This window comes from Nocardia carnea, assembly GCF_029869215.1.
In the GTDB taxonomy this organism is placed as follows: Bacteria; Actinomycetota; Actinomycetes; order Mycobacteriales; family Mycobacteriaceae; genus Nocardia; species Nocardia carnea_B.
This window is the reverse complement of record NZ_JARWPM010000399.1, coordinates 1-55,538: the sequence shown is the minus strand read 5'-3', so window position 1 is coordinate 55,538 and position 55,538 is coordinate 1. Positions and strand designations below refer to the sequence as shown.

The window sequence follows — 55,538 nt, the reverse complement described above, 5'->3', positions numbered from 1 at the left end:
CCGCCGCCGGCGCCCGCCCCCCCCCCCCCCGGGGGGCGCGGGGGCGGGGCCCCCCCTCCTCCCCCTCCCCCGCCCCGGCCCCCCCCCCCCCCCCCCCCCCCCCGCGTCGTGGTATGCCGCCTGTATCAGGCGGCGGGGTGGTCTACCGGTTCTTCGCTGTCCTTCGGTGCGGAACTGCCCGCGCGTCCCGAGCGGTAACGCTTGAACACCTCCCACACGATCGGCAGCACCGAAACCGCCACGATCAGCAGGAAGATGTAGTCGATATTGTCGCGCACGAACTCGATCTGCCCGAGCAGATAACCCAGCATCGTGACCCCGGCGCCCCACAGCACGCCGCCGAGCACGTTGTAGGTGAGGAACACCGAATACTTCATCTTCGCCGCGCCCGCCACCAGCGGTGCATAGGTGCGGACGATGGGCACGAACCGCGCCAGCACGATGGTGACCGGCCCGTGCTTCTCGAAGAATGCGTGCGATTCGTCGATATAGGACTTCTTGAGGATCTTCGCGTCGTTGCTCTTGAACAACGCTGTTCCACCTCGTGACCCGATCAGATATCCGACCTGGTCGCCGGCGATCGCCGCGATCGGAATCAAGACGAGGAGTACCCCGATGGGCGCGAAGGGTTCGATTTCGGTCGACTTGGACGCGGCGATGAGCCCCGCGGTGAACAGCAGTGAATCACCGGGCAGTAGGGGGAACAGCAGGCCCGATTCGATGAACACCACGAGGAGTAGGCCCAGCAACACCCAGGTGCCGAACGAATTGAGCAGATTGACCGGGTCGAGGAATCCCGGCATCAGGGCAAGTTCGGTGGTGACCGCTGCGGCGGCTGAGTAACTCACCCCGCCGAAGATACCGCAGAAGAATACGCGGCCGGTTTCCGGATTGCCCGTTTCGGGCGTATTTAGCGGAATGGTAGCCGGTCAATACCGGTGGGCGCGTTCTCGCAGTGTGGCCTCGATCTCCGCGACACGTGCCGCCGGGATACCCCAGGGATCCGGTAACCCGAGCCGGGAATCCAGGTCCCACAGTACGCACTCCTCGCCGGGCTGGGCGACCAGCGACCAGGCCACAACGGTCCGTCCCAGCTGCCCCGCCATATCGCCGGTGCCGGCGGGGCCCGCCCCGTCCGGATGGTGGTGCAGGAACCGCCCGTAGGCCCGATCACAGAAATCGGCATAGCGTCGTGTGCACAGGATGAACCCGTGCCACGCCTCGTCCACCGCCCGCGACGGCATGCCGATCACCTGATCGTCGGCCAGCGCCGGCCCGCAGCAGCGCAACCACTGCCGCAATCCGGTGGCGACGAGGTCGCGCGGTTCCCAGGGGCAGGTCTTGTACACGGCCTCGGGTAGTTCGAGTTCACGAACGGCCTGCTCCACTGCGGCGGGGTCGATACGGCGGCGCCGGGTCCGGGCGAAGGCAAACACACCGCCATTATCCGGTTGCACCGGACACCAGGCTGCCCGGCTGTGGTATCGGAGGTGTGTGCTCCCTCCGCCTCGGCCCGTGAAATCCGATGTGCCACCGCACTGCTCGTCGCTACCGTGGAGTCATGGACATGTTTCTGGGGTTCTTCGTCCTCATGATGATCGGCCTGCTCTGCGCGGGAGTGATCGTGGGAATCGTCCTCCTGATCAGCAAGGCGGGGTCCCCGGGGCGCAGGGGGCGGGGTGCCGGAGGCGGAACCTACCCGGGCGCCTGGACCTACGACAGTGGTTCCGGCGGTTGGAGTTCGGGGGACAGCGGATCGAGCGGCGGCGGAAGTAGCTGCGGCGGTGGCGGGAGCAGCTGCGGCGGTGGTGGCGGCGGTGGTGGCGGCGGTGGTGGTGGGGGAGGCTGTGGCGGCGGTGGCGGCGGTGGCGGAAGCTGACCGGGCTGCCGGCGACCGATTCGCTACCCGAGGCCGGGGATCGACCCTCCCGCAGGGGGTTCCGCTCGCCGGCGAAATGGCTGTAACCGGAAGTTGCGTGTATCATTCGGTATGACGCGCTCGGGAATACCGCCGGATTCTTCGATCCGCGCTCGTGGGTAGTGAACCTGTTGTAGCGCTTGGCTATTCGATTCCCGGTCGGCGCGGCGCGCCTGAATTATATCAATTTGATATACGTTGGAACCCCGCGTTTCCACAGATTGTTCGCGGGCCGCCGCCTGTGTCTCAAATAATTCGGCGTATGTGTCCCATGTGCGAAGAATATTAGGTTACTTCCGAATTTGCCTCCAAAGCAACGTGATTCATGAACGGGCATAGACCGTTCCCGGGTGCAGCGCCCCCCGCGCCCCGTTACTGTGCGTGCCGTGGTTACCGCATTGGTAGTACTCGCAATCCTGATTCTCGTTGCCTCCGTCGTCCATCTCGCCAGCCGGCCGCCGGAGGACCTCGTATCGCGCAGAACTCGGGCGCGGGTCGGCTCGGAAAGCTATTCCGACTGATTCGTTCCCCGCGCGGGCGACAGCACCACCACCGCAATCGGGCGCCGGGTCTTCTTCTGGTATTCGCTGTACCGGCCCTTGTTCACCGCGTCCACCAACCCCCAGCGGCGCGTGTATTCCGGATCATCGGGCAGAGTCGCCCGGGCCACCACCGGAATCGCGCGCCGCCCGACTTGGATCTCACACTCGGGCCGCGCCTTCAGATTCGCCAGCCAGCCCGGCGGCCGCGGCGACCCACCGTTCGACGCGGTCACCAGAAAATCCGCCCCATCCTTCGCATAGGTCAGCGCCGAAGTCCGCGGCAGCCCGGTCTTACGGCCCACGGTCCGCAACAGCAGCGTCGGATTCCCGAACAGCAGCCGATGCCCCACCAGCCCACCGCTGTTCTCGTACACCCACTGATGCGCCTGCAACGCCCGCACGAACAACCCGGCCACAAACCCCTCCTCTGTAGGCAACGCCCCCACCCTAACGACCCAGCCTGCCGCCGGCAGTCCGCCGCGTACCGCACCCGCCCTGATTGGCACCCCGCTCAGCACACCGGGAACCAACCCACCCCTGCGGCCCCTGGCCGCAACGAGGGGCGGTAGCTCAGTCGGTTAGAGCCGTGGACTCATAATCCATTGGTCGTGGGTTCGAGCCCCACCCGCCCCACAAACAGCAATCTACCAGCGGAAACCTCGACTGAGTCTGCGGTCCGCCAAGATGGCCCGGTGGACAAACTCCTGGTCCTGATCAACGGACTCCCGGGCTCCGGCAAGTCCACATTGGGTCGGGCGCTGGCCGCGACACTGAACGCGCAGTTCCTCTCGAAGGACGCTGTGAAGGAAGCGCTGGCAGCCTATGTGTATGACCGGGAGGTTGGCGCCGAACTCGGGGGTGTTGCGATGGATACGGTCTGGGCGCTGGCTCGGGCGGTGCCGCAATCCGTGGTCATCGACTCATGGTGGTTCAAGCCTCGCGACTTGCGATATGCGGCGGCCGGCATCGAAACGGTCCGGGCCGACCGGGTGGTCGAGGTCTGGTGTCGGGTGCCGGCGGATACGGCGAGGCAGCGATACATGACGAGGCGCCGTTCGGATCTCTATCGAGACCGGCAACGCCTCGCCGACCACTGGGAGACGTGGGCCGAACAAGCCGAACCGCTCGGGCTCGCGCCCACCGTTTTCGTCGACACCACGCAACCGGTCGACTGCGCCGAGCTCGCCGCGCGAATCGAACTGGCATCAACCGGCTACCAGCGCGCTACGCCTGGATATCCGACTCCGGAGGCTTGTTGTAGGCGTCGATGACCGCCTTCGACGTCGAGGCATTCTGCAAAACCAATTCCCATGGTCCGGTGTTCACCTCGAAATTCTTTCCGAACCCGACCCACTTCCCAGCCATCCGGCTGCCGGTCAGCTCGATCAGTAGCTGGATCGAGCCGTGGTAGCGGGCGCCGCGGTAGCAGCCGTCGGGTGCGGTGAGTTCGCTCCACGTCCCTGTGGTCACATGGCCGTCGGGGGTTCGAGGCCCACCTGCCCTACAAACGGCAATCTACCAGCAGAAATCTTGATACAGACAGCCGCGTTGATCCAGAACAGCGCTCCGGCAGCAATGGATTTTGGCCAGTGCAATCCCCACCATGGGGATGGATCTGGACGTATGCGAGCTGGCGGAAGACTTTGGGAGCGAGCTCTGCTGGAAGAACCGAGATACGAAGACGATCGACGGCCGGCCGACAGACTTGATCGGCGCATCTGTCACTGCGAACGCGCGGTAAACGCCCGGTATAGGGCATGAGGGTGTCCTGGCTAGGCTCGGTGGGTGCGGTCATCGGAAGAGCTGAAGCAGCGTTGGCTGGCAGAAGCGCAGCAGGTGTTTACTCGGCCGGGGATGTACGCCCGGTCCGGCCCGGAAATGGAGTCGGTGGCTGGAGAACGGCTTCGAGATCTGTGCTATCTGGACGAGCGCGACTATGAATACGAGCATGTTCGCGAGTTTCTGCGGGGCTTCGGAAAACTGGGAGTCCACGGACCTTTCGCGGCGATCTTCGACGGGGGGCGCCGCTGTACGGACGAGGTGGCGTCGGTCTATGCCGAGGTGTATCACCGCCTGGGCTATCTGCCGGTCGAGCGTCTGCTCACCGCGGAGGAGTGGTCGCCGCTGACCCGCCTTCGGGACTGGGTGGGTATCCGTGACGTGCGCCGCAGTGAGGTCGAGGCTGCATTTGGAGTGCCGAGCTTGCTGGTGGGCAAGCGCGTGTTGTGTTATGCCCCGGCCGATGGGGGGCGGTGGGTGTTTTTCGATTGCTGGGATGAGCTTTCTCAGCGGTATGTGCCCGGCAAGGGCCGGTTCGACGGTGGATTCGACCCCGATCCGCTGGTTCGCGACATCCGTGTGCAGGCGGCCGATTTCGAGGAAGGTCTCTTATTGACCTTGTACGGCCGGGTGCTGCGGTGGGGACCGGGCTGGTGGATCCATCACCCGAGCGAAACCCAGACCGACGAACAAGCGGCGATCGCGGCTCAGCTCCGGCAGATCGAATCCGCGGACCCGTCTCAGCGTTACCGCCAACACTGACGAACCCTTGCCGGTGCAGCTTCCGACAGTTCGATCGAGCGGGTCGAGACCTCGGCAGTCCGGCCCTGGCCGCTGGATATTGCCCCACGCCGTGTGGGCGTGGATTCCGCCGAGCGATACGGTGGCGTGCTGGTGGGCTTAGCCTTGTACCTATGGACCTCGGGGAACGGCTCCAGAACATCCGCAAGCGGCGCGGTCTTACTCAGCGTGAGCTTGCCGAGGCGGCCGGGGTGTCCCTATCGCTCATTCGCAAGCTCGAGCAGGGCGAGCGCGTCGCCCGGATCGATAGTTGCGCCGGCTTGCTGTGGCGCTCGGGCGTCCGCTGACCGAATTGCTCGGTCCGGACCCGATGCCGCCGGAGGGCACCGGCAACGGCAATCTTTGGGCGGCCACGCGAGACGCACTCACTGCTTCGGCGGACGGTGAGCCGGGGCCTGGTGTGGAGGCCGTGCTGGCCCATGCCACGCGGTTGTATCACGACAACGAGTACGCGAAGCTCGCCCGGATCCTGCCGCGTCTGATTCGGGAGGGAAATGCCGCTGCGCCGTTGTTGCGTTCGCGGGTATTGCAACTCGCGGGGTCGGTGCTGGTGCAAACGCGCCAACCGGAGCCCGCGCGGCTTGCCTTGAACCGGTCGCTGGCGGATGCGGAATCCACCGGAGACGTGCTGGATGCGGCCTCTGCCGTGATCACCTTGTGCTGGCTTCTGATCGTGGAACGGCGATTCGACCGGGTGCGTAACCTGGCGGTGGAGTGGGCCGATCGGGTGGAACCGCGGTTGTCGGTGGCTACGACGCGGGAGGTATCCACCTGGGGCTGGCTGCTGCTGCGTGGTTCGGCGGCGGCCGTCCGTGACAACCGGTCCGATGAAGCCGACGAAATGATGCGGCTTGCGGCTGCGGCGGCGGTCGCTGTCCGGCCCGAACGAGCTCCCTATCACCAATATTGGACGACTTTCGATCCGGCTACAGTCGCGATGAAACGAGTCGAAAACGCTGTTGTGGACGATCGGCCCGATCTCGCGCTGCGCTTGGCCCGGGAAATTCCGCAGGATCTGCGACCGACTTCCGACAACCGGAACCGGCACCTTCTGGATGTTGCGCTGGCCGAGGTCGAGTTGCGTCGCTATGACCTGGCTTTCGAAGTCCTCGAAAGGCTGTCCCGGGAAGCGCGGCCCTGGTTTGTAGAGCAGCGTGCAGCGCGAGACATTCTGGGCCGCATCATCGCCAAACGGCGGACGCTCACGCCCGAGATGCGAGAGCTGGCCGAGCTGATCCGCCTCGAGTACTGACGTGGTACTCCTCAGCTCGCTTCCCTGAAAGTGCCATAGCGTCAGATCCCCTGCCTGCAGCAGGCTTTCAAACGGACCCGCCGCCGGGTTCGACGTGTTCCCCGGCGGTGGGTGCATATCAGCGACTGTAGGGGAACAGGGACAGGGGACACCTGATGCGACATCGGCCGACGGCACTCGGATACGTAGACCTGGATATCAGCACTTCGCCGTCATGGGACCGGGCGCAGGTCCGGCGCCTGGCACGTCATCTCGGCTATCGGGTGATATGGCCCGACCTCGCCTCCGTGCTCCCACTGTTCGACCAGGTTCGTGCCGCTGACGTGGACGCGGTTGTCTTGCCCGGCCCGCATCATCTCGGCCCGGTCGAGTTGAACAGGGTCATGGACATCGCCGATGTCGAGACAGTGCTACCGTGGCTGTCCTTCGCGCGGTGGTCGATGCAGAGCAAGGGGCGTTGATCACGCTGGGTTTCGTGGTCGCGATCGGGTTGCCGCTTGTCGTACTGGTGGCGGCGATCGTGTGGCCCGAACCCACGGGACGACCGGCAGAGGACGAGCGAGATGCTGTCCGGCGGAAAGCCTGGCGAGGTCGTTGGGCTTCGGCGGTGCTCGGCCGGGACGGGAGTTCAGAAGCGTTGGCGAAGGGGGAGGTCGGTGGGGGTGCTGGGGTAGATTCCGCGGTCGATGAGGCGGGGGACTACTTCGTCGATGAATTCGCGGATGGCTGTGGAGCCGGTGGCGAACATGAGGTTGAAGCCGCCGATGGTGCCGTCCTCGTGCCAGGCCGCGAAATCGTCGACGAGGTCGTCGTAGGTGCCGATGAATTTGCGGTGGGTGGCGCCGCCGCGGCCGACTGCCTGGGCTACGACGTCGCGGACGGTGACGCCGGAATGCTCCTGGGCCCAGTTGTAGAGGCCGACGTAATTGCCGAAGGTGCTCTTGATCGTCTGCTCGACGTCTTCGGGGCGCGGTAGCAGGTGGGTGGGGAACGGGTCGTCGATATCGCCGAGGGGAACGTCGAGGCCGAACTGTCCCAATGCGGCCGGTGCGAGGGGTGCCCAGTCGACGTAGCTGTCGAGTTCGCGCAGTTTCTCCTGGGCTTCCGCGGTGGTTCGGCCGAGATAGGGGATGAGGCCGGGAATGGCGGGGACGGTGCCGGGTGGCCGGCCTTCCTCGATGAGGGCTTTGTCGAGTGCCCGGTGGTAGGCGGCGGCGCTCGCGCGGGTGGCGGAGTTGGTGAACACCATCTCGGCGTGTTTGGCGGCGACCTCGATGCCCGGTCCCGAGCCGCCGGCCTGGGCGATCAGCGGGCGACCCTGCCGGCTGGGCGCGACGTTGAGCGGTCCGGTGATCTGGAACAGCGGGCCGTCGTGGTTGATCGGGTCGGCGTGGAAGCGGGGGCGGCCGTCGGGGGCGCGGCGTAGGGATCGGTTGTCCCACAGGGCTCGCAGGACCTGGAGGAATTCGTCGGCGCGGTGATAGCGCTCTTCGCGGGAGAGATGGTCTTGCAGGCTGTAGTTCTGAGCGAAACGATCGATCACCGAGGTGACGGCGTTGTAGCCGGCGCGGCCGTCGGAGACCTGGTCCAGCGAGGCGAGTAGCCGGGCCAGGTTGTAGGGGTCGTAGAACGTTGTCGACGCTGTCGCGATCAGGCCGACGTGGCGGGTGTGCTGGGAGATCGCGGTGAGCGCGGTGATGGGTTCGGCCGGCCCGCCGTCGAAGGCCGGGGAGCTCGGCAGGCCGGGGATATCGCCGACGAACAGGGCAGTGAACAGGCCTTCGTCGCCGAATCTGCCGTATTCGAGCAAACGCTCGAAGGTGCTGCGCTCGGGAACGCCGTGGGCTTGTTCGTATCGGTAGGCGCCCTGGTGCAGGTTGATGTCGTTGGCCACCAGGTTCAGGTGCAGATAACGTCGCTCCGCCATCGGGAGCCTCCTTCGTCGAACTCACTCCGAGGGTCGGTGCCCTCGTGGTGCCGGGTGAGCCTTCGCCCGGGGAGAGGGCTCCGGCGCGTACCCCTGCGGCTGTCTCCCGGTATGTACCGCTGGCTGATTCGAGCACGACTTCCCGGCCGGCGGCCGGAGAACTAGCGATGCTAGACAAGGTAGCGAGGTGATGTTACTGTCGCTCTAGTTGCTAGCGATGCTAGAAACCAGAGCCGGAGAAACACACACTGCCTCCGGCCGGAGCGCCGAGGAGTAGCCGAAATGACCTTCACCAGCAACGAACAGCAGTTCCTCGCCGAAGCCGGCATCGGCCGGCTGGCCACGGTGTCGCCCGATGGGGTCGTGCAGAACAACCCGACCAACTATCGAGTGAACGCCGACGGCACGATCGATATCGGGGGTATGCGGATGCGTGGCAGCCGGAAATACCGCAATATCGAGGCGGGCAGCCGGGTGTCGTTCGTAATCGACCAGCAGGTGTCCGTGGAGCCCTATGTGATTCGCGGTATCGAGGTACGCGGTACGGCCCAGGCACTCGACGACGAGGAACCGCCGTTCCCGCCCCAGGAACGCGCGATCATCCGGATCCACCCCGAGCGGATCATCTCGTGGGGCATCGACGGGGGATCCTTCGACTTCACCGGTCGCGGCGTCGGATAGCGGGTTCCGGCCGGCGACCGCCTGCGTGACCGGGCACCGATCCCGCGGGCGTGGCCGGCGCCGCAACTCGGCTGCAGCGGGCCGGCGGATACGAAGCCATCGAGGACTCGGGTGGCATGAGTGACGAGTCCGGCGACGAATGACGACCGGCCGCGGCGGGTGCGTCGATACCGCCCGGCGCGTGTGCCGCGTGGTGGGATGGCACTGGCACGGCGAAAGGAGGCAGACATGGGTTCGTCGACGGGAGCAGTCTCGGTACGTCCGCTGGTCCGGCACGACCTCGACGCGGCCGACGAAATCTTCCGCGTCGCCTTCGGTACATTCCTCGGCCTGCCCGATCCCCGTACCACCTTCGGATCGGCCGAGCTGGTCCGCACCCGCTGGGCAGCGGACCCGGACGCCGCTTTCGCGGCTGTCGCGGACGGCCGGCTCGCCGGGTCGAATTTCGCCGCGCATTGGGGCAGCGTCGGATATTTCGGCCCGCTGACGGTGCGCCCGGAGCTGTGGGACCGGGGCGTGGGCCGGCGATTGATGGAACCGGTTATGGACCGGTTCGCGAGCTGGAACACCACGCATACGGGTCTCTTCACCTTCGCGCACAGCCCGAAGCATCTGGAGCTGTATCGCCGGTACGGCTTCTGGCCACGCTTTCTCACGGCCGTGATGGGTAAACCCGTGACCGGACCGTCCACGATGCCGCCGCCGACCTACGCGACGCTCACGGCCGCGCAACGCCCCGAGTACCTACGGTCGTGCCGGGCACTGACCGACAGCGTGTACGAGGGATTGGATCTCGAAAGCGAGATCGAATCCGTACAGCAGCAGGCAATCGGCGACACCGTACTGCTCGAGGGCGATACCGGCCTCGACGGTTTCGCCGTCTGCCACCTCGGGGCGGGTTCCGAGGCGGGAGCCGGGGTCTGTTACGTGAAATTCGGAGCCGTCCGCCCAGGGCGCGCCGCCGCGGACCGCTTCGAACGGCTCCTCGACGCCTGTGAGCAACTCGCCGCCGATCGCGGGCTCCAGCGGGTCGATGCCGGGATGAATCTGGCCCGCGCCGACGCCTACGGACGCATGATCGAGCGCGGGTATCGCACCGGGTTGCAGGGCGTGGCCATGCACCGGCCCAACGAATCCGGCTACAGCCGTGCGGATGTCTACGTCATCGACGACTGGCGTTGAGAGCCGGGGGAGCGCGGTGGCGGGGCGAGCTGAAACACAGCCCACGGCAGCGCGATGTATCTGCGGACCGTGGTTCCGATACCTGACCCCTCCGCAGCAGCGGCCGGCGGGTATCGCTCGCACGCCGCGGTCGTCGGAAAGGGATTCATGAGTGCAGACAGCCGGTCGGCGATGCGCAGCACCGTATTCGCCACGACCTTTGTCGGTGTGCTGTGCGGTCTGGCGGCAGTGGGCATGACCGCGGTGTGGTGGTGGCTCGGACCGAATACGGTCAGCTGCTATTGGGCGAGCTACGACCGGGATTCGGACGAGATGTTCGGCGAGATGGCGTGGAAGATGTGGCCGACACGCTGGTTGTGGGCGGGCCTGCTGCTGGCGCCCACGGCGGCGGGTGCGCTGCTCGGTGTCCTCGCCGCGCGTTTCGGTGTTCGTATCGACCGGCGGGCGGGATAGGCCGCCACCTTCATGCCGGGACGGTCGGTCTTTCGATATCGACGACGAGAACCCCGGCCAGCCGGTTGCCGAGCCGTGCGATACGCGGCACGTCCGCGCAAGTCTGGTGCGGACGCATGATACGGGGATCGCCCACGGCGATCGTCGTCCGGTGGTAGCGCAGCGACGCACCTCCCGCGGCGAGGACATTGCGCGCCCAGTCGGTCTCGCCGTGGAACAGGACCACCGCCATCACCCGGCCCTTGCGGAACACGGTGACCGGAGTCAGGTAAGGCCGGCCGGTCCGGCGGCCGGTGTGCTCGACGACGGCGTACCCCGGAAGCCACGGCGCAACCCGCCGCATCCCGGGATTCAGCAGCCGTGCGCCCCACCGGTCGAGCCACGCGGGAAAGTAGCTCGGTAGTGGCTTGCCGGTGCTCGTCATTGTGGCGAGTCTACGGAGCGGTGAGCCGACGAGAAACCTTCCGCGGAAGGATATTCCATCCTTCCGCGGGTGGTCGTGGCATGTTGCGGCCGTAGTGTCCGTGGCCGCTGTTCCGGAAGCGACTTGGTGCGGCTGCCGGTGCGCCGGGCCGGTTCGCCGATCTGCATTCCACTCACCTCGACCTTGACATTGACATTGATGTCAAGGTTTACCGTAGCCGCATGCAAATCGGAATCTTCACCGGCGTGACCGACGAAAGTATCGGCCCGGCCGACCTTGCCCGCGCGGTGGAAGACCGCGGCTTCGAATCGCTGTTCGTTGCCGAGCACACGCATATCCCGGTCACCGTGGACACGCCGTATCCCGGTGGCGGTGAGATTCCGCGTGACTACTATCGCAACCTCGACCCGTTCGTCACGCTCTCGTTCGCCGCTGCCGCGACCCGGCGGCTCCGTATCGGCACGGCCGTGGCCCTGGCCGTCCAGCGCGATCCGATCATCCTGGCCAAAGAGGTGGCGAGCCTGGATCTGGCCTCGGGCGGGCGTTTCGAGCTGGGCGTGGGCGTCGGCTGGCTGCGTGAGGAGTTGCGCAACCACGGCACCGACCCCCGCACCCGCGTGGCGCTGCAGCGGGAACGGCTGGTGGCGATGAGCACCATCTGGGCCCAAGAAAAGGCCGAATTCCACGGTGAATTCGTCGATTTCGATCCGCTGTATTCGTGGCCGAAACCGGTGCAGCAACCGCGTCCACCGGTGTGGCTCGGCGGCTGGGGGCCGTCCACCCACGAACGTATCCTCGACCACGCCGACGGCTGGCTGGCACCGGTGGGTATCCCGCTCGACGAACTCGCGAAAGGTGTCCGGGAACTCCACGCACTGGCCGACCGCCACGGCCGGCCCCCGGTGCCGGTGATCGCGACACTCTTCGATCCACAACCTCGCGACTTGGAAAGCCTCGCGAGGTTGGGTATTCACCGCACGTTGCTGGGCATCGTTCCCGTCCTCCCGCACGATGCGGCGCTGCACCGGCTGGACCGGTTCGCCGAGGTGGTCCTGGGGTCGGGCCACTGAACCGGTCGCCGGCGTGGGCTGCTGCACCGGGAATGTGGTGGCCCGGCACGGTAATCGAGTCTTCGGCGGAGCGCTCGATTCTGCCGCCGGTCCTCGCGGAGTTCTTCGGCGGCGGATCAGTTCGACTGGAGTGCGTGCTGGGGGAAGGGGACTCCGGTCAGGGATTCGGAGACATCCCATAGGCGCTGTGCCGTCGCGGTGTCCCGCGCTTTCGCGCTGCGGCCGACGAGTTTCGGGGCGCCGCGGCCCTCCATGAAGCCGCCCGGTCCCGCGTAGCTGTCGCCGGGGATATCGGCCACCGCTGCGTAAAGGGTGGGCAGGGCGCCGTTCTCGTCGCTCTGGGCGAGTAGGGTGGCTGCCTTCTCGGTGAGGCGGGTTGCGAGGCCGCGGTCGCCGGAGCGCAGGAGATTGGTGGCTGCCATGCCGGGGTGGGCGGCGGTCGCGCGGATCGGGGAGCCGGCGCGGGTGAGTTTGCGGTGGAGTTCCGCGGTGAACAGCAGATTCGCCAGTTTGGACTGGGCGTAGGCGGGCATCGCCCGGTAGGGTTTGCGCTCCCAGTTGAGGTCGCCGAAATCGATCGAACCGGTTTTGTGGCCGTTCGAGGACACCGTGACGATCCGTTCCCGGATCTGCGGAAGCAGCAGGTTAATGAGGGCGAAATGCCCCAGATGGTTTGTGCCGAACTGTAATTCGAAACCGTCGGCGGTGCGGGTGAGGGGCGGGATCATGACGCCCGCGTTGTTGATCAGGATATCGACCGGGTCGGTGAAGTTTTCCGCGAAAGCGCGTACCGCGGCCAGATCGGCCAGGTCGAGGCGGCGGACTTCGATATCGCCTGTCATCGAGGCGGCGGCCTCGTGGCCCTTGTCGGGGGTGCGTACAGCGAGGACGACGCGGGCTCCCCGGGCGGCGAGCGCGCGGGCGGCGACGCGGCCGATTCCGCTGTTCGCGCCGGTGACGATGACCGTGCGACCCGTCAGGGAAGGAACGCTGGAGGCGGAGAATGTTGTCATAGTCTACAAAGTAGACGATGGAAACAATGTTGTCGACGGAAACGTTGATTCGCTAGGGTGAGCGTTATGCCCGACCTGTCCGCCGAACGGCCCTATCACCATGGCAACCTCCGGACCGCGCTGCTCGATGCAGCCGGGCGCAGCCTCCGGGAACGCGGTGTGGACCAGCTGTCGCTGCGTGATCTGGCGCGGGAGATCGGGGTCAGCCATGCCGCGCCGCGCCGGCACTTCGCCGACCGGCAAGCGCTGCTCGACGCCCTCGCCGAGGACGGATTCGCTCGGTTGGATATGGCCCTGCGTGCCGAACTGGCGGTGGGTGGGGACTTTCCGTCCCGCCTCCGGGCCGCCATGGGCGCCTACACTCGCTTCGCGACCGAGAATCCCGCGTTGCTCGAGCTGATGTACACGGGTAAGCACCGGCCGGGTGCGGAGCGGATCGCGCGGGCGGCCGAAGCGCCGTTCGCGCTGATGCACGATCTGGTCGTCGAGGGGCAGGGGCGAGGAGCGCTGCCGGCAGGTGATACCCGGCAGCTCGGACTCGTCCTGTTCGCGACCATGCAGGGCCTCGCCTCGCTGGTGAACGGCAATTTCGTCGAACCGGAGATGCTCGGCGGGCTGCTCGAGACCACGGTCGAGCAGTTCCTCCGCCGGGGTAGGCCACCGGTGGCGTGACCGGCTGAAACACGCCGATGAGCACCTCCCGAGGCTGTGATAGCAGTCATCTATTATTTCCGGCGGTGGGTCGGCGCGTCCGCTGAGTGGCGAGCGCAGTGGGGACCGGGTCCGGCGGCGTCGGGTATCGAACCCTGCTGTCCCTCACGACGATTCCGCCTGATTCGTCTGCGGCACGGCCGGGCGGCCGGTTCATGGTTCCGCTTCCACCGGAAGGGTTTGCGGTGAACGAAGGTACGAGAGGCGTGGCGGGGCAACGGGTTGTCACCATCGGTGTCGTCATCGCTCGCTCGGGCCGGTTGGCGGGCCTGGGCGATCCGCTCGACTTCGCCTTGGCGGAACTCACCGGGCGCCTCGAGCGGATGTCCGCGAGCGGGCATCGGATTCGGCTCGCGAGCCGCGACAGCAGGTCCACACCCGAAGGGGCGCGTCGGGCGGTTACGCAGCTCGTACGGGACGAGCGTGCGGTCATCGTCCTCACGCTGGCCGGGACGCAGGTTCTGCCGGTGGTCGCCGACACCTGCGAAGAACTCGGAGTCGTCTGTATTTCCAGCACCTTTCCCTGGCAGGTGTACTACTACGGCCGTGGCGCGGACGACGACCGGCCGTTCGAGCGGACCTTCCACTTCTGCTGGGGACTGGACGATATCGCCGGCGTATTCACCGAGCTCTGGGACTGCGCCGGCGGCGGGGATGTGGGCTGCCTGTGGAACGACGGTCCGCAGGGCAACTGGTCGCGCCACGGCCGCTACGGCTTCGCCCCCGCGGCCCGCGCGCAAGGGCACCGGCTCGTCGACCCGCCGGGCTATCGCGAGCCGGCCGCCGACCTCGGCGAGCATCTGCGTACTTTCCTCGACGCCGGCGTCGAGATCGTGACGAGTGCCGCCACCGCCCGCGATCTCGCCCTTTTCCGGGCTACGGCTGCCGGCTCCGGTTGGCGGCCCCGGTTGATCACCTGTTCGCGCTGGCTCGCCTACCCGCCCGGGGCGGGCGGTTCCGACGGCGCGCCCGCTCAGGCGAACGTCGGCACACTCGTTTATTGGTCCCCGGGCCACCCCTACCGGTGCGCACTCGACGGCCGCACGGCAGCCGAACTCGCCGAGAGCTATGAGCAGCGGACCGGCAGGCAATGGTTACAGCCCCTCGGGCTCGCCTACGCGCTGTTCGAGGTCGCTGTGCACGCGTTGACCACGGCGGACGACCCCACCGGCCCGGACGCGGTGGCCGCGGCACTGTGCCGCACCGATATCGAAACCGTGGCCGGGCGGCTCGACTGGACCTCGGGTCCGGTACCGAATATCGCGACCGTGCCACTGGCCGGTGGGCAGTGGCAGCCGGCCGCCCGTCATGGGTACGAGCTCGCTGTGATCACCCCGGGCGGTGTCGACGGACTGCGCCCCACCGCCGACCTGGTCTTGTCCTGACCCGGAGTGTCTGCGCTCGGGCGGGCGAGTGGTCACCACGGTTCTGCTTCACGGACGCAAACCAGCGATCGATTTCCGACCCGTGACGAGCAGGAGGAGGTCGGCGATCGGGGCGGCCAGCGGTGTTCCCGCACCCGCGGACCAGTCGGTATCGGTCGCGGTCAACCGGTGGCCGGCCAGGGTGCGGCGGGCGTGGAAGGGCCAGCCCATGTTCCAGACGCGGTCGGCCGACCAGCGGGCGGCGTCGATCGGCATCTCCCGGTGGATGCCCAGGGGGATCGCGATGTCCTGGCCGTGGACCAGGAGATCCATCAAGCGGTCGACGGCGTCGGTTGCGACCGGCTTGTGCCGGAGGCCCGCGATCGCGCGGAGTTCGGTGAGCAGTTCCGCCGGGGTCCTCTTGTCGGCGTAGTGGATCGCGGTGCCGAAGTTCATCCGGGTGATGCTGCCGCGCGCCAGCGCTGTCTGCCACAGCAGCCAGGGGAGTTTCGCCCGGGAGGTGAGCAGGATATGGGCGACCACATCGCGGACTCGCCAGCCGTCGCACACCGACGGGTGGTTCCACTGCGCTTCGGTCAGTCCTTCCAGTAGGTCGGCCAGGCCGGTGCGTTCGGCGGTTACGGCCGCCCAGGCGAGTTCTTCGGTGGCGACGTTCATCGGCGGATCTCCTGTACTCGGGCGTTTCCGGTAGCGTAGGAACTCCAGCCGGGTGGAGGTTCCAGTAGTTGTGACCTACATCACTTATCCGTCGAACGCGGTGAGCATCGGGGAAGCCGCGCGGCGCACCGGTGTGCCGGTCCGGACCATCCGGTTCTATTGCGACACAGGGGTTCTGGTAGCCCAGCGCACCAGCGGCGGGCACCGCGTATTCACCCCGGAGGCCCTCGAACGGCTGCATACCGTGCGGCGGTTGCGGGCGCTGGGTCTCGGCTTGGCCGTCATCTCCGAGGTACTCGCGGGGGTGCGCGGGATTCCGGAGGTGGTCGCGGTGGAACGGGCCGCGGTGGAGGCCGAAATCGGTGCACTGTCCTGGCGGCGTGCGCTGCTGGCCGCGATCGAGCAGGCCGGCGATCCGCGGATACTCGCCGAACTGGCGGCGGTTGCCGATCGCGGTGCGGCCCGCACCGGACTCATCGACTTCTGGCGCCGGATCCTGAGTGCCGTGCCGCCGCCGATATTCGACGGATTCGTCGAGATGGATATCCCGCGGTTGCCGGCGGAGCCGTCGCCCCGTCATGTTCTGGTCTTCGCCGAACTCGGGCAGCTGGTGCGTTCACCCGGCCTGGCGCGCGTTTTCTCCCGGCAGGTCTGGGGGCCGCCGGAGCCGGCGGTCCGGGACAAACGCGCGTTGATCGACGAGGTCTCGGCCGCCTATACCGCGGTGGCACACCGGATCGCCGCCGGCGATCCGCCCGGACCGGGCCCGGAACTGGACCGGTACGTGGCCGCACACGCGGTGGCTCGCGGCCGCCGGGACGCCGAGGGCTTCCGCCGTGCGCTGGCCCGCGGTGTCCCGGCCGCCGACCACACCGCCGCGCGCTACTGGGCGCTCACCGCCGAAGCGCTCGGCACGCCGCACACCACGGGCGCGATCCAGCAGTGGCTGGACACTGCCCTCGTGCGTTCGCTCGGAACGGACCTCGGCGATCCGCGGTGGCCGTCGGCGCGCGAGGTATGTGGGTGACGGACCGGCACGGCCGCACGATCGCCGACCTGGCGCAGCGGGTGCGAACGGCGGCCGGCACCGATTCCGGGCGACGATATGTCCTGGGCCTGGCGGGGCCGCCGGGTGCGGGAAAGTCCACGGTGGCGGCGGAACTCTGCGCGGCCCTGAACCGGACGGGCGGCGATCTCGCCGGGGTCGCGCCGATGGACGGATTCCATCGGACCAACCTGGAGTTGTCGACCGCGGGCGAACTCGGAACCAAAGGGGCGCCGGGATCTTTCGATCCGCGGGCGTTCACGACGAAACTGCGCGAGCTGCGTGCCGCGCCGATCGGCGCCGAGGTCGGGTGGCCGGTCTACGATCGCGGGATTCACGACCCCGTACCGGACGGTGTCGTCTTCCGCGCGCACCGGATCGTCGTGGTCGAGGGCAACTATCTCTTGCTGGACGAACCGGGGTGGCGGGAGGTGCGCTCGTTGCTCGACGAGTGCTGGTATCTGGACGCTCATGCCGAGCTGATCGAACGGCGCCTGTACGCGCGGCATCTCGCCGGCGGGAAGCCTCCGGCGGTGGCGCGCGCGAAGGTCACCGGCACGGATCTGCCGAACGCCGTGCTCGTGGCCGGGACCAGGGAACACGCCGATCTCGTTCTCACGCCCCGGGGCGACCGGTTCCTGGTGCGGGCAGTTCACTGAGGCGGGTACACCATTCCCGGGTGCCGAAGAACCGGCAGGAGAAACTCGCCACGTCGGCGGCCAGCGTGAGTGCCCGGACGAAATCGTGGCCGGTACTCGTGAAGTAGCAGAAGGCGCCGTGCAGGATATCGCCCGCCCCGAGGGTGTCCACGGCCCGGACGGCCGGGATTGCGATGCGGAATTCGCGGTCACCGGCGAGGCCGACGATCGGTTCGCCGCCGTTCGTGACCGCGATATTCGCGACGCCGGCGTCGCGCAGATAGGCGAGTACGGCGCCGGTATCGCCCGGGTCGGTACCGGGTGGGGTGAACGCCGCGGAACAGATCGCGGACCGGATATGGGGCAGGAGCGCGATATGGGATTCCTTGAACCGTCCCGCGTCCAGCACGACCGGGATTCCGAGTGCGCCGGCGCCCGCACAGAGACCGGCGGCCAATTCCGGATAGTGCCCGTCCACCAGCACGACATTCGTTCCGGTGAGCAGGCCGGCCAGGCGGTGGTCGTACTCGACCGCGATCCGGGTGCCGTCGAGGGACACGATCGTACGGGTGGCGGCCGATTCCGCGACCACGATGGACGAGACCGGGGGTTGATGGTCGCTGCCGGCGCGGACATCGACGATCCGTACCTCGTGTGCGGCCAGGTCGGCACGGATGAGGTCGCCGAGCCGGTGGGTTCCCACGGCGGTCACGAGAGTAGGTGCGCCGCCGAGTGCGGCGAACGCGACGGCCGCGTTGGTGGCCGGGCCGCCCGCCCCGATGTGCTGGCCGGCCGCCTGGGTTTTCGTATCCTCCGCCGGGTAGGTGTCGACCAGGTACGCGATATCGACCGTCGAAAGTCCCACGAACAGAGCCGTTTTCCGGGCCGCGGGGGTGTTTCCCTCGTACATGTCACCATCCTGTTCGCTCGTGCCGGGAACCGGCGGCCGGTTCGGGGCTCGTCGAAGGGGGAGTACCGATCCTGCCGGCCGCGGTGCCGGACCGGATCACGATCACGTTCGGCCGGTGCGGGTAGCGATACCTCAGGCGAGCCGGTGCTCGGTGATCGCCGTCGTGAGGTCGGTGCCGTTCAGTGCCAGATAGAGCTGCCGTTCCAGCACCGACAGCGTGACGGTGTTGCGTCTTTCGAGCGCTGCGGCCGCGGTGCCGGCGAAGCCCGGGTCGAAACTGTACAGGGGGATCGTTTCCGCGCGATGGATCCGTTTGCCGGTGAGCGCCGCCGATACCTTTGCCGGGTCGCGGTGGGTGTAGACGGCGGCGCGGCCGGTCAGTTTGCTGCCGCGGTGCACACGATCGGCATCGGGAGCGCCGATTTCGATCCAGGCGGTGAGGCGTCCGGTGAGATCGCGGACCAGAACGGCCGGCTCGTCGGTCGAGGACACCCCGCCGTCGCTGAACGCGATCCCCTCCTGGTATTCGAGGCAGTAGGCCAGCAGCCGGGTGACCAGGAATTCGGCGGTCTCGGACGGGTGCCGGGCCAGGCGCAGGTCCAGCTCCTGGTAGACGCCGCGATCGACGTCGGAGAGCTGGACAGCGAAGGTGTGCAGAGTCGCGCCGATAGCCATAGACGGATCAGCCTAATACCGGCCCGGAAGACGACCGTAGCCCCGGCCGGAAACGGCCGGGGCTACGTCGATATCGCTCGACCGGGCCCGGATCAGCCGAGGCTGAAGGGAGCGCCCCAGACACGGAATTCGGAGATGCCGTTATCGGTGGACACCTCCACCCGCACGAACGAGCGGGCCTGGGCGTAGCCGGCGCAGCCGTTCAGGCCGATGGTGGTATCGGTCCAGGTCACCGAGCCGCTGGGGCCGGTGAACTTGGTGGCGAACTGGTGGCCCTCGTTGCCGTACACGTCCGGCTTCTCGATATCGAGGATCAGGAACGAGCTGGCCTGGCCGGGGCCCAGGGTCAGGTTCGCGCCGGTGCTGGCGTTGGCAGTCACGTTCTCGCCGGCTACCTTCGCGCCCGCGCCGCCCTGGCCGGTGCCACCGCTGATATCGACCTGGCAGCCCACGACGTATCCGGGCGTGATCTTGGTGCCCTTGTGCTTACCGTGCACCTCGACCTGCGCGCTGGCCGAAACCCACACGTTGCGGTGCAGCGGGGTGGAACCCATCGACGGGTTTATCAGCGCCGACTCGTTGGCGATCCGCGCGGTGACCTGCAGGCCGTTGGGCAGGGTGTGGTGCAGTTCGGCGCCCGGCAGCGGGATGAACGTATCGGCGTTCGCGGCGCCGGTCGAGAACAGGCCGACGGCGGCGGCTGCCGCGGCGGCGACGCTGGCGATACGCACGGCGCTCTTCTTCACTACAGACATGACTTTTTCCCTCTCGGAAGAGATATTCCGTTCAGCGACGGATTGATCGACCAGTGCTGACCCGGGTCAGCCGATGCTGAACGGAGCTCCGTACAGGGTGGTCTTCGAATAGTGGTCACCGATGATCTCGAGGACCGAGTAGGACCGGGCTTGGGCGTAGCCGGCGCAGCCCTCGATGTTCATCTCGACATCCTTGTAGTCGACCCAGTACTGGCCGGGCTTGGTGATGTCGACGCCCTCGATGTGGACGAACTTCACTTCGCCCGGGCCGAGCTTGATGCTCAGGGAACCGCTACCACCGAAGGAGGACGTGTCCACGCTGGCGGACACACCGGCGGAGATCGCGTTCTCGGCGATGCTGACCTGGCAGCCGACGATGTAGCCGGTGCTCAGGCGCGAGGTGCCGTGGGTGGAGGAGTTGTTGGTACCCGGGGCATTGGTCGGGCCCTTCCACGGTCCCGCTTCACCCTCGGGGGTGGCGGTGACATCCGCGTGCACCTGCGCGGTGAGCCATGCGACGCGGCCGGCGCCGTTGGCCGACATCGACGGCGAGATGAGCGCGCTCTCGTTGACGCGGGTGATCTTGGCGCCGGGGGCGGCCTTCTCGCCGCCGGGCAGCGGCACGAACGTATCCGCGCTCGCCGTTCCGCCGGCAACGCCGATAACCGCCGCCGTCATCGCCGCGGTGGCAGCAATCCCTTTGATATTCATCGTGTGTCCCTCATGGTCTTGCGAAGTATCGCCGGAGGCGGTCGTCGCCGCGGTGGCCGGCGAAAACGGCAGCACGAATTCCCGGGACGGACCGGCCGAAGGCATGCCTGTTCCGGGTGCTGCGTACTCGCAGGTGAAATCCGGTGGGAAAGAATGAGTCCACCGGTGGTGTCGGATCGTCGATTCCTGGGCGATCAGGTGACGAAATACTGCGCCATCAAATCCCTCATCCTGTCTATCTTCTTGCGGCCGGCCGGTACGGCCGGTGGCCCGCGCCTTGCGGCACAGTCTGTTGCCAGGCTGGTTTAGTTAGGTTAGCCTGCGCTCACTATAAAGGTTAGTTAACAAAAATTGTGAGCTACGACCGTGACGTATCTCATACGTGCCGGGAAGGGACGATTCGATGCACAGTTCTTGTAGCACCGTGTCATGACGACCGGTTCGTCCTATGAATATCACACTCGGGTATCGATCCGCAGGTGGTTGGGGTGGTTACTTGCGGCCGTCTTCCTGATTTCGGCCTGCATACTCAGCCTGATGGTGGGTGTCAAGCAGATTCCGATCACGGAGATCATTTCCGCGCTGTGGGAGCCCGGCGGATCACCGGATGATCTGATCATCAGCGAATACCGTCTGCCCCGCACTCTGCTCGGCCTGCTCGCGGGCAGCGCGCTCGGTATCGCCGGCTGCCTCATGCAGGGACTGACACGCAACCCGCTGGCCGACCCCGGACTGCTCGGCGTCAATGCCGGCGCGGCCTTCGCGATCGCGGTCGCGGTGGCGTATTTGGGCGCCAGCGGTATCGCTTCCTATGTGTGGTTCGGTTTCGCCGGGGCGGCGGTGGTGTCGGTGGCGGTGTACCGGCTGGGGACCGCCGGCCGCGGCGGCACCGACCCGATCCGGCTCACCCTGGCCGGAGTCGCGGTAACCGCCGTGCTCACCGGTATCACCAAGGGGCTGATCCTGCTGAACGCGAACGCGTTCGACGAGATGCGGCAGTGGGATGCCGGTGCGCTGACGGGTCGCGGTTACGACGTGCTCGCGGGCGCGGCGCCGTTCATCGCCGCCGGGATCGTCTTCGCCGGGATCGCCGCACGGTCGCTGAACGCGGTGGCGCTCGGTGACGATATGGCCCGCGCACTCGGCGTACATGTGACACGGACCCGGGCGTTCACGGCGCTGGCCCTGATCCTGCTGTGCGGGACGGCGACGGCGGCGGTCGGGCCGATCACCTTCGTCGGGCTGGCGGTACCGCATATCGCGCGCTGGATCGTCGGGCCGGACTACCGCTGGATCGTCGCCTACGCACTCGTCCTGGCGCCGACGCTGGTGCTGTTCGCCGATGTGCTCGGCCGGGTCGCGATTCCGCCGGACGAGCTCTCGGCGGGTGTGGTCACGGCCTTCCTCGGCGCGCCGGTGCTCATCTGGCTCGCCCGCCGTTCGGAGATGAGGCAGTCGTGACCACGGTGCGGAAACAACCCCGGATCGGTATCCATTCGGCCGTGGATTTCGGCCGCACGGTCCGCGTCCTGCGGGCGCGCGGCGTCACCGCCCGGATCGGGGTGCGCGGTGTGGTGGTGTCGGTGGTGCTGGTCGTCGCGGCCTGCGCGGTGTCGCTGGTGGCGCTGGGCTCGGGGGATTTCGCCATTCCGCCGGACCGGGTGCTGCGGGCGCTGCTCGGCAGCGGGGTCGGTGGCGACGAACTCGTGGTGTGGGAATGGCGCTTCCCGCGGGTGCTGATGGCCCTGGTGCTCGGTGCGGCGCTGGGCATCAGCGGTGCGATTCTGCAATCGGTGACCCGTAACCCGCTGGGCAGCCCCGATATCGTCGGCTTCAACTCCGGCGCGTACACCGGTGCGCTCCTGGTCATCCTGGCCGGTGGCGGGTACTACGCCACGGCCGCGGGCGCTGTGGGCGGCGGGCTGGCCACGGCGCTGGCGATTTTCGTGCTCGCGTTCCGGCAGAACGTCAAGGGATTCCGGCTGGTGATCGTCGGTATCGGTATCGGCGCGATGCTGGCCGCGGTCAACACCTGGCTGATCCTGCGGGCCGATCTCGACGCCGCGATGTCGGCCGCCGCCTGGGGGGTCGGCACGCTGGACGGCCTGACCTGGGCCGAGATCACGCCCGCGCTGGTGGTTCTGGTGCTGCTCGCCGTCGCGGTGGTGCCCGCGGCGCGGCAGTTGCAGATCCTGGAACTGGGGGATGATGCCGCACAGGCGCTCGGCGTCCGGGTGGGGCGGGCGCGGGTGGTGCTGACGGTGCTGAGCGTGGCCTTCACCGCGGTCGGTACGGCGGTGGCGGGACCGATCGCCTTCGTCGCCCTGGCCGCCCCGCAACTGGGCCGGCGCCTGGCCCGGACGCCGACGACCGCGCTGTTGCCCGCGGCGGCGATGGGGGCGTTTCTGCTGGCGCTGTGTGATTGGATCTCCCGCCGCGCGTTCGCGCCGACCACCGTGCCGGTCGGTGTGGTGACTGCGTCGGTCGGTGGCGCGTATCTGGCCTACCTGCTGGTGGCCGAGGCTCGACGGAACTGAGGAAACTTTCGTGGACGAAAAGATCGAGCACAATGCTGCCGCGCGGCCGGACGGCGTGGCCGCCCGGTTGCGGGCCGACCGGCTCCGGCTCGGCTACCGCAACCGGGTGATCAGCGACGAACTCACCGTCGATATCCCGGACGGCACCTTCACCGCCATCATCGGGCCCAACGCCTGCGGTAAATCGACGCTGCTGCGGGCGCTCTCGCGGCTGCTGGCCCCCGAATCCGGGGCGGTACTGCTGGACGGTAAGGCGATCGGCTCCTATCCCGCCAAAGAGGTGGCCCGCCGGATCGGCCTGCTCCCGCAGACCTCCACGGCGCCCGAGGGCATCCGGGTCGCCGATCTGGTGGCCCGCGGCCGGTATCCGCATCAGTCGCTGATCCGGCAGTGGTCGCGGCACGACGAGGAGGCGGTGGCCGCCGCGATGGCCGCCACGGGGGTGGCCGAATTGTCCGGGCGGCTGGTCGACGAACTGTCCGGTGGGCAGCGGCAGCGGGTGTGGATCGCGATGGTGCTGGCGCAGGAGACCCCGATCGTGCTGCTCGACGAGCCGACCACGTTTCTCGATATCGCGCACCAGATCCAGTTGCTCGACCTGTGCCGGGAACTGAACCGGGAGACCGGCCGGACGGTGGTCGCGGTGCTGCACGATCTGAATCATGCGTTCCGTTATGCCGATCACCTGATCGCGATGCGGGACGGTGCGGTGGTCGCGGCCGGGCCGCCGCGCGAGATCGTGACCGCGGAATTGGTGGAGAAGGTCTTCGACCTGGGCTGCCGGGTGATCGACGATCCGGAAACGGGTTCGCCGCTGGTGGTTCCGCTGGGGGTGAACGCGGTACGGGCGCACTGAACACCGGACGGGAGCACTAGCTCTTACTACAATCAAGATGTTTTACTTTAGTAAAGGTTAGGCTAACCTCAACTGTGGTCGTGTGTCGCGCCGCGGGGTTCCACCGGGTGGTGCGACAGGCGAAAGTGGTTCACAGCGAAGGGAGTTGCCGTGCCGGCGGCAGTGCAGAACGCGTCGATGGTCAGCGATCCAGGATTGCCGCTCACCGGCCCCCAGCTGGGAATCTGGAACGCACAGCAATTCGACCCGGAATCCGGCCGTTACCTGGTCGGCGAGGTCCTCGAAATATCCGGCGCCGAACCGATCGATGTCGAGCTGCTGGCCGAGGCCATCCGCCGTACCGTCGCCGAGGCCGAGAACATGCGGTTGCGGTTCCGCGATACCGATTCGGGACCCCGGCAGTTCGTCGGCAACGAGCCCGCGGTGCTCCGGCCGATGATCGATCTGCGCGGCGCCGCCGATCCAGTGTCACTGGCGCACGAGGCCGTGGCGCTGGAACGGCACGAGGCCGCGCAGCGGTGCCGGGGAATGGTCGACCGGCGGCTCTACAACTACACGCTGATCCGGCTCACCGAATGCGAAGTCTGGTGTGTGCAGCTGTACCACCACCTAATAGTCGACGGGTACAGTGCCGCGCTGCTGTCGCGCCGGGTGGCCGCGCATTACACGGCGCTGCGCCGGGGCACGGAACCGCCGAAGGCGACGTTCGGGACCATTGCCGATCTCGTGGCCGACGAACAGGCCTACCGGGGCAGCGAACAGTTCACCGCCGATCAGGAGTACTGGCGCGAACAGCTCAGTCCCGCACCGTCGTTGGACGGGCGCGGAACCGCACTCGGCGGCGCGGTGGAACGGACGATCCGCGCCGAGGCGATTCTGCCGGTCGCCACGCTCGACCGGCTCAAACATTGCACCGAGCGCTACCGGATCACCTGGGCGGACGGGCTGATCGCCTGCTACGCGGCGTACCTGCAACGGCTGCTGGGCACCTCCGATGTGGTGCTGTCGATGCTGATGATGGGCCGGGTCGGGCGGGTCGCGCTGAGTACTCCGGCGATGGCGGTGAACGTGCTGCCGTTGCGGCTGGCCGTGCATGCGCACGAAACGGTCGTTGAACTGGGGGTGCGGGTCGCGGAAACGCTGAAGGAGATGCGGAAGCATCAGCGCTACAGCGGTGCCGATCTGGCCCGCGACCTGCGGGGTTTCGGTGCGGGTGAACTGCTGCACGGGATCGGGATCAACCTGAAGGTCTTCGATTTCGCCCTCGATTTCGACGGTGCCAAGGGCGTGCTGCGCAATGTGGCGGGCGGGCCGCCGGAGGATCTGGGCCTGGTCGTGACGCCGCTGCCCGATAAGTCCGTGCTGCTGAACTTCGAATGCGATGCCCGCACCAATGATCCGGAGACCGCCTACCGCCGGATGGCGGGGCTGGTCCGGGTTATCGAGGCCTTCACCGAATTGGACAAGGTACCGGTCGGGGCGCTGGAACTACTCGACCGCGCCGACCGTGCGCGGTTGCTGGACGAACGCTCGGGTCCCGCCGGCGCGGACGCGGCGGAACTGGTGCCGGCGGCGCTGGACCGGATGATCGCCGAGCATCCCGGCGCGATGGTGCTGGTGGCAGGTGCGGACCGGTACACCGGCGCCGAACTCGGGGCACGGGTGAACCGGCTGGCCCGGTATCTGCGCGACCAGGGTGTGCGCACCGGCGATCCGGTGGGTGTGGCGTTGCCGCGCGCCGCGGACCTGGTGGTGGCGCTGCTGGCGGTATGGCGTGCGGGTGCGACCTATCTGCCGCTGGATCCGGAACATCCGGTGGCCCGGTTGCAGACGATGATCGACGACGCGTCGCCGGTCCTCGTCCTCACCGACCACGCACTGGTGGGCGAACTCGCGGGCCGGGTGGTCGCGCTCGACGACGAACAGGTCGCCGCCGCGCTGCGGGACCACCCGGACACCCCGCCGGCCGGGATCGCCGTCCGTGGTGACCACCCGGCCTACGTGCTCTACACCTCCGGATCCACCGGCACCCCCAAGGGTGTGGTGATCGACCACACCGCCCTCGCACAGCTGCTGGCCGGACACCGGTCGGGCCTCTACGCCGAAACCGTCGAGCGCGCCGGCGGCCGCCGGCTGGCGATCGCGCACACCACCTCCTTCGCGTTCGACGCCGCACTCGACCCCCTGCTGTGGCTGCTCGACGGCCACCGGATCCATCTGTACGACAGCACGATCCGCCGTGACCCCGCCGCGCTGGTGGCGGCATTCGGGGCGGACGGGATCGAGGTCGTCGACGGCACCCCGACGCTGGCTGCCGCGCTGTTCGCGCACGGTCTGGCGGAGGTGGCTCCGCGGCTGCTGGTTCTCGGCGGCGAAGCCTGCCCGCCGGATCTGTGGCAGCAGGTGCAGGACGCCGGGATCACCGCGATGAATCTGTACGGCCCCACCGAGGCCACGGTCGACGCCATCGGCACCCCCGTGCGCGGCACCGATCCGCATATCGGGCTGCCACTGCCCGGCGTGCGAGCGTATCTGCTGGACAACGGTTTACAGGTGGTCGCGGACGGGCAGCCGGGGGAGTTGTATCTGGCGGGTGCCGGGATCGCGCAGGGGTATCTGGGCCGGCCCGGGGTGAGCGCGCAGAGTTTTGTCGCCGACCCGTTCGGCCCGCCCGGCGCGCGGATGTACCGCACCGGCGACCTGGCGCGCTGGGTTCCCGGGCAGGGCTACTTCTATTCCGGCCGCGCCGACGCGCAGGTCAAGATTCGCGGGCACCGTATCGAAATCGGTGAGGTGGAGGCCGCACTGAGCGGGCTGCCCGAGGTGCTGGCCGCGGCCGCGGATATTCGTGACCTCGGCGGGCGGGCGAGTTTGATCGGGTATGTGGTGGCCGCCGAGAGCGCCGCGGCCGACCCGGCGGACGGGTCCGCGGACCTCGGCGCCCGGCTGCGTAACCGGCTGGCCGAACTGGTACCCGATCCGATGGTGCCGGCCCGGATCGTAGTGCTCGGCGAATTGCCGTGGACGGTGAACGGCAAGGTGGACCGTCCCGCGCTGCCGGATCCGGTGGAAACCACCGGTGGACGGCCGCCGGCGACACCGGCCGAACGCGCGTTCGGCGAGGTGGTGGCCGAATTGCTCGGCCGCGAGGGCGACAGTGTCGATATCGACGACGATTTCTTCGGTGCGGGCGGCGACAGCATCACCGCGATCGGTGTCTGTGCCCGGTTGCGCGAACGCGGTTACGTGCTGGCGCCGCAGGATCTGCTGACCCGCCGCAGCCTCGCCGACCTGGCCGCCGCGGCCGCACCGGTGCAGGTTTCGGCGCAGACCGATCCGGAGCCGCTGCCGCGGGCCGAATCCGTGACGATCGCCCTGCCGTCGCGCAATATCGCGGAACTGGCCGCCGTGCACGGGCCGATCGCCGATGTGCTGCCGCTGTCACCGCTGCAGGAAGGTCTGCTGTTCCACGCCCTGCGTGACGGCGCCGCCGATGTCTATACCCTCACCGCGCGTTTCGAACTGTCCGGCCCGGTGGATCCGGCCCGGCTGGAAACCGCGTTCGCGGACGTGCTGCGCCGGCACCCGAATCTGGGTGCCGCGTTCCACTACGACCAGGCCGATCAGCCGGTCCAGGTGATTCCGCGCGAACCGCGTGTCGCGTGGCGGGTCGAGGATCTGCGCGATCTGCCCGACGCCGCGGACCGCGCCCTGGCACTGGAATCCGCCGCGGGCGCCGAACTGTTCGATATCGGTGACCCGCCGCTGCTGCGCGCCCTGCTGCTCCGGCTCTCCGATACCGTGCACCGGCTGGTGCTCACGGCGCATCATCTGCTGGCCGACGGCTGGTCGGTACCGATCGTGCTGCGCGAGATGCTCGCCCGCTACCACGGGGAGGAACTGCCCGAACCGGGTTACTACGGCACGTACCTGGCGTGGCTGGCCGCCCGGGACACCGCCGCGGAAACCCGGCGCTGGGGTACGTATCTGGCGGGCCTGGTGGCGCCGAGCCTGATCGGCGCGCCCGGGCCGCGGGTGGCGGCGGTCGGGTTGCAGGTACCGCTGGCCGAGGAGACCGCGACCGCGCTCGAGGCCTTCGGCCGGGCGCACGGGCTCACCATGAACACCCTGCTGCAGGGTGCGTGGTCGATGGTGCTGGCCGAACAGCTCGGCCGTACCGATGTGGTTTTCGGTGCGGTGGTTTCGGGCCGGCCCGCCGATCTGCCCGGGGTGGGCGGCATGGTCGGGTTGTTCAGCAATACCGTTCCGGTGCGGATGACCCTCGATCCCGGGCGGCCGGTGGCCGAACAGTTCGCCGATTTCCAGCGGACCACACTGGAACTGCAGAACCAGGGGTATCTGGGGCTGTCCACCGTGGAACGCGCCGCGGGGGTCGGGCAATTGTTCGACACGCTGGTCGTCTACGAGAACTTCCCGAAAACCGGTGTGGGACCGAAGGACACACATGAGGTCGGCGTGGCGGATGTCGCCGTGCACAGTCTCACCCACTACCCGGTGACTGTGACGGCGCTGCCCGGCGACCGGTTCCGGCTCATGCTGCACTACGCGCCGGGTGCGGTCGCGGAGGCCCCCGCACAGCGGATGGCGGCGCGGCTGGGTGCGGTACTCACCGCGCTGGTGGCCGACCCGTCGGCCACCGTGCGGGCGGTACTCGACGGGACCCGGCACCCGGACACCCACGGTGCGACACTGGCGGATTGGACCTCCGCGGCAGAAATCGATCCGGAGTCTCCGGCGGTGACCGCCGACGGGGTGACGATCGACTACCGGGAATTCGGTGCGCGCGCCGATCGGCTCGCCCGCTGGCTGGTCGACCGGGAGGTCGGCCCGGAAACCGTGGTGGTGGTCGCGATGCGGCGCTGCGCGGACGCGGTGATCGCCGCACATGCGATCAGCCGCGCGGGTGGGGTCTACCTGCCGGTGGATCCGGGCCAGCCCGCCGAACGCGTGGACACGATCCTCGCGACCGCCGCGCCGGCGCTCGTACTGACCACCGCCGCGGACGCTTTCACTACCGAACGGGCGCCCGTCGTCGCCGTCGACAGCCTGGACCTGACCGGTTTCGCCGCCGGCCCGCTCACCGATGCGGACCGGCTCGCGCCGCTGCGCCCGGACAATGCCGCGTACCTGTTGTTCACCTCGGGATCCACCGGTGTGCCCAAGGGGGTCGCGGTGAGTCATGCGGCGATCGTGAACACCTTCGCCTGGCTACAGGAACAGCACCGGTTCGGCGCGGGCGACACCATGCTGTACCGCACGCCGGCGACCTTCGACGCCTCGCTGCTGGAGATCTACCTGCCGCTGCTGGTGGGCACCCGGATCGTCCTCGCCCGGCCGAACGGCCACCGCGACCCTTACTACCAGGCGCAACTCATGGCCGACGAGCGGGTGACCGCAGTCCAGATGACCTCCTCCATGCTCACCACCATGGCCGAGGAAAGCGACCTCACCGGCTGCTCCGCGCTCCGCTGCGTTTTCACCGGCGGGGAACCGCTACCCCCGGCCACCGCGCAGCGGTTCCGGGAAGTGACCGGCACCCAGGTGAACAACCTGTACGGCCCCACCGAGGCCGCGGTCTGCATCACCTACCACGTCACCGACGACACCGATCAGGACACGGTCCCGATCGGCCGCCCGCCCGGCGGCGCGGGGGTGCGGGTGCTCGACGAGCGGCTGCGGCCGGTGCCGTTCGGCACGGTCGGCGAGCTCTATCTGACCGGTGTCCAGCTCGCCCGCGGTTATCTGCACGAACCGGCGCGTACCGCCCGGACGTTCGTCGCCGACCCCGCCGGTCACGGCGAACTCATGTACCGCACCGGCGATCTGGTGCGCTGGGGCGGTAACGGCGAACTGGATTACATCGGCCGCACCGACAGCCAGATCAAACTGCGGGGGCAGCGGATCGAACTCGGCGATATCGAATCGGCGATCCTGCGCCGCCCCGAGATCGCCCAGGTCGCGGTGATCCTGCGCGAGGACATCCCGGGCGATCAGCGCCTGGTGGCCTACCTGCGGGCCCGTTCGGGCGCCACCGTGGACACCGAGGTGCTGCGGGCCGCCCTCCGGGAAACCCTGCCGTCCTACATGATTCCCGCCGCTTTCGTGGAACTCGACGAGATCCCGATGACCATCAGCGACAAACTGGACCGCAAGGCCCTGCCGATCCCGGAGTATCCGGTGGACGCCGCCGCAGTCGCGAGCGCGGTCGCACCGGGCGGTTCGGTGGGGGGCGCCGGTGGGCCGGCCGGCTCGGGCGGGTCGATCACGGTCCCGGGCGCAGTGAGCCGAGACGGTGCCATCGCACGTCCGGGTGAGCCTGCGGGGCACGGCGTACCGCCCGAGGTTTCGGTCGCACCGGGCGGGCAGGGTGGGACGACCACGGTCTCGCCTGCCGCGGGCCCCGGCCGGTCTGCTGGGGGTCCGGGTAGGCGAGTCGGCCAGGATGGATCGACCACGGTTCCGTCTGCTGCGGGTACCGGCGATTCCACTGCGGGTCCGGGTGCGCGGGTCGGCCAAGACGGATCGACTGCGGATCAGGGTGCGCCGGGCGTGGGCGGTCCGGCTGTGGGCGCGGTTGCTCCGGCCGGTCCGGGTGGTGCGAGCCAGGGTGTGGCCGCGGCTGTCGATGCGGGTGGTCCGGCGCGCGGGCAGGACGTATCGACGGCATCCGGGGTGGCCGGTGCGGTCACCGCGGCGATGGCCGCCGTGCTCGGTATCCCGGCGATCGGGTTCGACGACGATTTCTTCGCCGCCGGCGGGCATTCGCTCACCGCGGTGCGATTGGTCGGGCGGCTGCGCCGCGCCGGATACCAGGTCGTGGTCGACGATGTGTTCGAGGCCCCCACCGCGCGGGCGCTCACGGCGCGGATCGAAGCTGCCGCTCTGCCCACCGGAACCGATTCGCTGCCCGGCGATGCCGGCTTGTCGTTCGCAACCGCTTCCGTGGCCGAAGGTGCCGCCGCGCACTTCGCAATCGGTTCCCTCGATGACGGTGCCGCCCAACCCTTGCCGGCCGGTTCCCGGAACGCCGGTCCCGGGCTGCCGGAGGCAGACCGAGAGCCGGTGTCCGAGGAAATCGCGATGCTCGGCCGCCGGCTCGACCATGTGCTGCGCGTGCGGGACCGCGGTTCCGCCGAACCGGTGTTCTGCGTGCATCCGGTGGGCGGTACCGCCTGGCAGTTCGCTCCGCTGGCTCGCCGGTTGCGTGCCGACCGGCCACTCATCGGGTTGCAGCTGCCCGCGCTGCGCGGCGACGATTCCGGGGCCACCACCATCGACGAACTGGCGGCGCGGTACGTGGCGACCGTGCGGGGAATTCAGCCGGAGGGCCCCTACTACCTGCTGGGTTATTCGCTCGGCGGAAATATCGTGCACGCGATGGCGGCGCAGCTCACCGCGGCCGGCGCCGAGGTCGCGTTCGCAGGCCTGGTCGATTCCCATCCGCTGGCCGGTCTCGCCGAGCAGGCCGCCGAGGCACTCGCCGACCCGAGCCGGCTCGACGCCCTGCTGCCGGAACTCCCCGAAGACGCCCCGGATCTGGCCGCGCGTATCCGCGGCGCCGCCGGTGAACTGCTGCGCATGGTCACGAAATCGGTGGCCCCGCGGTATTCCGGTCCGATGGCGCTCTACGCCGCCGATCCGGGCGGGGAGCAGGACGCACCGCGCGTCGCCGCCCAGCTGACCGGCTGGCGCGCGGCGGGTGCCCGGGTCATCCCGCGCCGGTTGCCGTACACCCACTTCGGGATCGTCTCCGACGCCGGGTGGGCCGAGGTCGCCGCGCTGCTCGATACCGATCCGGCGCTGCGGACCTGACCCGTGCGCTCCACAGACTCTGCCGCGGCATCATCCGGTGCCCCGGTGGTTCGAGAAAGAAAGTGAAACACCTATGTCGCTGTTATCCCACAGCCGCTTCGCGGCCTGGCTACGTGCCGTAGTCGGCCTGTTCGTCGCGGTCGTCGCGGTCGCGGGCTGTAGCTCCGATGCCGAGCCCGCCGCGGAATCCGGGACCCGGCCGATCCAGACCCAGAAGGGCACCGTCGAGGTGCCGGCGAACCCGCAGCGGGTCGTGGTGCTCAACGGCGCGCTCGCCGGCTACCTCTACGACCTGGATGTCCCGGTGGTCGCGGCCGATACCCGGGTGCTCGGGGTCACCGACCGCAGCGGAAAGTTCCCGCCGACGTGGGAGGCCGACGCGACGGAACAGGGCACCGAGGTGGTGCCGATCGGGCAGACCGTGAACGTGGAGTTCGTGGCGTCCAAGCAGCCGGATCTGATCATCGGTGGCGGCCAGGGTTTCCCGGCCAAACAGTCGACCGACGCCTACGACCAGCTCAGTGCCATCGCACCGACCGTGCTGGTGCCCGGTGATGTCACCGGCTGGCAGGATCAGCTGAAACTGCTCGCCGATGTGGTGAACAAGGGCGATAAGGTCGCCGAGCTGATCGGTGCCTACGACGACAAGTTCAAGCAGGTCTCCGAGACGGTCAAGGCGCCCGCGCAGCAGATCGGCTACTTCCAGTCCGCGGCCGACGGCAAGCCCAAGATGATCCTGCCGAACGCCGCTCTGCCGACGCTGCTGGCCGAGCTGGGCTTCAAGGCCGACGACCAGGTGGTCGCCAAGGCCGGTAACCCGGAGATCAACGCCTCCGCCGACTGGTTCAACTTCAGCCCCGAACTGCTGACGAAGGTTGTGGACCAGCCCGTGGTGATCGTGGTTCCGCTCAGCGGCGCCAAGAGCGCGGCCGATCTGGCCAACGATCCGATGTTCGCGCAGCTGCCGGCGTTCAAGGACAAGAAGGTCTACGAACTGCCGGCCACCAGCTACCGGCCGGATTACCGCGGCGTCATGAACACCCTCGACCTGATCCAGGAGCAGTTCAAGTGACAGCTACCGCCGGCCTCCTCATCGATATCTCCCCGTTGCGGGAGAGCCGGCGGTTCCGCTGTGCCTTCGGCGCGCGGCTGATCTCCGTGCTCGGTATCGGGCTGCTCATGGTGGCCCTGCCGGTGCAGGTCTACGACCTCACCGGGTCGAGCCTGCACGTGGCCGGAGTGTCGACCACGATGGCAGTCGCCCTGTTCGCCGGGAGTCTGGCGGGCGGGGTGATCGCCGACCGGTTCGACCGGCGCACGGTGATGCAGTGGTCGCGCACCGCGGCGGGGCTGGCGTTCCTGGCGCTGGGGATCAACGCGATCCTGGCCGACCCGATGCTGCCGGTGATCTACGCGGCCGGTGTGGTGGACGGGCTGGCCGGCGGCATCAGCGGGTCGGCGATGATGGCGCTGGTGCCGATGCTGGTGGACCGCGCGAAGATGCCGGCGGCGGGGGCACTGATCACGCTGACCTCGGATCTGGGCACCATGATCACCCCGGCCATCGCCGGGGTGCTGATCGCCCAGATCGGGGTCTCGTTCGCGTTCTTCGCCGCCGCGGCGGCGACCGCGGCCACCGTGGGATTGATCCGGGCCATCGGCTCGGCGCCGCCTCCGGCGCGCGATCTGCGCAACCCGCTGGTGGAACTGGGGCAGGGGATCGGTTTCGCGGTGCGCCACCGCATCATTCGCGCGGTACTGGTGAGTGGTCTGCTCGCCATGCTCGTCAGCGGACCGCTGGTGCTGCTGCCGGCGTTCGCGGATCAGGCGCTGGAAGCCGGACCGGCGACACTGGGCCTGCTCTACGCCGCGCCGGGTGTCGGCGCCGTTCTCGGGTCGCTCACCAGCGGCTGGATCGGCCGGACTCCCCGCAACGGCCTGGCGCTGCTGGCCTCGCTGGCGCTTATGCCGGTGGGCCTGATCATGGCCGGTGTCTGGCCGCAGGTGGCGTGGAGTTTCCTCGGGCTCGCGGCCTTCGGTATCGCCCGCGCGGTGAACAACATCCTGCGCTACGCGGTACTGCAGCAGCATTCGCCGGAGGATATGCGCGGCCGCTTGTCGAGTCTGCAACTGGTGCAGTCGGTCACCGGCACGGCGATCGGGTCCATGGCGGCCGGCGTGATCGGCGGACTGGTGGAACCGGGTGCCGCCTTGGTGGTCTACGGCGGCGCGGTGCTGGTGCTGCTGGTGCCGGCCCTGCTCTTCATGGCGCCGCTGGCCCGCCTCACCGGGGGTGGCACACCCACCGGGCCACCGGTGAAACCGCCGGTCCAGGCCACCGGAACAGCCGACAAAGGAAAGGACGGTGTGTGATGGATCGCGGTGCCTACCGTGAACGCATCGCCGAGGTGATGGCCGGTTCGCACGGGGCCAAGGTCGGATATCCGATCGAACTCCGCGAACTGGAGGTGCTGCGCACCGGGCAGGTCGGGTCGGGGTTGCTCCGGGTCACCTTCGGCGGCCCGGGACTCGCCGGGTTCCACAGTTACGTACCCGACGAGCACATCCGGCTGATCTTCCCGGATACCGACGGTGTGCTGCGGCTGCCGGTCAAGGATGGTCTTTCACTGGAATGGCCTGTGCCACGGCCCATTTCGCGGGAATACACCGTGCGGCGCTACGACGCCGAAGCCGGGGAACTCGACGTGGATTTCGCCTTGCATCCCGGCGGGCTGGCCTCGGACTGGGCGCTGGCGGTGACACCGGGCGCCCGGATGCATATCGCCGGCCCGCCCGGTGGTGTGGTGGTGCCCACCAGCTATGACAACTACCTGTTCGCCGGAGATATCACCGCCCTGCCGGCGATCGCCCGCTGGCTGGAATGGCTCCCGCGCGAAACCACGGGCTGGGCGTTCGTCGAGGTCACCGATGCGACCCAGGAGATCGAGCTGGACGCGCCGGCCGGAGTCGAGGTGCGGTGGCTGCATCGCGGCGATGCCGCGCCGGGCACCGGGGACCTACTGGAGAAGGCGATCCGCTCGGTCACCGTGCCCGACGGGCAGACCGTGTACGTGTGGGTGGCCGGGGAGGCCGGGCAGTTGCGCCCGATCCGCAAATGGGTCCGCGGCGAACTCGGCGTCGGGCCGAAGGATTTCCTGATCGCGGGCTACTGGAAACACGGCATCGCGAATTTCGACGGCGAAGAATGACGAGAGGACAACCATGACGAACGACGCAACGGCCGTCACCGATCGCGACCGCTTCATCCGCGATGTCGCCGAGGTGCTGGGGGTTCCGGTCGAGGAACTGACCACCGATATGAATCTGCTCGACGCGGGACTGGATTCGGTGCGCATCATGCAGCTGGTGGAGAAATGGCGGGCGGAGGGGCACGAGACCGTCGATCCGATGCTGCTGGCCGGGGACCCCGTTCTGGAGTCCTGGCTGGAGGTGCTGTGCCCGTGACCGGGCGCCGCGAACCGCGCCGGGCGCGGGGTTAGCGGCACCGCGGGTCACTGTGCGCGGTGGCCCTCGGCGAGCAGCCGGCGCAGATCGCGGCGGCTGGTCTTGCCGACCCCGGTCTCCGGGAATTCCTCGATGGTGACCACGGCGTCCGGCATCTTCCAGGCCGCGATACCGCGTTCGCGGACGAAACCGCGCACCGCGGTGAGCGTCGGCGGGGCGGCCGGATCGGCGGGTTGAACGAACGCGCAGATCCGCTGGCCGAGCACCGGATCCGGTGTTCCGACGATCACCGCGTCGCGGATACCGGGGTGTTCGAGCAGATGGGCCTCGAGTTCCTCGGCGGACACTTTTTCACCGCCCCGGTTGACCCAGTCACCGGCGCGGCCCTTCACCACGAGGTTGCCGTCGGGGCGCAGCGCGACGATATCGCCGGTGGTGTACCAGCCGTCGGCGTCGAAGCTGCGGGCGTTGGCCTCGGGATTGTCGTAGTAGCCCCGAATCGTGTAGGGCCCTTGCGTTTTCAGATTTCCGTCGGCACCCGGCGCAACCTCGTCACCGTTGTCGTCGACGATGGCAATTCGATCGAATTCCGACATCGGCCGGCCCTGGGTGGAGACCACGACATCGAGCGGATCATCGAGGCGGGTGTAGCACACCAGACCCTCGGCCATCCCGAAGACCTGCTGCAGGGTGACGCCCAGCGCGGGTCCTACGCGGCGGGCCAATTCGTCCGGGCAGCGCGCCCCGCCCACCTGAACGACTTGCAGACTGGACAGATCCGGCAGTTCGCCACCCTTTTCGGCCCGCTCGACCCAGAGCCGCGCCAGCGGGGGTACCAAGCCGGTGATGGTGACTCCGAAACGTTCGATCGCCGCGAACGCCGTCGAGGGGGTGGGATCCGGTGTCATCGCGACCGCACCGCCCGCGTACAGCGCGCCCAGGATGCCGGGGGAACTCATCGGAAAGTTGTGGGCCACCGGCAGGGTGGCCATATACACCGAGTCCGGGCCCAGTTCGCAGATCTCGGCGCTGCGCCGCACGCTGTAGAGGTAATCGTCGTGGGTGCGGGGGATGAGCTTCGGAATTCCGGTGCTGCCGCCGGAAAGCTGCAGGAACGCGACATCCCCGGCGTCGAGCGCGGGCAGCTCACCCGGTTCGTCGCGGTAGTCGGCGAGATCGGCTGCGCCTTCGCCGAACTCGGCATCCGGGGCGTCGGTGAGCAGCAGGACGTGCCGCAGCGTATCGACCTGCCGCCGTACCGTATCGGCCAGCGCCGCATGGTCGAAACGCTGGTGGGTGTCGCAGGTGATCATCGCGACCGCACCACTGGCCGTGCCGATGGGCACCAGTTCGGATTCCCGGTGTGCGGGCAGGCAGAACACCGGCAGCGCGCCGGCTTTGAACAACGCGAAGATCACTTCGACGAATTCGGCCCGGTTGGGCAGCTGCACCAGGACCCGGTCGTGCCGGCCGATTCCGAGGCGCATCAGCCCGGTGGCCAGCGAGCGCGCGCGGCGGTCGAGTTCGGCGTAGGTCCAGCGGTGGTTCGCGTCGACGACCGCGATCGCTTCCGGAGTGGCCGCGGCTCGGTTGCTCAGCAGATCCGCGAACGTCTCACCGGTCCAACACTTTTCGTCACGGTACCGGGCAGCCTGATCCGGTGGCCACGGAGTGAAACCGGGCAGGACGGACGATGGCATGGAGCACCTCTTTCCGATCGGCGATCTTGTTCGATGTCACACCGGAATGCTAGCCTTACGGTGTAACTTCAGGTTAGGCTAACCTAATGGTCACGAAGCAATGGGGCGAAGGGGTCATCGTCACCGGAGCCGCCGGGGGTATCGGAGCGGCCGTCGCCACCGAACTCGCCGGCGATTCTCCGCTCTTGGAACTGTGGGATCTGGACCCTCGAGTGCGCGAGGTGGCCGATCGGCTCGGACGGCAACACGAGGGAATTGCCGTCCGGGGCACCGAAATCGACCTCAGTGACGCCGCGGCCGTCGCCGCCGCGTTCGACCGCACCGTCGCCGAGCACGGCGCTCCCCGGATCGTGGTGCATACCGCCGGCGCGATGATCGGCGGATCGGCACTGGATACCGCCGCCGAGGACTGGCAGCGCTGCCTCGCCGTCAACACCAACGCCGCGGTGTACGTCGCGCAGCGCGCGGCCCGCGAAATGGTCGCCGTGCACCGCGGTTCGATCGTGGTCGTCTCCTCGAATTCGGCCACCACACCCCGGGTCGGGCTGGCCGCCTACGGCGCCGCCAAGGCCGCCACCACGGCGTTCACCCGGTCGCTGGCCTTACAGGTCGCTCCGCACGGGGTGCGGGTGAACCTGGTCTCGCCCGGATCCACCGATACGCCGCTGCTGCGCGGTATGTACGCCGACTCCGACGAAAACGGGCTCGGCGAAGCCGCCCGGGCGAGCCTGCTCGACGGTGATCCCGCGAACTACCGGCTGGGAATCCCGTTGCGGCGGATCGCCGAACCGGCCGATATCGCCGCCGCCGTCCGCTTCCTGGTTTCCGATGCCGCGCGCCATATCACCATGCACGACCTGCGGGTCGACGGTGGCGCCACGCTGGATATGTGACACGAGAGGATGATCATCATCAACGCCGAGAACTCCGCGGATCCCGCGGATCCCGCTTTTGTCCTGTCCCGGCCGCAACGCACCGTGACCGCGTCCGCCGGGGACCGTGTCTTCCACAGCGCTGCCGAAGCCGCCGCTCAGCTGCGGTCGCGGCGGGTGACCCATATCGTCGGTGCGCTCCCGTTCACCCCCGGTGCGCCCGCCGCACTGTGGGCGCCGGAAACCGTCGCGATCACCGACGGCCCGCGGGCCGCCCGCGCGGTGCACGCGCCGGAGATCGCGATCACCGAAAGTCTCCCGGAACCCGAGGAACACGTCCGCCGGGTGGGTAGTGCCCTCCGGCTGCTGGCCGATCCGGCGAATCCGCTGCGCAAGGTCGTCCTGGCCCGGAAGGTCCGGGCCCGCGCCGACCGTGCGGTGCGCGCGCTCGATCTGCTGGACCTGCTGGTCTCCACCGATCACGCCGGTAACGGCTACCTGGTGGATCTCTCCGCGGCCGGCGGGGTGTACACCGGCCGGCACCTGGTGGGTTCGAGCCCGGAAATCCTGGTGCGGCGGCTCGGCTCGGAGGTCACCAGCCATCCACTGGCGGGGTCCGCGCGCCGGATCGCTGATGATCCGGTGGCCGACCGGATCGCAGCCGTTACCCTGCTCGGTTCGGCCAAGGACCAGCACGAGCACGGCTATGTGGTGCGGCACGTCGCCGATGTGCTGCGCGACCGATGCACCGATGTGCGCACCCCCACCACACCGGATCTCACCGAGACACCCGCCATGTGGCATCTCGGCACCACAATCGGTGCCACTGTGCCGGCCGGTGGCCCGACGGCCCTCGAACTCGCCGACGCCCTCCATCCCACCCCGGCGATCTGCGGCACCCCGACCGCCGCGGCCGCGCGGCTGATCGCCGAACTCGAAGGCGAACGGGGCTTCTACGCGGGAGCGGTGGGCTGGTGCGACGCCGACGGTAACGGCGAATGGATGGTGAGCATCCGCTGTGCGGAACTGGCCGCCGATCACCGGACCCTGCTGGCGTACGCGGGCGGCGGGATCGTCGCCGAATCCGATCCCGACGACGAACTGGCCGAAACCACCGGCAAACTCCAGCGCGTCCTCGGCCCGCTGGGAGTCACCGGGAGGCCCGCCACGGTGCCCTGATCCGACGATATTCCGCTACTGCGCCCGGGCCCGCAGCCTGCCAGAAAGTTGCGGGCCACAAGAGATGAGGAGTTCTGGACATGCCCATGCAGCCGATCGCGCCCTATGCGATGCCGTCGTTGGACGACGAGATCACCAACCAGGTGTCCTGGCGACTCGACCCCGACAGATGTGCCCTGCTGATCCACGACATGCAGAACTATTTCCTCACCGCGTATCAGCTCGATCGCGATCCGGCGCGGACGATGATCGACAATATCGTCCGGCTCCGCGATAAATGCCATGAGCTGGGCATTCCGGTCGTCTACAGTATGCAGCCCGGCGATCAGCATCCCGACCGCCGCGGCCTGCTCGCGGATTTCTGGGGCACCGGGATGTCGGACGGCCCGGATACCGAGGTGATCGCCGAGCTGAAACCGGGCGAGAACGATATCCAGGTCACCAAATGGCGCTATTCGGCGTTCCAGCGCACCGATCTGCGCCAGCTGCTCGGCTACCGCAACCGCGACCAGCTGCTCGTCACCGGCGTGTACGCGCATATGGGTTGCATGCTCAGTGCCGCGGAGGCGTTCATGAACGATATCCGCGCGTTCATGGTGCACGACGCGGTCGCCGATTTCAGCCGCGACGAGCACGCGATCGCGTTGCGCTACACCGCTCGCCGTTGCGGCATGGTGCTGAGCACCGACGGGGTGCTGTCGCAGCTCGAGGCGCCCGTACACGCCGGGGCCTGAGCCTGCCCCGGCCGCCGGGCGATCCCGGGGCCGGGCCGGGCTCATTCGGTGAGTTCGCCGGATCTGCGCCAGGATTCCCGTTCGGCCGCGAAGGCAGCTGCCTGGCGCGTCCGGAACTCGTCGATGGATTCGGCGTTGTCGGCGAGGAATCGCCGGTGCTCGGCCAGCCGGAACTCGCCGTCGACGGCGCGGAGTTCACCGCGGCCGGCGGCGAAATCCGCTCGCAGGTCCAGCAGTTCCTCCGCGCTCACCGGATACCAGCTGATTCGGTCGAAAAAGCGCAGCAGCCAGGGAGTTTCGTGGTCGGTTCGGCTCCACACCTGAGTGGTGCGCCCGACGAACTGATAGCCGCCGGGGCCTTCCATCCCGTAGATGCACAGGTAGGCGCCGCCGATACCGACCGCGTTCTCCGGGGTCCAGGTGCGGGCGGGGTTGTATTTCGTGGTGATCAGCCGGTGCCGCGGGTCGGCCGGAGTGGCCAGCGGGGCCCCGAGATAGACGTCGCCGAGACCGAGGACGAGGTATTCGGCGGCGAACACGGTATCGAAGACCTCGTCGACCGACTCCAGCCCGTTCATGCGGCGGATGAACTCGATATTCCACGGGCACCACGGAGCGTCGGCGCGTACGCCGTGCATATAGCGGGTGATCGCCTCACGGGTGGCCGGATCGTCCCAGGACAGCGGTAGTTCCACCGTGCGGCTGGGCACCACCAGGTCCGCGGCCGCGGGCAGTTCCGCTTCGATCTCGGTGAGCAGATCCAGCGCCGCCGGGGTGCCCAGGGCGGCCGGGTCGAGGCGGATCTGCAGCGACCGGACGCCCGGCGTGAGTTCGGTGATTCCGCGCTCCCGGCCGAGCCGGAGCCGTTCGTGCAGTGCGTGTACGCGGGCACGGAGTTCGAGATCCAGGGTCATCGTGCCGAATTCGACCAGGATTCCGTCGTCTCCGGCGCGGCGGTAGGTGATCGGGGTGCCGTCCGCGGTTTCGGCGCGCCGCATGACCCCGTCGTCGCCGTCGCCGCCGGTCGACAGGACGGTGGGCCAGCCGGCGCGGCGTTCCGGCCCCAGTGCGCGGGGTGAGGCGGTCCGATCGGCCCGGACCGGCACGAATCGCACGGTATCACCCGGGCACAGTTGCCCGAGTTTCCACCGGTCGGCCGCGGTGACCGTGACCGGGCAGACGAAACCGCCGAGACTGGGCCCGTCCGGACCCAGCAGGATCGGCGTATCGCCGGTGAAATCGAGGGCGCCGACGCTGTACGCGGTGTCGTGGATATTGGACGGATGCAACCCCGCCTCGCCGCCGTCCGGCCGGGCCCAGCGGGGTTTGGGCCCGATGAGCCGGACACCGGTGCGATCGGAGTTGAAATGCACCTCGTAGGCGGTGTCGTAGAGGGTGTCGATATCGGCGCGGGTGAAGAATTCCGGTGCGCCGTGCGGTCCTTCGGTGACGGCCAGCTGCCAGGTGCGGGTGAGCACCGGCTGTTCCCCACCCGGGACCGGACCCGAGGGAACTGCCGGCGCCGGGCCCAGCGGCAGAAGGTCGCCGGCGGCGAGGGCCCGGCCGGCGGGCCCGCCGAACCCGCCGAGGGTGAAGGTCGCCGCGCTACCGAGATAGCGGGGGAGTTCCACGCCACCGGCAATGAGGACGTAGCAGCGCATTCCCGGGCCCCGCACCGGTCCGATATCGAGGAGTTCGCCCGCGGGAACCAGGACCGGCCGCCACAGCGGTACCCGCCGGCCCACCACCGTGACCTCGGTGGGTGCGCCGGTGACACACACCCACGTGGGCTCCGGGAACCGCAGCGCCGGGCCCGCCATGGTGCATTCCAGGCCGGCGGCACCCTCGGCATTGCCGAGCGCGCGGTTGCCCAGCCGGAACGACAGATCGTCCATCGGCCCCGACGGCGGCACTCCCACATGCCAGTAACCGGTCCGGCCGGGCCAGTCCTGGACGGTGGTGAGCATCCCCGGCCGTTCGACCACCACCTGGTCGACGGCGACCCCTGGATCCGGCGCGAGTACGACCGGGGCGGTCATCGGGTCACCACCATCCGCACCGGCGTCGGATCGAAGCCGTTGCAGGGATTGTTGATCTGCGGGCAGTTCGAGACCAGCACCAGGGTGTCGATCTCCGCGCGCAACGAGACCGTCTTACCGGGTGCGGACAGGCCGTCGACGATACCGAGAGTGCCGTCGGATTCCACCGGCACGTTCATGAACCAGTTGATATTCGACACCAGGTCCCGTTTGCCCATACCCCATTTCGCGGCCTCGGCCAGGAAGTTCTCCACGCAGGCGTGCTGATGGCGGGTGTGGTGGCCGTAGCGCAGCGTATTCGACTCCTGGGAACAGGCCCCGGCGATGGTGTCGTGATTGCCGACCTCGTCGGCGATCACGGTCATCAGGGCGGTGCCCGCGTCGGTGCGCAGCACACTGCCGGTGGTGAGGAAGATATTGCGCTGGGCGGTGACCGTGGCCTGCGCGCTGTAGCGGTCGGTGTGATCGGCCGCCGAGTACAGCAGGCAGTCCACGGCCTGATTGCCGTGCAGATCGATGATGTCGAGACGGTCACCCGCGCGCACGATTGCCGACCACGGCGCGCACGCCGGCACGGTGTCGTCGAGAACCACGGTCGCGGTGGCAGCGTTGCTCATACCCACTCCTGTCGAGTCCGGGCGGCCGACCAGGCCTGTTCGGTGTTCTGTACGGCCCGCAGGTACTCCGGGTCGCTGTTCACGGTGGTGGTGTCCAAAGGTGCGCCGGGCCAGGCGACCAGGTCGAGATCGGTGACCGGGGAATCGTCGAGCGGATGAACGGTATTGACCACGAGCACGGTGACGGGCAGGTGGATCAGCAGTTCCACATGGGCGCCCGGGCCCGCGGAACCGTACGCGTTCAGGCTGCCGTCCGCGCCGACCCGCACGCCGCGGAACAACGACAGCGTCGGCCCGATATCCCGGGGTTCGAGACCGTGTTTGCTTCCCGCCCGTTCCAGCAGCAGCCGGCCTTCCCTGGTAGCGCCGCAGAGGGTGTCGTGGCGTTCGGCGGTATCGGTGAGGACGGTCGCCAGGACACGGCCCTGGTCCGACAGCAGGGGATGGCCGGGCCCGAGGTAGGCCTGCCACGGTACTTTCATGGTGTCGGCGATATTGAGGCGCTCCCACGGGGCTTCGGCCCGTAGCAGGAACAGATGCGCGCAGGCCGCGCCCTGCGGATCGGCCAGCCGCAACCGGGTACCGCGGCCGAGGACCGTACTGGTGTGGCCGCCGGGCGGGAGGCGGACGGTCCAGGTGGTATCCGCGAGCCGGAGACCTTCCGGCAGGTCCGGGGTGGCCGGGTTCGCGGTGGCCTGGGCGCGGGCGTGTTCGCGGGCGCCGGTGGTCGATGCGGTGGTGGGTGCGCCGGTCGGGGGCGCGCTGGGAGGCGTCATCGTCTCTCCTTGCTCGTCGGGGCGAAACTGCGAGTCAGCCCGGTTGATTGGCGGGCTCCGGGGCCGCCAGCGGTTCCGGCAGCGACGCCGGGACGGCCGAGGCATCCGTGGTGGCGGTGCGGTTACCGGCACGCAACCCCCGCGCGGCGAGGACGCAGAGGAAGGCGACCAGCGAGGCGAGGAAGCCGAGGAAGGTCGGCCAGCCGTCGAAACCGGGTCCGATCAGCGAATTCTCCAGATACAGCACCGTATTCGGTACGCCGTACATGGTGGGCGTGAGCACGAACAGCACCAGCCGCACACCGAGCCCGGCGACCATCGCCGCCACCGCGGCCGCCGTGGTGACCCGCTGCGTGAGGTGCGCGGCCACGAACGGGACGATCAGTCCGGCCAGCATCAGGTCGAAGGCGAGGGTGAGCAGGATACCGGTCTGCGGCACCTGGACCGCGAAGAAGATCGCCACCGCGGCCACCGGCAGCATGGTGATCCGCACATCGCGCAGCAGGGTGTCGCGGCCACCGGAATCGGTGCGCTCGGTGCGGCCGGCGATATTGCGGGTCGCGACCGCGGCCGTACCGAGGATGGCGCCGTTGGCGGTCGAGCACGACGCGGCGATCACCGCCGACAGCACCAGGATCGCCAGGCCCGCCGGCGCGTGCTCGTCGAGCAGGGCCAGCAGCCGCGGCCCGCCCTCGGCGTCGACGAGGTCGGTGGTGGCCAGCGCGACCAGCGCGTACGGGATCCCGACCAGCGCGGTGCCGGCGGCACCGGCGAAGCAGGCGCGGCGGGCGATTTCGGGGGAGCGGGCCGAGAAGATGCGCTGCATGAAATCGATGGCGACGATATCGCCGATGCCGAGCGCGATGAGGGTGGCCCAGTTGATCGCCGCGCCTTCGGAGGTGTTGCTCAGCTGGCCCAGGTCGAACGGGCCCATCCCGTCGGGGATATGGATACCGTAGGTCGAACCCACCCAGATCAGCAGGGACAGTGAGCCGATCACGGTGATCACCATCTGTGCCAGGGCGGTGTAGGCGTCGCTGAACATCCCGCCGGAGACGGTGTAGGTGAGCACGATCGCCACGATGAGCAGGACGCCCGCGGTGTAGGGGACGCCCAGGAAGCGTTCGAACAGATATCCGCCCGCGACGAGGTTGCCGGCGAGCAGGATGCAGAAACTGAAGATCATGAGGACCGAGGCGGACAGCTCCACGCCGCGCCCGTATTTGATCCGGTAGAAGTCCGGCAGGGTGAGCAAACCCATGCGGTTCATCGGTTTCGCGAAGAAGATACCGGTGAGCAGCAGGCACAGCCCGAGTCCCAGCGGGAGTGATGCCCCCGCCCAGAAGCCGAGCGATCCGGACAGATCGGTATTGCCGAGGGTGGCATTGGAATCGACCGCCTGCCCCATGAGCCCGGCCGCGACCAGCGGCAGGCCCAGTGAACGTCCGGCCACCAGGAAGTTGACGCTGTCCCCGTCCACCTTGCGGGCAACCAGCAGGCCGATGCCGATTACCGCGAGCACGCTGACCGCGATTCCGAGAATGATCATGGCCCGGGGCCCTTCATCCGAGACGAATATCTATCGGTTGAAAGTTTTCTCGCCCGCCGAGACGTCGTGGTGACGGCGATGTATCCGTATCGGTCCCACGGGTAACGTCTGTGTTGCCCGTATTTCTGTCGAATGACAGAAATACGACGCCCGCATCCGCCGGCCGGTGAGCGGCAGGGGTTTCGAGCCGCCGGAGTGCGGGCAGCGGCAGGGGAATTCCGGAGGTGGAGACAATGGGGGTATGACCCAACTCGGTCCGGGCCGGCCGCGCCTCGAGGCGCGGCGGCGCCAAGGGCGGTCACCGCGCGCCGAAATCCTCGACGCCGCCGCCGAACAGTTCACCACCCACGGCGACCGCAGCACCTCCACCCGGGCGATCGCCGAAGCAGTGGGGATCCGGCAGGCCTCGCTCTATCACCACTTCCGCGCCAAGGACGATATTCTCGACGCCCTGCTCGGCGAAACGATCGCGGATGCGGCGGAACTGGCCGGCCGGCTGAGTGAAAACGATGAGCCGGCCGCCGTGCGGTTGTACGCGTTGGCCCGTTTCGATATCGAGCAGTTGTGCGCCGCACGGTGGAATGTCGGCGCGCTGTACTTCCTCCCGGAGTTGCGCGGCGAGCGGTTCGCGCAGTTCCGGTTGCGCCGGGACCGGCTGCGCGAAAGTTACGAGGCGCTGGCGGCGCGCGTGGTCACGGAGATCGGGGCAGGGGGGATCGCGGAAGCGTCGGCCATCCCTTTCCGTCTGGTGGAGACCGTGATCAACATACGTTCCGACGAGGGCGCGGTATCGGCCGATACCCGGGGTGCGATCGCGGCGGCGGTCCTGCGGGTGCTCGGCTGGCACGGCGACCTCGTGGCAGTCGCGGAGTCGGCGGATGCCCTCGTGGCTACCGCGGGCGCATGACCGGTTGACGGCGTGGAGGCACCCATCGGCGGCATACCGGCCGCCGGCGGGTACCTCCACGCCGGGGCACCAACTAAAACGTGTTGTAATTCTGATGCGGGTTGGCCGCGAGAGGAGTCGATACCGTGTTGGCGTTCTTCACCAGAGAGGGTGAGCAGTTCCTGCCCACCCGGGTTGCCATATCCAGCTGGAGCCCCACCCAGGTCTCGGGTCCGGCGATCTGCGGGCTGCTGGCCCGCGAACTGGAGACGCGGTCGCCCGGACAGGAGTTCGTTCCGGCCCGGTTCACCGTCGACATGTTCAGCCCGGTCGCCGACGAACCCACCTCGCTGCGCAGTGCGGTGGTCCGGGAGGGGAAACGCATCTGTGTGATCGACGCCGAGCTGGTACAGCACGACGAGGTGCGTTCCCGCGCGACCGTGGTCTATCTGCGCACGGGTGAAGTGCCCGCGGGGGACCTCTGGCAACCCGGTCGCGACCTCCCGGTTCCCGATATCCCGGATACCTCCGAGTCCGGTGCGCATCCGCTGTTCAAGATCGGCGACGGTGCCTGGACCCGTGAGTTCGCCGCCGGCCAGAACGCCGAGCGCAAGGCCATCTGGCAGAACATGCTCCCGGTGGTGGCGGGCGATCCGGTGACCCCGTTCCAGCGCGCGGCGATGGCGGGTGACGCGGCGAGTTTCATGACCAACTGGGGCAGCGCCGGGATCGGCTATATCAACTCCGATGTGACCCTCGCGCTGGCGAGGCTGCCCATCGGCCCGGGTATCGGGGTGCTGGCGCAGGACCAAGTGGGAGCGGCGGGTATATCGGTCGGCACCGTCGCCCTCTACGACCGCACCGGGCCACTGGGGACGGCGGTGGTCACCGCCGTATCCAATGTGTGGCGCCAGGTCGATATGTCCCGGTTCTGACGGCGGCCGCTACCGTCCGGGCTCGGCATGGGTGGGCCGGGGCCAAGGCCGTGCCTCGCGCTGTTCGAGATCGGTGTTGAACCGCTCGAGGTACGCGGCGAACGCCCGGACATCCTGTTCGCTCCATTCGCGGAGCACTCGGTCGAGCGCGTTGATGTTGTATTCGCGGTCGGCGCGCAGCCGGCGTTCGCCTTCCGTGGTGATCCGGAACTTCCGCGCCACACCCCCCGCCGGGTCGGGAATGCGTTCGACCAGATCCGTTTTCATCATGGCCGCCGTCTGCCGGTGCACGGTGGAGGTGTCCAGGCCGAACGCCTCGGCCAGTTCGCCGATGGACATGGGGCCCTCGATCGACAACCGGCTCAGCACCAGGTAGGCGCTACGTTCCAGATGGTCGGGCCGGCGTAGATGCGCGTTGAGACTGTGCCGCCCCAGCAGCATGGTTTCGAATTCGATCAGATGGGTCGGCTTGTCCATGGCGGGTGTCCTGCTCGTCTGCTGTTGCCCTCGGGCTCGGCGGGTGTCCCGCCAGTCGTTATACCACGTCGCCGGGAGTGTGTTGCATTCTACATATTAGTTGTATCGTACAACTTCGTTTCCCGCGGGCGGGCCCGTTGCGCTGCGGCGGCGCGACCTCCGATGGTCCGCCGCGGCGGGGTTCCGGCCCCCGCCACGAACGCTGCCGGATCGTGTTCGGTACGTCGCGGACCGGACGGAGCGGTACGGTTTTTCCGGTACATCCGTTCGGCAATGCGGCGCAGGCGCGGCGAGGACCGAGAAAACGGCTGGTCCCGTGGTGTGCGTGGTCGTATGCGGAACGCAGGAGTGCGATCGGAAAGGACTCGTCCATGGTGATCGACGCCGGATCAAGCCCAGCGACGCCCGAAGGCGGCCTGCCGGGCTCCCCGGGAGGCAGACCCGCGCTGCGCAAGCGCGGGATCGACTGGCTGGTCTTCGGGATCACCTCCATCGGTGCGGTGGCCTTCGTCCTGTGGGGTGCCATCGATCAGGACGGCCTGGCGCGGGTCGCCTCCAACGCGCAGTCCTGGGTGATCACCAATACCGGGTGGCTGTTCGTGCTGGTAGCCACCTCGTTCGTCGTCTATGTGATCTGGCTGGCCCTCAGCCGCTACGGCAAGATCCCGCTCGGCGCCGACGACGAGACGCCGGAATTCCGGACGGTGTCCTGGATCGCGATGATGTTCAGCGCCGGTATGGGAATCGGCCTGATGTTCTGGGGCGTCGCCGAACCGCTGACCCATTTCACCTCCCCGCCGCCGGGTACCGCCGAACCCGGGAGTCCGCAGGCGAGCGAGGTCGCGCTGGCCACCACGCTGTTCCATTGGACCCTGCACCCGTGGGCCATCTACGCGGTCGCCGGGCTCGCCATCGCCTACTCCACTTTCCGTCGCGGCCGCTCCCAGCTGTTCTCGTCGGTGTTCCGGCCGCTGCTCGGCCGGCGCGCGGCGGAAGGGCTGGGCGGTAAGGCCATCGATATGATGGCGATCTTCGCGACGCTGTTCGGTTCCGCGGCCTCGCTCGGCCTGGGCGCCCTGCAGATCGGCGCCGGACTGCAATTCAACGGCTATATCGACACCATCGCCAAACTCGGCCTGGTGCTGGTGATCACCGTGCTCACTGTCGCCTTCGTGGTCTCCGCGGTATCCGGAATCGCGCGCGGTATCCAGTGGCTGTCGAATATCAACATGGTGCTGGCCGTGGTGCTGGCGATTTTCGTCTTCGTCGCCGGACCCACCCTGTTCATGCTGAACTTCCTGCCCACCGCCCTCGGCGACTACATCGGTGAACTGCCGACCATGGCCTCGCGCACCGGTATCGCCGGGGGTGAGGAGATGGAGGCGTGGCTGTCGAGCTGGACCATCTTCTACTGGGCGTGGTGGATCTCCTGGACCCCCTTTGTCGGAATGTTCATCGCCCGGATCAGCCGCGGCCGCACCATCCGCCAGTTCGTGGCCGGTGTCCTGCTGGTGCCGAGCCTGGTGAGCCTGGTGTGGTTCGCGGTTTTCGGCGGCGCGGCGATCCGGCAGCAGAGCGAGAACCACGACCTGACCGAACCGGACGGCAGCGTGAACCCCGACTTCGCGCTGTTCCATCTGCTCGACGAATATCCGCTGACCTCGATCACCACGGTGGTGGTGATGATCCTGGTGGGTATCTTCTTCGTCTCCGGTGCCGACGCGGCCTCGATCGTGATGGGCACGCTGTCCGAGCGCGGCAGTATCGAACCGTCGCGGGTCACGGTGATCTTCTGGGGAACGGCCACCGGCGCCGTCGCGGCGATCATGCTGGTGATCGCCGATTCCGATGACCTGGGCGGCGCGCTGACCGGGTTACAGGCCCTCACCACCGTCGTCGCACTGCCGTTCATGCTCGTGATGGTGATGATGTGCGTATCGCTGTACCGCGATGTGCGCCGCGATCCGATCATCATGCGGGAGAACCTCGGTGTGGAACTCGTCGAGGGCGCCGTGGTACAGGGGACGGCCCTGCACGAAGGCGAGTTCGCGCTGGTCACCACGCCGGTCGAAACCGTGGACGACGACGAATCCGATCCCCGCGCGTAGCGCGCGGCGCATCCGCCCGGCACCGGACCCCGGCTTCGCGCACCGCGCGGGGCCGGGGTTCAGCGTCGCGGACCGCGGAAATCCAGGCAGGCGCGACCGGGCGGCGCCGGGCGGTGGGCTCGCGGCGCGCTGTTCTGCGTCGCCTCGATGTAGATGCTCAGCCCGGCGCTGAGCTTGCCGGCCAGGGCCTCGAGTTGATCGGGCGAGAGCGACTCGCCGAAGGCCGCCGCGGCGAGCAGTCGCTCCCGTACCTGTTCGAGGTTGAGCCGGGCGAACGGGATGGGCGCGAGTTCGGGCATGCGCGTCACGCTACCGCAAATCGAACATATTTTCGATAGCGGAAATCGGCCATTCCCGTGGTGTTCTGGAATCCGCTCGGACGTGGATCACCGCAGGTCCGAGTAGTCGCCCGGAGTGCGGCCGGGGCCGGGTGCATCGGCGCGCGCGGAACCGAAGGCGCGCGCCCGGCTCAGCCGATCACCGCGTTCATGATGGTGCCCGCGCTGGTGGCGACCACCCCGCCGATCATGGCCCCGGCCACCATTTTCGGCGATTCGAGGCCACCGCCGGACCATTTCTCCCAGGCGAACCGGCCACCGGCGTAGATGATCGCGCAGATGCCGGCGAGCAGAACGAACCAGGTCAGATACTGGACCAGCTGCAGGATCTTGTCCGCCAGGGGTGGCGCTTGGGGGGTGGGATTGCCGATTTGCGCCAGAAGCGTATCGGTGACGGCGGCCAGTATCATCTCGCAGCTCACTCTGTGTTCGGGGAGGGCGGGAACGCACACGCATCGTAACCGCTCGCCGGGATGGTCGCAGTAATCCCAGTTCCGGGTAGGGAACCGGGGGCACCAGCGGTTATAGCGCGAAAGACGATGCGCGGCAAGAACTTGCGCCGCGCCCGGCTGCGTCTGGATGATGGAGGTGGGGTCGCAGTACCCGCACACAGAGGTTAGGGAGCAGACGGTGAGCATCATCGCGGCGTCGGTGGTCGACGCGGTATCGGTATACGCACAGGTCAGCAATCCCACTCCGGAACCGCCGCCACTGGCGGACAAGATCATGGAGTTCGTCCGTTACGCGACCTGGCTGGCGATCCTGTCCGGAACGGTGAGCATTGTCTACGCCGGCGGCAAATTCGCCTGGGAGAAGTGGTCCGGCAGTTCGATGCAATCGCCGAAGATGGTGGCCGGGGCCATGATCGGCGGGGTGGTCGCCACCAGCGCGGGCACCATCATGAATACCGTGCTCACCATGTGAGAACAGCCGCGCCGACCGTGGCGGCAACGGTTCGGCTAATCCTCGGCGTATCCTGCAAGCGGTCCATTCGACGGCGATGAGCAGGGAGAATGCGCATGGGCGAGGTCCCGGCGGCGGTATCCGGTAGTTCGCGGCGTGGTCTCGCACCCGACCGGTTCCGGATGTCCCGGCGGTCGCTGCTGGGCCTGCTGGCGACAACCGGCCTGGCGGCCTGCGGAGGCACCGGCGACGATACCGAGATCACGCCGTCGGGCACCCCGGCCGATCGCCGCGAAGTGGCGTCCGACGCCTATGTTTTCGGCTACCCGCTCATGCTGATCGATACGATCCGCAGCCGCGCGCTGCAATACGGCTCGCCGAACCGCTTCCAGCACACCTCCACCCTGCCCGCGTCGAGTCAGCGCACCGTGATCCGCATCGACCTGGACAACCTGTTTTCGGTGGCCTGGCTGGATCTGCGGGAGGAACCGGTGCTGTTCGAAGTACCGCGGATCGAGGATCGGTACTGGGTGATGCAGGTTCTCGATGCCTGGTCCAACACCGCGTTCACGCCCACCAGCCTGCAACCCCAGGTCGAACCGGGTGCGTCCGCGCCGTTCACCTACGCCGTCACCGGGCCGGGCTGGAAAGGGGAGCTCCCGCCCGGCACGGTGCAGCTGCCGGTGCCGACGGTGGACGCCTGGCTGTACGGGCGGATCGAGGTGCGCGGCCCGGCCGATGTCCCGGCCGTGCGCGCGATCCAGTCCCGCCTGCGGCTGGCCCCGCTCAGCGCCTGGACCACCCCCGCCGCCGGGGAATCCGATTCGATTCCGGAGAACCAGGATTGGTCCGAATCGATCGGCCTGGGCCCCCTGCGGCAGATGCCGGCCCGCGAGTACTTCGAGCGCATGTGCGAACTCATGGAGGACAATCCGCCCGCGGCGGCCGACGAGCCCGCGATGCGGCGTTTCGCCACCATCGGTATCCGGCCCGGCGGCTCGCCCGAAGGGGTGAGCACGGGGGAACTCGATGCGGGCGTCGACGCGGCGAAACGTAAGATCGCGGCCTACGTGGATCCGGACAGCCAGTTGCGCAACGGCTGGGTGGTCGACCTCAATGTGGGCCGGTACGGCACGAACTATCTGTTGCGCGCGGCGACCGCGGACCGCGGAGTCGGCGCGAATCTGGCGGTGGTGGTGGTGTATCCGGCATTGTTCGGTGAGGCCGACGACGACGGCACCCCGCTGGAGTTCACCCTGCGGTTCCCGCCGGGGGAGGCGCCGCCGGTGGCCGCGTTCTGGTCGCTCACCGCCTACGACAACGAGGGTTATCTCGTGCCGAACGAAGCGGATCAGCACGTGGTCGGCCATCCGGTGGCGCCGGTGGTCGCGCCCGACGGATCGCTCGAGATCGCGGTCCAGGCCGCCGATCCGGGGCCGGGGGTGCCCCGGCAGAACTGGCTGCCCATCCCCGAGCAAGGGCAGTTCTCGCTGGTCATGCGCCTGTATGAACCGGACCAGCGAGTACTGGACAAGCAATGGTTCCCGCCGCCGCTCGAGCGCTGAGCAACCGCTGGACCGAACACGGTTACCCGACGGGTAGCCGGCCGGTGGGTCGCACAGCCACGTAGGTACTCAGATATTGGCGCCCTTGTCGCGGTTACACCCGCGGCACAGGATCTGCAGGTTGGCGGCGCTGGTGGCGCCGCCGCGGCTGAGCGGGATGATGTGGTCGAACTCCAGGTAGTGGCCCTCCCCGCATTCCACGCAGCGGCCGCCGTCGCGCTGCCACACCTCGGCCTTGACCTCCTGCGGGATACTGCGCGAATCACGCTGTCCCGGAGCCAGTACCAGCCGTTTCGCGATCCGCAACGCGCCCTCGAGCGTGGCGGCGAGATATTCCGGATCGGCCACGGCGAAACTCGCGCCTCCACGCGCCGAGGTGGCCGCGACGACCACCGTGCCGTTGTCGGCCGCCACCGAGACGATCCGCGACCACGGAAGTTCCACGCCCGCCCCGGACCCCACGAACCGTAACTTCTTGGTGCTCACGATCAAGCGGCCGTCGGTGTGTTTGGGGCCGCGGGCCAGTTCCCGGATATGGGTGGCGCCGATATCGAGATAGACCAGTTCCTCGGCATCCAGATGCAGATCCGGGGTGCGCACCGTGGGCAGATCACCCTCCCGCAGCCGCGACAGAGCCCGGCCCCGCACCATCCGGGCGCGCAGCTCGTCGATCGGCCGGCCCGCCAGGCCCAGTTCGGTGACGGCATGGTCGAAATCGTCGTATTCCTGCGCCGAGATCTGCCCGTCGGCGAAGGCGAAGGCGACCCGCCGCTCCACGTACTGCCACGCCTCCGGCCGCAGCGCCGCCCGGCCGGCCGACTCCTCGATCCGCTGATACCGCAGCGATGCCCACAGCGCCTCCCAGTCGGTACCCCGCGGCCCCGATGCGGCGAGCACGCGGACGGCGCGGGTATGCCAGTGGATCAGGAACTCATCGATCTGCGCGGCGCAGGCGGCGCACGGATGATGCCCGCCGAAGACGCGGCGCCGGCGGCGGACTCCGCAGCGGTCGCAATCGTGCGGATGCGGGCGGGCGGTGGGCCGGGTGTCGCCGGTCCAGCTCTCGCCGTCCCACCAGCGGAACACGGTCGGGTCGGTGGGGTCGCGGTACCAGTCCGCACGACCCGCCCCGGGCGGCGGTTCCACGGGCGTGGGTTCGGGCACGGTGAGCCGGCGCAGCGTCACGGTGCCCGGTGTGCGCCGGCCGGGTTGCGGTTCGGCGAAACGATCCCAGGGCGCGGGCGCCGTGCCCGCGCCGGTCCGCTCGTCGAGCCGGTAGTGGGCGTTACCGGGATGCGCCTCGGGTACCCGGTGCGCATCGCCGGCGGCCGGCCCGTTGTGGCGCACCGCGGCTCCTGCCTCCGCGGCGGCGTCCGGGTCGCCACCCGCCCCGCGAAACGGTTGCTCCCGCGGACCCGGCCCGTTGCCCCGGCCGGCGAAATGCGCTGCTGCGCGTATGCCCGGGCCGGGTGCAGCATCGGGCGGGGTCTCGGCGCCGGCCACACCGGGGCGAGACCCGCGGTGCCCGGGCTCGGCGTGCCGGGCAGCGGGTTGTGCCGGCCCGGCGGATTCGCCGGTCCCGCGTGCGCCGGAGCGCGTTCTCCGCTCCGGGTCGGCATTCCGGATCGCCGGGCCCGCCGGCGCCTGGGGTTCCGGACCGTCGGTGCGGGCGACCGTGCGCGCCGGCTCGCCGCTGTCGTGTGGCGGGCCGCTGTGGGCTGTCCGCGGCGGCCTGGTGAGAACAGCGGTGCCCGTCTCGGCTCCGGAATTGCTCTCCTCGTGTGCGTCTGTGCCGGGCTCCCGTCCACCGTCCGAGTTCGTCGCAGGGAGGCCGGGGGTGCGGTCCGCCGGGGTGGTCGGCCGGTGTGCGGTCGGTACGCCGTCCGGCATACCCGGCGCGGGATCGTCGACCTCGATACCGAACTCCGTCACCAGGCCCGCCATTCCGGAGGCCCAGCCCTGGCCGACGGCGCGGAAACGCCAGCCCCCGTCGCGGCGGTAGAACTCGCCGAACATCATGGCCGTCACCGCCTCGGTATCGGTGACGGCGAACCGGGCGACCGGCCCGTCCACGGCGTACACGGTGAGACACAGGTCGTCGAGCCGGGTGAAATCGGCGTCCTCCAGTGACCCCGACACCACGATCCGGTCCACCTCGGCTTCGGTCCGCGGCAGCGAGACGCTGAGCCGGGCCGTACCGGGGGCGGGATCCTGGTCCAGCGTGACGGCCTGGGAGATGTGCCGGGGCGCGTTGTAGAAGACCAGATCCTTGTCGTCGCGTACCGTCCCGGCGGCCGCCAGCAGCAGGGCGTGCGCGTCCACCACATGTTCGGACCGCCAGGAAATCACTACGGCCAGAAGAGATGTCGGTATCGGCGTATTGGCGCCCTTGCTCAGTTCCATTGTCGTCGCACTATGCCATGCGCTGCCGACACGCCCGCAGGCGCGCAGGTCATGGCGTTGTCCGGGGTGGATGCGGCAGAGTTGTCCCATGCCCGATCCGGTACAGCCGGGGAACAAGAGGTCAGCGAACCGGCCGGGGGCGCGCCGGGTGCCCACGCCCGCCGATGTGCTCGCCGCCGCGCAGTCGGCGGTGGACGCCGCGCAATCGGCCGCCGGGCAGGCGCTGGAGGCCGCGCAACTCACTGCCGGCCAGGCTTTCGATACGGCGGTACGGCTACCACCGGCCTCGGCGCAGCTGGCCGCGCAACTACCCGATCTGCTGGAGAATCTGTCCTCCGCCATCGACCGGCTCAATGCCACGGTGGACCGCCTCGACCGCACACTCGCCCTCGCCGACCCCGCCTTCGCCGCCTACGACCGGCTGCTGCCCCGGTTGGAGGCGTTGATCGCGCTGGGTGAGGATCTGTTCGGGGCGCTCGCCCGGCTACCCGGGGTGAGCCGGCTCGGCCGGATCACCGGTATCGTCGCGCCCGACCTGCCCGAACCCGAACCGGAACCGCCCCGGAAGCGGCCGCGTAGGAAAACCTGATCGTGGTGGTCAGCGCGGGTCGACGGCGTGACCGTTGTAGGGGGTGTCGTGCGCGGTGCGGTCGTGGACCGGCCGGACCAGGACTTCCTCGTCCTCGAAGGTGATCTGTGCGTTCCGGGCCGCGTTGAGCAGCACCAGCACCAGTTGATCGGCCACCCGCTGCGCGGCCGCGCCGTCGGGATAGCGGCCGAGCACCCGTGCGCTGGGCCCGACCGCGCCGGTGCCCCGGTCGTAATCCCAGTTCCCGCTGCCGGTGGCCACCGCCAGCCGGGCGACCACCTCGGCCGTGCCCGTACCGTCGTGCGCGGCCTGCACCGCCTCGATCCCGATTTCGATGATCTGATCGGCCCGAAGCCAGTCCCCACCATGTGTTTTCACCCAGAGCTGTGCCATCGCTCCATTGTGGCGCTGTTCGCGGTGTCCGGCCGGGTGTTTCTCCCGGGCCGCCGCCTGGTTCCGCGGCTGCTGCTGCGCGACGCTGCCGGGCGCGGCTGCCGGTGTTGTGCGGTGCTCGTCGCCTGCCGCCGGGGATGGTTACCGGTGTCCGGCGGGAACACCGGTCGGGGGGGGGGGGGGGCCCGCGGGGGCCGCGGGCCCCCCCCCGGGCACCCCCCCCGGCGGGGGGGGGGGGTTGTGGGTTTTGTGGGG

General features: G+C 68.6%; 54 protein-coding genes and 1 tRNA gene. 33 read left to right on the top strand and 22 right to left on the bottom strand.

Features of this window, described 5'->3' with window-relative positions; genetic code table 11:
- Positions 1-125: 125 nt before the first annotated feature.
- Complete coding sequence (locus QH276_RS29210) at positions 126-803, bottom strand: VTT domain-containing protein (RefSeq protein WP_280400124.1); 678 nt, start codon at positions 801-803, stop codon at positions 126-128.
- Between the two features lie 126 nt (positions 804-929).
- Positions 930-1,436, bottom strand: a complete 507-nt coding sequence (locus QH276_RS29205; protein WP_280400080.1) for a glycine-rich domain-containing protein — start codon at positions 1,434-1,436, stop codon at positions 930-932.
- A 125-nt stretch (positions 1,437-1,561) separates the two neighbouring features.
- Between QH276_RS29205 and QH276_RS29200 the strand changes: the two genes are divergently transcribed.
- Together QH276_RS29200 and QH276_RS29195 are read left to right on the top strand one after the other, a co-directional pair.
- Positions 1,562-1,879 (top strand): hypothetical protein, encoded by a 318-nt coding sequence (locus QH276_RS29200; protein ID WP_280400081.1) that lies wholly within the window; start codon positions 1,562-1,564, stop codon positions 1,877-1,879.
- 425 nt (positions 1,880-2,304) lie between these two features.
- Positions 2,305-2,439, top strand: a complete 135-nt coding sequence (locus QH276_RS29195; protein ID WP_280400082.1) for a hypothetical protein — start codon at positions 2,305-2,307, stop codon at positions 2,437-2,439.
- Here the strand turns inward: QH276_RS29195 and QH276_RS29190 are convergent.
- Positions 2,427-2,876: a nitroreductase family deazaflavin-dependent oxidoreductase gene (locus QH276_RS29190; protein ID WP_280400083.1), complete on the bottom strand. Its 450-nt coding sequence runs from the start codon at positions 2,874-2,876 to the stop codon at positions 2,427-2,429. The two genes, QH276_RS29195 and QH276_RS29190, sit on opposite strands and share 13 nt — an antisense overlap.
- 143 nt (positions 2,877-3,019) lie before the next feature.
- Between QH276_RS29190 and QH276_RS29185 the strand changes: the two genes are divergently transcribed.
- Positions 3,020-3,093, top strand: a tRNA-Ile gene (locus QH276_RS29185).
- 59 nt (positions 3,094-3,152) lie between these two features.
- Positions 3,153-3,731, top strand: coding sequence for an AAA family ATPase (locus QH276_RS29180; RefSeq protein WP_280400084.1), 579 nt, complete (start codon positions 3,153-3,155; stop codon positions 3,729-3,731).
- On the opposite strand, the gene QH276_RS29175 is transcribed toward QH276_RS29180, so the two are convergent.
- Positions 3,685-3,930 (bottom strand): hypothetical protein, encoded by a 246-nt coding sequence (locus QH276_RS29175; protein WP_280400085.1) that lies wholly within the window; start codon positions 3,928-3,930, stop codon positions 3,685-3,687. The two genes, QH276_RS29180 and QH276_RS29175, sit on opposite strands and share 47 nt — an antisense overlap.
- Before the next feature lie 315 nt (positions 3,931-4,245).
- Between QH276_RS29175 and QH276_RS29170 the strand changes: the two genes are divergently transcribed.
- The 4 genes from QH276_RS29170 to QH276_RS29155 all read left to right on the top strand — a co-directional run bounded on the left by QH276_RS29170 (position 4,246) and on the right by QH276_RS29155 (position 6,753).
- Complete coding sequence (locus QH276_RS29170; RefSeq protein ID WP_280400086.1) at positions 4,246-5,001, top strand: hypothetical protein; 756 nt, start codon at positions 4,246-4,248, stop codon at positions 4,999-5,001.
- 152 nt (positions 5,002-5,153) lie between these two features.
- The gene (locus QH276_RS29165; protein WP_280400087.1) at positions 5,154-5,327 is read left to right on the top strand and encodes a helix-turn-helix domain-containing protein; all 174 of its coding nucleotides are present in this window, start codon (positions 5,154-5,156) and stop codon (positions 5,325-5,327) included.
- A gap of 113 nt (positions 5,328-5,440) precedes the next feature.
- On the top strand, positions 5,441-6,292 hold the full coding sequence (locus QH276_RS29160; RefSeq protein WP_280400088.1) for a hypothetical protein: 852 nt from the start codon (positions 5,441-5,443) through the stop codon (positions 6,290-6,292).
- A 155-nt stretch (positions 6,293-6,447) separates the two neighbouring features.
- Positions 6,448-6,753: a hypothetical protein gene (locus QH276_RS29155; protein ID WP_280400089.1), complete on the top strand. Its 306-nt coding sequence runs from the start codon at positions 6,448-6,450 to the stop codon at positions 6,751-6,753.
- A gap of 167 nt (positions 6,754-6,920) precedes the next feature.
- Here QH276_RS29155 and QH276_RS29150 read toward each other — a convergent pair whose 3' ends face one another.
- A complete protein-coding gene (locus QH276_RS29150; RefSeq protein ID WP_280400090.1) occupies positions 6,921-8,219 on the bottom strand; it encodes an NtaA/DmoA family FMN-dependent monooxygenase in 1,299 nt (432 codons plus the stop codon).
- Positions 8,220-8,501: 282 nt separating this feature from the next.
- Here QH276_RS29150 and QH276_RS29145 point away from each other — a divergent pair, with 282 nt between their 5' ends.
- The 3 genes from QH276_RS29145 (at position 8,502) to QH276_RS29135 (ending at position 10,535) form a co-directional block, all read left to right on the top strand.
- Positions 8,502-8,900 (top strand): PPOX class F420-dependent oxidoreductase, encoded by a 399-nt coding sequence (locus QH276_RS29145; RefSeq protein ID WP_280400091.1) that lies wholly within the window; start codon positions 8,502-8,504, stop codon positions 8,898-8,900.
- 228 nt (positions 8,901-9,128) lie between these two features.
- Positions 9,129-10,082: a GNAT family N-acetyltransferase gene (locus QH276_RS29140; protein WP_280400092.1), complete on the top strand. Its 954-nt coding sequence runs from the start codon at positions 9,129-9,131 to the stop codon at positions 10,080-10,082.
- Between the two features lie 147 nt (positions 10,083-10,229).
- The gene (locus QH276_RS29135; protein ID WP_280400093.1) at positions 10,230-10,535 is read left to right on the top strand and encodes a hypothetical protein; all 306 of its coding nucleotides are present in this window, start codon (positions 10,230-10,232) and stop codon (positions 10,533-10,535) included.
- 10 nt (positions 10,536-10,545) lie between these two features.
- Here QH276_RS29135 and QH276_RS29130 read toward each other — a convergent pair whose 3' ends face one another.
- Complete coding sequence (locus QH276_RS29130; protein WP_280400094.1) at positions 10,546-10,959, bottom strand: nitroreductase family deazaflavin-dependent oxidoreductase; 414 nt, start codon at positions 10,957-10,959, stop codon at positions 10,546-10,548.
- A 221-nt stretch (positions 10,960-11,180) separates the two neighbouring features.
- Between QH276_RS29130 and QH276_RS29125 the strand changes: the two genes are divergently transcribed.
- The gene (locus tag QH276_RS29125; RefSeq protein ID WP_280400095.1) at positions 11,181-12,029 is read left to right on the top strand and encodes an LLM class F420-dependent oxidoreductase; all 849 of its coding nucleotides are present in this window, start codon (positions 11,181-11,183) and stop codon (positions 12,027-12,029) included.
- 116 nt (positions 12,030-12,145) lie between these two features.
- On the opposite strand, the gene QH276_RS29120 is transcribed toward QH276_RS29125, so the two are convergent.
- Positions 12,146-13,042: an oxidoreductase gene (locus QH276_RS29120; protein WP_280400096.1), complete on the bottom strand. Its 897-nt coding sequence runs from the start codon at positions 13,040-13,042 to the stop codon at positions 12,146-12,148.
- Positions 13,043-13,108: 66 nt separating this feature from the next.
- On the opposite strand from QH276_RS29120, the gene QH276_RS29115 reads away from it, so the two are divergent.
- A complete protein-coding gene (locus tag QH276_RS29115; protein WP_280400097.1) occupies positions 13,109-13,714 on the top strand; it encodes a TetR/AcrR family transcriptional regulator in 606 nt (201 codons plus the stop codon).
- A gap of 224 nt (positions 13,715-13,938) precedes the next feature.
- Positions 13,939-15,138: an ABC transporter substrate-binding protein gene (locus QH276_RS29110; protein WP_280400098.1), complete on the top strand. Its 1,200-nt coding sequence runs from the start codon at positions 13,939-13,941 to the stop codon at positions 15,136-15,138.
- Positions 15,139-15,186: 48 nt separating this feature from the next.
- Here the strand turns inward: QH276_RS29110 and QH276_RS29105 are convergent, their stop codons facing one another.
- Positions 15,187-15,795: a maleylpyruvate isomerase family mycothiol-dependent enzyme gene (locus QH276_RS29105; RefSeq protein WP_280400099.1), complete on the bottom strand. Its 609-nt coding sequence runs from the start codon at positions 15,793-15,795 to the stop codon at positions 15,187-15,189.
- 70 nt (positions 15,796-15,865) lie between these two features.
- On the opposite strand from QH276_RS29105, the gene QH276_RS29100 reads away from it, so the two are divergent.
- Both QH276_RS29100 and QH276_RS29095 read left to right on the top strand, forming a co-directional pair.
- On the top strand, positions 15,866-16,822 hold the full coding sequence (locus QH276_RS29100) for a MerR family transcriptional regulator (protein ID WP_280400100.1): 957 nt from the start codon (positions 15,866-15,868) through the stop codon (positions 16,820-16,822).
- Positions 16,813-17,499 (top strand): nucleoside/nucleotide kinase family protein, encoded by a 687-nt coding sequence (locus QH276_RS29095; RefSeq protein WP_432278671.1) that lies wholly within the window; start codon positions 16,813-16,815, stop codon positions 17,497-17,499. Before QH276_RS29100 ends, QH276_RS29095 begins: the two co-directional genes overlap by 10 nt.
- Here QH276_RS29095 and QH276_RS29090 read toward each other — a convergent pair.
- From QH276_RS29090 to QH276_RS29075, 4 genes are all read right to left on the bottom strand, one after another.
- Positions 17,456-18,388 (bottom strand): PfkB family carbohydrate kinase, encoded by a 933-nt coding sequence (locus tag QH276_RS29090; RefSeq protein ID WP_280400102.1) that lies wholly within the window; start codon positions 18,386-18,388, stop codon positions 17,456-17,458. The two genes, QH276_RS29095 and QH276_RS29090, sit on opposite strands and share 44 nt — an antisense overlap.
- A gap of 132 nt (positions 18,389-18,520) precedes the next feature.
- A complete protein-coding gene (locus QH276_RS29085) occupies positions 18,521-19,063 on the bottom strand; it encodes a YaeQ family protein (protein ID WP_280400103.1) in 543 nt (180 codons plus the stop codon).
- A gap of 92 nt (positions 19,064-19,155) precedes the next feature.
- Positions 19,156-19,818, bottom strand: a complete 663-nt coding sequence (locus QH276_RS29080) for an MspA family porin (protein ID WP_280400104.1) — start codon at positions 19,816-19,818, stop codon at positions 19,156-19,158.
- A 66-nt stretch (positions 19,819-19,884) separates the two neighbouring features.
- Positions 19,885-20,529 carry an MspA family porin gene (locus QH276_RS29075; protein ID WP_280400105.1) on the bottom strand — a complete coding sequence of 215 codons (645 nt, stop codon included), beginning with the start codon at positions 20,527-20,529 and terminating at the stop codon, positions 19,885-19,887.
- A gap of 429 nt (positions 20,530-20,958) precedes the next feature.
- Here QH276_RS29075 and QH276_RS29070 point away from each other — a divergent pair, with 429 nt between their 5' ends.
- From QH276_RS29070 to QH276_RS29035, 8 genes are all read left to right on the top strand, one after another.
- Entirely contained in the window at positions 20,959-21,990 is a 1,032-nt protein-coding gene (locus QH276_RS29070; RefSeq protein ID WP_280400106.1) for an iron chelate uptake ABC transporter family permease subunit, read from the top strand.
- Entirely contained in the window at positions 21,987-23,066 is a 1,080-nt protein-coding gene (locus tag QH276_RS29065) for a FecCD family ABC transporter permease (protein WP_280400107.1), read from the top strand. Before QH276_RS29070 ends, QH276_RS29065 begins: the two co-directional genes overlap by 4 nt.
- Before the next feature lie 10 nt (positions 23,067-23,076).
- A complete protein-coding gene (locus tag QH276_RS29060; RefSeq protein ID WP_280400108.1) occupies positions 23,077-23,922 on the top strand; it encodes an ABC transporter ATP-binding protein in 846 nt (281 codons plus the stop codon).
- A gap of 150 nt (positions 23,923-24,072) precedes the next feature.
- The gene (locus QH276_RS29055) at positions 24,073-31,755 is read left to right on the top strand and encodes a non-ribosomal peptide synthetase (RefSeq protein ID WP_280400109.1); all 7,683 of its coding nucleotides are present in this window, start codon (positions 24,073-24,075) and stop codon (positions 31,753-31,755) included.
- 73 nt (positions 31,756-31,828) lie between these two features.
- Positions 31,829-32,827 carry an ABC transporter substrate-binding protein gene (locus QH276_RS29050; protein WP_280400110.1) on the top strand — a complete coding sequence of 333 codons (999 nt, stop codon included), beginning with the start codon at positions 31,829-31,831 and terminating at the stop codon, positions 32,825-32,827.
- Positions 32,824-34,128, top strand: coding sequence for an enterobactin transporter EntS (gene entS / locus QH276_RS29045; protein WP_280400111.1), 1,305 nt, complete (start codon positions 32,824-32,826; stop codon positions 34,126-34,128). Before QH276_RS29050 ends, entS begins: the two co-directional genes overlap by 4 nt.
- Positions 34,128-34,964 (top strand): siderophore-interacting protein, encoded by an 837-nt coding sequence (locus QH276_RS29040; protein WP_280400125.1) that lies wholly within the window; start codon positions 34,128-34,130, stop codon positions 34,962-34,964. Before entS ends, QH276_RS29040 begins: the two co-directional genes overlap by 1 nt.
- A 13-nt stretch (positions 34,965-34,977) precedes the next feature.
- On the top strand, positions 34,978-35,220 hold the full coding sequence (locus QH276_RS29035; RefSeq protein WP_280400112.1) for a phosphopantetheine-binding protein: 243 nt from the start codon (positions 34,978-34,980) through the stop codon (positions 35,218-35,220).
- A gap of 47 nt (positions 35,221-35,267) precedes the next feature.
- On the opposite strand, the gene QH276_RS29030 is transcribed toward QH276_RS29035, so the two are convergent.
- Positions 35,268-36,920, bottom strand: coding sequence for a (2,3-dihydroxybenzoyl)adenylate synthase (locus tag QH276_RS29030; protein WP_280400113.1), 1,653 nt, complete (start codon positions 36,918-36,920; stop codon positions 35,268-35,270).
- Between the two features lie 86 nt (positions 36,921-37,006).
- Between QH276_RS29030 and QH276_RS29025 the strand changes: the two genes are divergently transcribed.
- The 3 genes from QH276_RS29025 to QH276_RS29015 all read left to right on the top strand — a co-directional run bounded on the left by QH276_RS29025 (position 37,007) and on the right by QH276_RS29015 (position 39,705).
- Entirely contained in the window at positions 37,007-37,813 is an 807-nt protein-coding gene (locus QH276_RS29025) for an SDR family oxidoreductase (protein ID WP_280400114.1), read from the top strand.
- Positions 37,814-37,822: 9 nt separating this feature from the next.
- A complete protein-coding gene (locus tag QH276_RS29020) occupies positions 37,823-38,971 on the top strand; it encodes an isochorismate synthase (protein WP_280400115.1) in 1,149 nt (382 codons plus the stop codon).
- 80 nt (positions 38,972-39,051) lie between these two features.
- Complete coding sequence (locus QH276_RS29015) at positions 39,052-39,705, top strand: isochorismatase family protein (RefSeq protein WP_280400116.1); 654 nt, start codon at positions 39,052-39,054, stop codon at positions 39,703-39,705.
- A 41-nt stretch (positions 39,706-39,746) separates the two neighbouring features.
- Here the strand turns inward: QH276_RS29015 and QH276_RS29010 are convergent, their stop codons facing one another.
- Genes QH276_RS29010 through QH276_RS28995 form a run of 4 tightly spaced genes read right to left on the bottom strand, consistent with a single transcriptional unit; the run spans position 39,747 to position 44,686 of the window.
- Positions 39,747-41,744 carry a 5-oxoprolinase/urea amidolyase family protein gene (locus QH276_RS29010; protein ID WP_432278672.1) on the bottom strand — a complete coding sequence of 666 codons (1,998 nt, stop codon included), beginning with the start codon at positions 41,742-41,744 and terminating at the stop codon, positions 39,747-39,749.
- Positions 41,741-42,361 (bottom strand): urea amidolyase associated protein UAAP2, encoded by a 621-nt coding sequence (locus QH276_RS29005; protein WP_280400117.1) that lies wholly within the window; start codon positions 42,359-42,361, stop codon positions 41,741-41,743. Before QH276_RS29005 ends, QH276_RS29010 begins: the two co-directional genes overlap by 4 nt.
- Positions 42,358-43,137, bottom strand: a complete 780-nt coding sequence (locus QH276_RS29000) for a DUF1989 domain-containing protein (protein ID WP_280400118.1) — start codon at positions 43,135-43,137, stop codon at positions 42,358-42,360. The genes QH276_RS29005 and QH276_RS29000 overlap by 4 nt, the downstream gene beginning before the upstream one ends.
- 34 nt (positions 43,138-43,171) lie before the next feature.
- Positions 43,172-44,686, bottom strand: a complete 1,515-nt coding sequence (locus QH276_RS28995; protein WP_280400119.1) for a sodium:solute symporter family protein — start codon at positions 44,684-44,686, stop codon at positions 43,172-43,174.
- 241 nt (positions 44,687-44,927) lie between these two features.
- Here QH276_RS28995 and QH276_RS28990 point away from each other — a divergent pair, with 241 nt between their 5' ends.
- Positions 44,928-45,593, top strand: coding sequence for a TetR/AcrR family transcriptional regulator (locus QH276_RS28990; RefSeq protein WP_280406966.1), 666 nt, complete (start codon positions 44,928-44,930; stop codon positions 45,591-45,593).
- A 125-nt stretch (positions 45,594-45,718) separates the two neighbouring features.
- Positions 45,719-46,507, top strand: a complete 789-nt coding sequence (locus QH276_RS28985) for an acyl-CoA thioesterase domain-containing protein (protein WP_280400121.1) — start codon at positions 45,719-45,721, stop codon at positions 46,505-46,507.
- 9 nt (positions 46,508-46,516) lie between these two features.
- Here QH276_RS28985 and QH276_RS28980 read toward each other — a convergent pair whose 3' ends face one another.
- Positions 46,517-46,984, bottom strand: coding sequence for a MarR family winged helix-turn-helix transcriptional regulator (locus QH276_RS28980; RefSeq protein ID WP_280400122.1), 468 nt, complete (start codon positions 46,982-46,984; stop codon positions 46,517-46,519).
- 371 nt (positions 46,985-47,355) lie between these two features.
- On the opposite strand from QH276_RS28980, the gene QH276_RS28975 reads away from it, so the two are divergent.
- Entirely contained in the window at positions 47,356-49,092 is a 1,737-nt protein-coding gene (locus QH276_RS28975) for a BCCT family transporter (RefSeq protein ID WP_280400123.1), read from the top strand.
- Between the two features lie 59 nt (positions 49,093-49,151).
- On the opposite strand, the gene QH276_RS28970 is transcribed toward QH276_RS28975, so the two are convergent.
- Both QH276_RS28970 and QH276_RS28965 read right to left on the bottom strand, forming a co-directional pair.
- Complete coding sequence (locus QH276_RS28970; protein WP_280396854.1) at positions 49,152-49,391, bottom strand: DUF6374 family protein; 240 nt, start codon at positions 49,389-49,391, stop codon at positions 49,152-49,154.
- Between the two features lie 170 nt (positions 49,392-49,561).
- The gene (locus tag QH276_RS28965; RefSeq protein ID WP_280396853.1) at positions 49,562-49,840 is read right to left on the bottom strand and encodes a hypothetical protein; all 279 of its coding nucleotides are present in this window, start codon (positions 49,838-49,840) and stop codon (positions 49,562-49,564) included.
- A 220-nt stretch (positions 49,841-50,060) separates the two neighbouring features.
- Here QH276_RS28965 and QH276_RS28960 point away from each other — a divergent pair, with 220 nt between their 5' ends.
- Positions 50,061-50,354, top strand: a complete 294-nt coding sequence (locus QH276_RS28960; RefSeq protein ID WP_280396852.1) for a hypothetical protein — start codon at positions 50,061-50,063, stop codon at positions 50,352-50,354.
- A 95-nt stretch (positions 50,355-50,449) separates the two neighbouring features.
- Positions 50,450-51,898 carry a DUF1254 domain-containing protein gene (locus QH276_RS28955; protein WP_280396851.1) on the top strand — a complete coding sequence of 483 codons (1,449 nt, stop codon included), beginning with the start codon at positions 50,450-50,452 and terminating at the stop codon, positions 51,896-51,898.
- Between the two features lie 69 nt (positions 51,899-51,967).
- On the opposite strand, the gene QH276_RS28950 is transcribed toward QH276_RS28955, so the two are convergent.
- Entirely contained in the window at positions 51,968-54,301 is a 2,334-nt protein-coding gene (locus tag QH276_RS28950; RefSeq protein WP_280396850.1) for a TerD family protein, read from the bottom strand.
- 88 nt (positions 54,302-54,389) lie between these two features.
- On the opposite strand from QH276_RS28950, the gene QH276_RS28945 reads away from it, so the two are divergent.
- Complete coding sequence (locus QH276_RS28945) at positions 54,390-54,890, top strand: hypothetical protein (RefSeq protein WP_280396849.1); 501 nt, start codon at positions 54,390-54,392, stop codon at positions 54,888-54,890.
- Positions 54,891-54,899: 9 nt separating this feature from the next.
- Here the strand turns inward: QH276_RS28945 and QH276_RS28940 are convergent, their stop codons facing one another.
- Positions 54,900-55,283 carry a hypothetical protein gene (locus QH276_RS28940; RefSeq protein ID WP_280396848.1) on the bottom strand — a complete coding sequence of 128 codons (384 nt, stop codon included), beginning with the start codon at positions 55,281-55,283 and terminating at the stop codon, positions 54,900-54,902.
- Positions 55,284-55,538: the final 255 nt, after the last annotated feature.

What these genes read in the sequence shown, in the direction of transcription:
- QH276_RS29210 (WP_280400124.1), bottom strand. Translation starts at nt 803, where the DNA reads ATGCCGGGATTCCTCGACCCGGTCAATCTGCTCAATTCGTTCGGCACC.
- QH276_RS29200 (WP_280400081.1), top strand. Translation starts at nt 1,562, where the DNA reads ATGGACATGTTTCTGGGGTTCTTCGTCCTCATGATGATCGGCCTGCTC.
- QH276_RS29165 (WP_280400087.1), top strand. Translation starts at nt 5,154, where the DNA reads ATGGACCTCGGGGAACGGCTCCAGAACATCCGCAAGCGGCGCGGTCTT.
- QH276_RS29155 (WP_280400089.1), top strand. Translation starts at nt 6,448, where the DNA reads ATGCGACATCGGCCGACGGCACTCGGATACGTAGACCTGGATATCAGC.
- QH276_RS29150 (WP_280400090.1), bottom strand. Translation starts at nt 8,219, where the DNA reads ATGGCGGAGCGACGTTATCTGCACCTGAACCTGGTGGCCAACGACATC.
- QH276_RS29145 (WP_280400091.1), top strand. Translation starts at nt 8,502, where the DNA reads ATGACCTTCACCAGCAACGAACAGCAGTTCCTCGCCGAAGCCGGCATC.
- QH276_RS29140 (WP_280400092.1), top strand. Translation starts at nt 9,129, where the DNA reads ATGGGTTCGTCGACGGGAGCAGTCTCGGTACGTCCGCTGGTCCGGCAC.
- QH276_RS29135 (WP_280400093.1), top strand. Translation starts at nt 10,230, where the DNA reads ATGAGTGCAGACAGCCGGTCGGCGATGCGCAGCACCGTATTCGCCACG.
- QH276_RS29130 (WP_280400094.1), bottom strand. Translation starts at nt 10,959, where the DNA reads ATGACGAGCACCGGCAAGCCACTACCGAGCTACTTTCCCGCGTGGCTC.
- QH276_RS29125 (WP_280400095.1), top strand. Translation starts at nt 11,181, where the DNA reads ATGCAAATCGGAATCTTCACCGGCGTGACCGACGAAAGTATCGGCCCG.
- QH276_RS29120 (WP_280400096.1), bottom strand. Translation starts at nt 13,042, where the DNA reads ATGACAACATTCTCCGCCTCCAGCGTTCCTTCCCTGACGGGTCGCACG.
- QH276_RS29115 (WP_280400097.1), top strand. Translation starts at nt 13,109, where the DNA reads ATGCCCGACCTGTCCGCCGAACGGCCCTATCACCATGGCAACCTCCGG.
- QH276_RS29105 (WP_280400099.1), bottom strand. Translation starts at nt 15,795, where the DNA reads ATGAACGTCGCCACCGAAGAACTCGCCTGGGCGGCCGTAACCGCCGAA.
- QH276_RS29095 (WP_432278671.1), top strand. Translation starts at nt 16,813, where the DNA reads ATGTGGGTGACGGACCGGCACGGCCGCACGATCGCCGACCTGGCGCAG.
- QH276_RS29090 (WP_280400102.1), bottom strand. Translation starts at nt 18,388, where the DNA reads ATGTACGAGGGAAACACCCCCGCGGCCCGGAAAACGGCTCTGTTCGTG.
- QH276_RS29085 (WP_280400103.1), bottom strand. Translation starts at nt 19,063, where the DNA reads ATGGCTATCGGCGCGACTCTGCACACCTTCGCTGTCCAGCTCTCCGAC.
- QH276_RS29080 (WP_280400104.1), bottom strand. Translation starts at nt 19,818, where the DNA reads ATGTCTGTAGTGAAGAAGAGCGCCGTGCGTATCGCCAGCGTCGCCGCC.
- QH276_RS29075 (WP_280400105.1), bottom strand. Translation starts at nt 20,529, where the DNA reads ATGAATATCAAAGGGATTGCTGCCACCGCGGCGATGACGGCGGCGGTT.
- QH276_RS29070 (WP_280400106.1), top strand. Translation starts at nt 20,959, where the DNA reads ATGACGACCGGTTCGTCCTATGAATATCACACTCGGGTATCGATCCGC.
- QH276_RS29050 (WP_280400110.1), top strand. Translation starts at nt 31,829, where the DNA reads ATGTCGCTGTTATCCCACAGCCGCTTCGCGGCCTGGCTACGTGCCGTA.
- QH276_RS29040 (WP_280400125.1), top strand. Translation starts at nt 34,128, where the DNA reads ATGGATCGCGGTGCCTACCGTGAACGCATCGCCGAGGTGATGGCCGGT.
- QH276_RS29035 (WP_280400112.1), top strand. Translation starts at nt 34,978, where the DNA reads ATGACGAACGACGCAACGGCCGTCACCGATCGCGACCGCTTCATCCGC.
- QH276_RS29030 (WP_280400113.1), bottom strand. Translation starts at nt 36,920, where the DNA reads ATGCCATCGTCCGTCCTGCCCGGTTTCACTCCGTGGCCACCGGATCAG.
- QH276_RS29025 (WP_280400114.1), top strand. Translation starts at nt 37,007, where the DNA reads ATGGTCACGAAGCAATGGGGCGAAGGGGTCATCGTCACCGGAGCCGCC.
- QH276_RS29020 (WP_280400115.1), top strand. Translation starts at nt 37,823, where the DNA reads ATGATCATCATCAACGCCGAGAACTCCGCGGATCCCGCGGATCCCGCT.
- QH276_RS29015 (WP_280400116.1), top strand. Translation starts at nt 39,052, where the DNA reads ATGCCCATGCAGCCGATCGCGCCCTATGCGATGCCGTCGTTGGACGAC.
- QH276_RS29010 (WP_432278672.1), bottom strand. Translation starts at nt 41,744, where the DNA reads ATGACCGCCCCGGTCGTACTCGCGCCGGATCCAGGGGTCGCCGTCGAC.
- QH276_RS29005 (WP_280400117.1), bottom strand. Translation starts at nt 42,361, where the DNA reads ATGAGCAACGCTGCCACCGCGACCGTGGTTCTCGACGACACCGTGCCG.
- QH276_RS29000 (WP_280400118.1), bottom strand. Translation starts at nt 43,137, where the DNA reads ATGACGCCTCCCAGCGCGCCCCCGACCGGCGCACCCACCACCGCATCG.
- QH276_RS28995 (WP_280400119.1), bottom strand. Translation starts at nt 44,686, where the DNA reads ATGATCATTCTCGGAATCGCGGTCAGCGTGCTCGCGGTAATCGGCATC.
- QH276_RS28990 (WP_280406966.1), top strand. Translation starts at nt 44,928, where the DNA reads ATGACCCAACTCGGTCCGGGCCGGCCGCGCCTCGAGGCGCGGCGGCGC.
- QH276_RS28980 (WP_280400122.1), bottom strand. Translation starts at nt 46,984, where the DNA reads ATGGACAAGCCGACCCATCTGATCGAATTCGAAACCATGCTGCTGGGG.
- QH276_RS28975 (WP_280400123.1), top strand. Translation starts at nt 47,356, where the DNA reads ATGGTGATCGACGCCGGATCAAGCCCAGCGACGCCCGAAGGCGGCCTG.
- QH276_RS28970 (WP_280396854.1), bottom strand. Translation starts at nt 49,391, where the DNA reads ATGCCCGAACTCGCGCCCATCCCGTTCGCCCGGCTCAACCTCGAACAG.
- QH276_RS28965 (WP_280396853.1), bottom strand. Translation starts at nt 49,840, where the DNA reads ATGATACTGGCCGCCGTCACCGATACGCTTCTGGCGCAAATCGGCAAT.
- QH276_RS28955 (WP_280396851.1), top strand. Translation starts at nt 50,450, where the DNA reads ATGGGCGAGGTCCCGGCGGCGGTATCCGGTAGTTCGCGGCGTGGTCTC.
- QH276_RS28950 (WP_280396850.1), bottom strand. Translation starts at nt 54,301, where the DNA reads ATGGAACTGAGCAAGGGCGCCAATACGCCGATACCGACATCTCTTCTG.
- QH276_RS28945 (WP_280396849.1), top strand. Translation starts at nt 54,390, where the DNA reads ATGCCCGATCCGGTACAGCCGGGGAACAAGAGGTCAGCGAACCGGCCG.
- QH276_RS28940 (WP_280396848.1), bottom strand. Translation starts at nt 55,283, where the DNA reads ATGGCACAGCTCTGGGTGAAAACACATGGTGGGGACTGGCTTCGGGCC.